43 protein-coding genes are annotated in these 57,671 nt (G+C 68.3%); 23 read left to right on the top strand and 20 right to left on the bottom strand.

Features of this window, described 5'->3' with window-relative positions; genetic code table 11:
- Positions 1–99: 99 nt before the first annotated feature.
- The 8 genes from ACVOK1_RS08125 to ACVOK1_RS08090 all read left to right on the top strand — a co-directional run bounded on the left by ACVOK1_RS08125 (position 100) and on the right by ACVOK1_RS08090 (position 8,713).
- Positions 100–1,191 carry a threonine dehydratase gene (locus ACVOK1_RS08125; protein WP_200751344.1) on the top strand — a complete coding sequence of 364 codons (1,092 nt, stop codon included), beginning with the start codon at positions 100–102 and terminating at the stop codon, positions 1,189–1,191.
- On the top strand, positions 1,188–2,771 hold the full coding sequence (locus ACVOK1_RS08120) for a 2-isopropylmalate synthase (RefSeq protein WP_481561710.1): 1,584 nt from the start codon (positions 1,188–1,190) through the stop codon (positions 2,769–2,771). Before ACVOK1_RS08125 ends, ACVOK1_RS08120 begins: the two co-directional genes overlap by 4 nt.
- Positions 2,772–2,781: 10 nt before the next feature.
- On the top strand, positions 2,782–3,558 hold the full coding sequence (locus ACVOK1_RS08115) for a methyltransferase domain-containing protein (protein WP_481561709.1): 777 nt from the start codon (positions 2,782–2,784) through the stop codon (positions 3,556–3,558).
- A gap of 60 nt (positions 3,559–3,618) precedes the next feature.
- Positions 3,619–5,037: a 3-isopropylmalate dehydratase large subunit gene (leuC, locus tag ACVOK1_RS08110; RefSeq protein ID WP_200751347.1), complete on the top strand. Its 1,419-nt coding sequence runs from the start codon at positions 3,619–3,621 to the stop codon at positions 5,035–5,037.
- Positions 5,037–5,615, top strand: a complete 579-nt coding sequence (leuD, locus tag ACVOK1_RS08105; RefSeq protein WP_006390726.1) for a 3-isopropylmalate dehydratase small subunit — start codon at positions 5,037–5,039, stop codon at positions 5,613–5,615. Before leuC ends, leuD begins: the two co-directional genes overlap by 1 nt.
- Positions 5,605–6,666, top strand: a complete 1,062-nt coding sequence (gene leuB, locus ACVOK1_RS08100; RefSeq protein ID WP_108769933.1) for a 3-isopropylmalate dehydrogenase — start codon at positions 5,605–5,607, stop codon at positions 6,664–6,666. The genes leuD and leuB overlap by 11 nt, the downstream gene beginning before the upstream one ends.
- 157 nt (positions 6,667–6,823) lie before the next feature.
- Positions 6,824–8,167 (top strand): NADP-specific glutamate dehydrogenase, encoded by a 1,344-nt coding sequence (gdhA, locus tag ACVOK1_RS08095; protein WP_481561708.1) that lies wholly within the window; start codon positions 6,824–6,826, stop codon positions 8,165–8,167.
- A gap of 213 nt (positions 8,168–8,380) precedes the next feature.
- Positions 8,381–8,713: a hypothetical protein gene (locus tag ACVOK1_RS08090; protein WP_164074674.1), complete on the top strand. Its 333-nt coding sequence runs from the start codon at positions 8,381–8,383 to the stop codon at positions 8,711–8,713.
- Positions 8,714–8,811: 98 nt separating this feature from the next.
- Here ACVOK1_RS08090 and ACVOK1_RS08085 read toward each other — a convergent pair whose 3' ends face one another.
- Together ACVOK1_RS08085 and ACVOK1_RS08080 are read right to left on the bottom strand one after the other, a co-directional pair.
- Positions 8,812–11,973 (bottom strand): efflux RND transporter permease subunit, encoded by a 3,162-nt coding sequence (locus ACVOK1_RS08085; protein WP_481561707.1) that lies wholly within the window; start codon positions 11,971–11,973, stop codon positions 8,812–8,814.
- Between the two features lie 4 nt (positions 11,974–11,977).
- The gene (locus tag ACVOK1_RS08080; protein ID WP_200751353.1) at positions 11,978–13,108 is read right to left on the bottom strand and encodes an efflux RND transporter periplasmic adaptor subunit; all 1,131 of its coding nucleotides are present in this window, start codon (positions 13,106–13,108) and stop codon (positions 11,978–11,980) included.
- A gap of 121 nt (positions 13,109–13,229) precedes the next feature.
- Here ACVOK1_RS08080 and ACVOK1_RS08075 point away from each other — a divergent pair, with 121 nt between their 5' ends.
- The 3 genes from ACVOK1_RS08075 to ACVOK1_RS08065 all read left to right on the top strand — a co-directional run bounded on the left by ACVOK1_RS08075 (position 13,230) and on the right by ACVOK1_RS08065 (position 16,069).
- On the top strand, positions 13,230–13,907 hold the full coding sequence (locus tag ACVOK1_RS08075) for a TetR/AcrR family transcriptional regulator (protein WP_108769938.1): 678 nt from the start codon (positions 13,230–13,232) through the stop codon (positions 13,905–13,907).
- 139 nt (positions 13,908–14,046) lie between these two features.
- Positions 14,047–14,694 (top strand): protein-L-isoaspartate O-methyltransferase family protein, encoded by a 648-nt coding sequence (locus ACVOK1_RS08070; RefSeq protein WP_108769939.1) that lies wholly within the window; start codon positions 14,047–14,049, stop codon positions 14,692–14,694.
- 16 nt (positions 14,695–14,710) lie between these two features.
- Entirely contained in the window at positions 14,711–16,069 is a 1,359-nt protein-coding gene (locus tag ACVOK1_RS08065) for a TolC family outer membrane protein (RefSeq protein ID WP_481561706.1), read from the top strand.
- Positions 16,070–16,491: 422 nt separating this feature from the next.
- Here ACVOK1_RS08065 and ACVOK1_RS08060 read toward each other — a convergent pair whose 3' ends face one another.
- Both ACVOK1_RS08060 and waaA read right to left on the bottom strand, forming a co-directional pair.
- Complete coding sequence (locus ACVOK1_RS08060) at positions 16,492–17,754, bottom strand: amino acid transporter (protein ID WP_481561705.1); 1,263 nt, start codon at positions 17,752–17,754, stop codon at positions 16,492–16,494.
- 212 nt (positions 17,755–17,966) lie between these two features.
- Entirely contained in the window at positions 17,967–19,265 is a 1,299-nt protein-coding gene (gene waaA / locus ACVOK1_RS08055) for a lipid IV(A) 3-deoxy-D-manno-octulosonic acid transferase (RefSeq protein WP_481561704.1), read from the bottom strand.
- A 60-nt stretch (positions 19,266–19,325) separates the two neighbouring features.
- Here waaA and ACVOK1_RS08050 point away from each other — a divergent pair, with 60 nt between their 5' ends.
- The gene (locus tag ACVOK1_RS08050; protein ID WP_200751357.1) at positions 19,326–20,243 is read left to right on the top strand and encodes an LpxL/LpxP family Kdo(2)-lipid IV(A) lauroyl/palmitoleoyl acyltransferase; all 918 of its coding nucleotides are present in this window, start codon (positions 19,326–19,328) and stop codon (positions 20,241–20,243) included.
- A gap of 66 nt (positions 20,244–20,309) precedes the next feature.
- On the opposite strand, the gene ACVOK1_RS08045 is transcribed toward ACVOK1_RS08050, so the two are convergent.
- From ACVOK1_RS08045 to ACVOK1_RS08025, 5 genes are all read right to left on the bottom strand, one after another.
- The gene (locus ACVOK1_RS08045; protein WP_406234753.1) at positions 20,310–20,759 is read right to left on the bottom strand and encodes an REP-associated tyrosine transposase; all 450 of its coding nucleotides are present in this window, start codon (positions 20,757–20,759) and stop codon (positions 20,310–20,312) included.
- Positions 20,760–20,925: 166 nt separating this feature from the next.
- Positions 20,926–22,257: an O-antigen ligase family protein gene (locus ACVOK1_RS08040; protein WP_481561703.1), complete on the bottom strand. Its 1,332-nt coding sequence runs from the start codon at positions 22,255–22,257 to the stop codon at positions 20,926–20,928.
- Positions 22,238–23,353, bottom strand: a complete 1,116-nt coding sequence (locus ACVOK1_RS08035) for a glycosyltransferase (RefSeq protein WP_481561702.1) — start codon at positions 23,351–23,353, stop codon at positions 22,238–22,240. The genes ACVOK1_RS08040 and ACVOK1_RS08035 overlap by 20 nt, the downstream gene beginning before the upstream one ends.
- Positions 23,354–23,365: 12 nt before the next feature.
- Positions 23,366–23,563 carry a zinc-finger domain-containing protein gene (locus ACVOK1_RS08030; protein WP_108769947.1) on the bottom strand — a complete coding sequence of 66 codons (198 nt, stop codon included), beginning with the start codon at positions 23,561–23,563 and terminating at the stop codon, positions 23,366–23,368.
- 109 nt (positions 23,564–23,672) lie between these two features.
- Positions 23,673–26,414 carry a TonB-dependent receptor plug domain-containing protein gene (locus ACVOK1_RS08025; protein WP_481561701.1) on the bottom strand — a complete coding sequence of 914 codons (2,742 nt, stop codon included), beginning with the start codon at positions 26,412–26,414 and terminating at the stop codon, positions 23,673–23,675.
- 414 nt (positions 26,415–26,828) lie between these two features.
- On the opposite strand from ACVOK1_RS08025, the gene ACVOK1_RS08020 reads away from it, so the two are divergent.
- On the top strand, positions 26,829–30,173 hold the full coding sequence (locus ACVOK1_RS08020) for a GH92 family glycosyl hydrolase (protein ID WP_481561700.1): 3,345 nt from the start codon (positions 26,829–26,831) through the stop codon (positions 30,171–30,173).
- Positions 30,174–30,177: 4 nt separating this feature from the next.
- Entirely contained in the window at positions 30,178–30,924 is a 747-nt protein-coding gene (locus ACVOK1_RS08015) for a basic secretory protein-like protein (protein ID WP_481561699.1), read from the top strand.
- Positions 30,925–31,079: 155 nt separating this feature from the next.
- On the opposite strand, the gene ACVOK1_RS08010 is transcribed toward ACVOK1_RS08015, so the two are convergent.
- Entirely contained in the window at positions 31,080–33,371 is a 2,292-nt protein-coding gene (locus tag ACVOK1_RS08010; RefSeq protein WP_108769951.1) for an NADP-dependent malic enzyme, read from the bottom strand.
- A gap of 228 nt (positions 33,372–33,599) precedes the next feature.
- Positions 33,600–34,943, bottom strand: coding sequence for a dicarboxylate/amino acid:cation symporter (locus ACVOK1_RS08005; RefSeq protein WP_200751363.1), 1,344 nt, complete (start codon positions 34,941–34,943; stop codon positions 33,600–33,602).
- Between the two features lie 331 nt (positions 34,944–35,274).
- Here ACVOK1_RS08005 and ACVOK1_RS08000 point away from each other — a divergent pair, with 331 nt between their 5' ends.
- The 3 genes from ACVOK1_RS08000 to ACVOK1_RS07990 all read left to right on the top strand — a co-directional run bounded on the left by ACVOK1_RS08000 (position 35,275) and on the right by ACVOK1_RS07990 (position 40,084).
- On the top strand, positions 35,275–36,441 hold the full coding sequence (locus ACVOK1_RS08000; protein WP_108769953.1) for an OprO/OprP family phosphate-selective porin: 1,167 nt from the start codon (positions 35,275–35,277) through the stop codon (positions 36,439–36,441).
- 68 nt (positions 36,442–36,509) lie between these two features.
- Positions 36,510–39,158 carry a hybrid sensor histidine kinase/response regulator gene (locus ACVOK1_RS07995; RefSeq protein WP_481561698.1) on the top strand — a complete coding sequence of 883 codons (2,649 nt, stop codon included), beginning with the start codon at positions 36,510–36,512 and terminating at the stop codon, positions 39,156–39,158.
- A 35-nt stretch (positions 39,159–39,193) separates the two neighbouring features.
- Positions 39,194–40,084 carry an ankyrin repeat domain-containing protein gene (locus tag ACVOK1_RS07990; protein ID WP_481561697.1) on the top strand — a complete coding sequence of 297 codons (891 nt, stop codon included), beginning with the start codon at positions 39,194–39,196 and terminating at the stop codon, positions 40,082–40,084.
- Positions 40,085–40,121: 37 nt separating this feature from the next.
- Here ACVOK1_RS07990 and ACVOK1_RS07985 read toward each other — a convergent pair whose 3' ends face one another.
- From ACVOK1_RS07985 to ACVOK1_RS07965, 5 genes are read right to left on the bottom strand one after another with little or no spacing between them, the layout of a single operon-like run.
- The gene (locus tag ACVOK1_RS07985) at positions 40,122–40,574 is read right to left on the bottom strand and encodes a DUF695 domain-containing protein (protein WP_481561696.1); all 453 of its coding nucleotides are present in this window, start codon (positions 40,572–40,574) and stop codon (positions 40,122–40,124) included.
- 3 nt (positions 40,575–40,577) lie between these two features.
- A complete protein-coding gene (locus ACVOK1_RS07980; RefSeq protein WP_481561695.1) occupies positions 40,578–41,225 on the bottom strand; it encodes a response regulator in 648 nt (215 codons plus the stop codon).
- A gap of 29 nt (positions 41,226–41,254) precedes the next feature.
- Complete coding sequence (locus ACVOK1_RS07975) at positions 41,255–42,310, bottom strand: ABC transporter substrate-binding protein (protein WP_116864600.1); 1,056 nt, start codon at positions 42,308–42,310, stop codon at positions 41,255–41,257.
- The gene (locus ACVOK1_RS07970; RefSeq protein WP_481561694.1) at positions 42,307–43,698 is read right to left on the bottom strand and encodes a sensor histidine kinase N-terminal domain-containing protein; all 1,392 of its coding nucleotides are present in this window, start codon (positions 43,696–43,698) and stop codon (positions 42,307–42,309) included. The genes ACVOK1_RS07975 and ACVOK1_RS07970 overlap by 4 nt, the downstream gene beginning before the upstream one ends.
- Positions 43,691–44,383, bottom strand: a complete 693-nt coding sequence (locus ACVOK1_RS07965) for a response regulator (RefSeq protein ID WP_481561693.1) — start codon at positions 44,381–44,383, stop codon at positions 43,691–43,693. The genes ACVOK1_RS07970 and ACVOK1_RS07965 overlap by 8 nt, the downstream gene beginning before the upstream one ends.
- Positions 44,384–44,763: 380 nt before the next feature.
- On the opposite strand from ACVOK1_RS07965, the gene ACVOK1_RS07960 reads away from it, so the two are divergent.
- Genes ACVOK1_RS07960 through phbB form a run of 3 tightly spaced genes read left to right on the top strand, consistent with a single transcriptional unit; the run spans position 44,764 to position 48,053 of the window.
- Positions 44,764–45,900 (top strand): OprO/OprP family phosphate-selective porin, encoded by a 1,137-nt coding sequence (locus ACVOK1_RS07960; RefSeq protein ID WP_481561714.1) that lies wholly within the window; start codon positions 44,764–44,766, stop codon positions 45,898–45,900.
- A 58-nt stretch (positions 45,901–45,958) separates the two neighbouring features.
- The gene (locus ACVOK1_RS07955) at positions 45,959–47,287 is read left to right on the top strand and encodes a CitMHS family transporter (protein ID WP_481561713.1); all 1,329 of its coding nucleotides are present in this window, start codon (positions 45,959–45,961) and stop codon (positions 47,285–47,287) included.
- A 25-nt stretch (positions 47,288–47,312) separates the two neighbouring features.
- Positions 47,313–48,053, top strand: a complete 741-nt coding sequence (gene phbB / locus ACVOK1_RS07950) for an acetoacetyl-CoA reductase (RefSeq protein ID WP_108769957.1) — start codon at positions 47,313–47,315, stop codon at positions 48,051–48,053.
- Between the two features lie 165 nt (positions 48,054–48,218).
- Here the strand turns inward: phbB and ACVOK1_RS07945 are convergent, their stop codons facing one another.
- The 4 genes from ACVOK1_RS07945 to rsgA all read right to left on the bottom strand — a co-directional run bounded on the left by ACVOK1_RS07945 (position 48,219) and on the right by rsgA (position 54,879).
- Positions 48,219–49,337 (bottom strand): DUF4274 domain-containing protein, encoded by a 1,119-nt coding sequence (locus tag ACVOK1_RS07945; protein ID WP_481561692.1) that lies wholly within the window; start codon positions 49,335–49,337, stop codon positions 48,219–48,221.
- Positions 49,338–49,451: 114 nt separating this feature from the next.
- Entirely contained in the window at positions 49,452–51,740 is a 2,289-nt protein-coding gene (locus tag ACVOK1_RS07940) for a TonB-dependent receptor (protein ID WP_481561691.1), read from the bottom strand.
- Positions 51,741–52,309: 569 nt separating this feature from the next.
- A complete protein-coding gene (locus ACVOK1_RS07935) occupies positions 52,310–53,563 on the bottom strand; it encodes a flavohemoglobin expression-modulating QEGLA motif protein (protein WP_108769959.1) in 1,254 nt (417 codons plus the stop codon).
- Positions 53,564–53,769: 206 nt separating this feature from the next.
- Positions 53,770–54,879 carry a ribosome small subunit-dependent GTPase A gene (rsgA, locus tag ACVOK1_RS07930; RefSeq protein ID WP_108769960.1) on the bottom strand — a complete coding sequence of 370 codons (1,110 nt, stop codon included), beginning with the start codon at positions 54,877–54,879 and terminating at the stop codon, positions 53,770–53,772.
- A gap of 113 nt (positions 54,880–54,992) precedes the next feature.
- On the opposite strand from rsgA, the gene ACVOK1_RS07925 reads away from it, so the two are divergent.
- Genes ACVOK1_RS07925 through ACVOK1_RS07915 form a run of 3 tightly spaced genes read left to right on the top strand, consistent with a single transcriptional unit; the run spans position 54,993 to position 57,607 of the window.
- Positions 54,993–56,267 carry a pyridoxal phosphate-dependent aminotransferase gene (locus ACVOK1_RS07925; RefSeq protein WP_108769961.1) on the top strand — a complete coding sequence of 425 codons (1,275 nt, stop codon included), beginning with the start codon at positions 54,993–54,995 and terminating at the stop codon, positions 56,265–56,267.
- A gap of 2 nt (positions 56,268–56,269) precedes the next feature.
- A complete protein-coding gene (locus ACVOK1_RS07920; protein WP_481561690.1) occupies positions 56,270–56,887 on the top strand; it encodes an SGNH/GDSL hydrolase family protein in 618 nt (205 codons plus the stop codon).
- A 3-nt stretch (positions 56,888–56,890) separates the two neighbouring features.
- Complete coding sequence (locus ACVOK1_RS07915) at positions 56,891–57,607, top strand: methyltransferase domain-containing protein (protein WP_164074386.1); 717 nt, start codon at positions 56,891–56,893, stop codon at positions 57,605–57,607.
- Positions 57,608–57,671 lie beyond the last annotated feature (64 nt).

Raw genomic sequence — 57,671 nt, 5'->3', positions numbered from 1 at the left:
TGAACACCCGTACCGTAGCGACCACGGTGCCGGCACGGAGGCGTCTTCTTCGTCGCCCGTGCCCGCACCCGGCGCAGTCCGGCAACCCGCTGGTGGCCCATGCCGGCCGCTGATGCCAGCAAGGAAAGCGATGTCGGTGACGTAAGCGTCGCCGACGTACTGGCTGCGCAGGCCCGCCTGCGCCGCTTCCTGCCGCCTACCCCGCTGCACCATGCCGAGCGCTTCGGCACCTGGCTGAAGCTGGAAAACCTGCAGCGCACCGGTTCCTACAAGGTGCGCGGCGCATTGAACGCGCTGCTGGCCGGCCGCGAACGCGGTGACACCCGGCCGGTGATCTGCGCCTCGGCCGGCAACCACGCCCAGGGCGTGGCCTGGGCCGCCTACCGCCTGGACGTACCGGCCATCACCGTGATGCCGCATGGCGCGCCGGCCACCAAGATCGCCGGTGTCGCCCACTGGGGCGCCACGGTGCGCCAGCACGGCAACAGCTACGACGAGGCCTTCGCCTTTGCCGTCGAACTGGCGCAGCGCCATGGCTACCGCTTCCTGTCCGCCTTCGACGATGCCGACGTGATCGCCGGCCAGGGCACGGTCGGCATCGAACTGGCACCGCATGCACCGGACGTGGTGATCGTGCCGATCGGTGGCGGCGGCCTGGCCTCCGGCGTGGCGCTGGCACTGAAATCGCAGGGCGTGCGCATCATCGGTGCGCAGGTCGAGGGCGTCGATTCGATGGCCCGCGCGATCCACGGTGATGTCAACGAGATCGCACCGGTGCCGTCGCTGGCCGACGGCGTGCGGGTGAAGGTGCCCGGCTACCTGACCCGCCGCCTGTGCGCCTCGCTGCTGGACGACGTGGTGATCGTGCGCGAAGCCGAGCTGCGCGAGACCCTGGTCCGCCTGGCGCTGGAAGAACACATCATCGCCGAAGGCGCCGGTGCGCTGGCCCTGGCCGCCGGCCGCCGCGTGGCTGGCCGCCGCAAGTGTGCGGTGGTCTCCGGCGGCAACATCGATGCCGGCGTGCTGGCCGGCCTGCTGACCGACATCCGCCCCCGGCCGCCGCGCAAACCGCGCCGACGCCGCAGTGAAACCCCACGCTCGCCCAGCAAGGCCAGCGCCCCCGCCTCCCCCACTTCTTCCCCTTCCAACCTGCAAGCCGTCGCGCCCGCTGTCGAGGAGATTTCCCTGTGACCACCATCGAACGAATTACCACCCCGCGCATCCGCATCTTCGACACCACCCTGCGTGACGGCGAGCAGTCCCCCGGCTGCAGCATGAGCCCGCCGCAGAAGCTGGTGATGGCGCGTGCGCTGGACGAACTGGGCGTGGACATCATCGAGACCGGCTTCCCGGCCAGCTCGCAGTCCGACCGCGAAGCGATGGCCCTGATCGGTCGTGAGCTGCGCCGCCCGAGCCTGACCCTGGCGGTGCTGTCGCGCTGCCTGCAGGCCGACATCGAAACCTCGGCACGCGCCCTGGAAGCAGCGGCCAACCCGCGCCTGCACCTGTTCCTGTCGACCAGCCCGCTGCACCGCGAGCACAAGCTGCGCATGACCCGCGAGCAGGTACTGGAATCGGTACGCAAGCACGTCACCCTGGCCCGCACCTACGTCGACGACGTGGAGTTCTCGGCCGAGGATGCCACCCGCACCGAGCTGGACTACCTGATCGAAGTGGCCCGCGTGGCGATCGCCGCCGGCGCGACCACCGTCAACCTGCCCGACACCGTCGGCTTCACCACCCCGGAAGAGATCCGCGCGATGTTCCAGCAGGTGATCGCCGGCGTGGCCGATGTACCGAACGCGGCCAACGTGATCTTCAGCGCGCACTGCCACAACGATCTGGGCCTGGCCGTGGCCAACTCGCTGGCCGCCGTCGAAGGCGGCGCACGCCAGGTCGAGTGCACGATCAATGGCATCGGCGAACGCGCCGGCAACTGCTCGCTGGAAGAGATCACCATGGCGCTGAAGGTGCGCCAGGCGTTCTACGAGCAGGACACCGCCATCAACACCCCGCGCATCGTCGGCACTTCGCAGCTGCTGCAGCGCCTGGTCGGCATGCCGGTACAGCGCAACAAGGCCATCGTCGGCGCCAATGCGTTCGCCCATGAATCGGGCATCCACCAGCACGGCATGCTGCGCCACCGCGGCACCTACGAAATCATGCGTCCGGAAGACGTGGGCTGGGAGGATTCGCAGATGGTGCTGGGCCGCCACAGCGGCCGCGCCGCCGTCGAGTCGCGCCTGCGTGCGCTGGGCTTCTGGCTGGAAGAAGACGAGCTGAAGCTGGTGTTCGAGCAGTTCAAGGGCCTGTGCGAGCAGCAGCGCGTGGTGACCGATGCCGATCTGCAGACCCTGATGCAGGGCGGTTCCAACGCGCAGGGCTATCGCCTGGCCTCGATGACCATCAGCGATGTCGGCAGCCGTGCCAATGCCCTGGTGGAACTGTCCGACCCGGAAGGCAACCGCGTGGCCGAGACCGCGCAGGGCGATGGCCCGGTCGACGCGCTGTTTGGCGCGCTGTCGGCGGCCACCGGCGTGCAGCTGATGCTGGACAGCTACCAGGTACACAGCGTGGGCATCGGCGCCGATGCGCGCGGCGAGGCCAACCTGAGCGTGCGCCACGAAGGCGTCGAGTACGACGGCACCGGCACCAGCAAGGACATCATCGAAGCCTCGGCACTGGCTTGGCTGGATGTAGCCAACCGCCTGCTGCGCCAGCGCCAGGCCGCCGCCAGCACCGCCGAAACCGCAACCCCCGCCACCGCCTGAGGACTGTGAGATGAGCGCCTTCGCCCCCCCCACCACGGCCCCGGCCGGCCAGCAGTGGAATGCCCAGGACTATGCGATCGACGCCGGTTTCGTGCCGCTGCTCGGCGGTGCGGTTGCGCGCCTGCTCGACCCGCGCGCCGGCGAGCGCATCCTGGACCTGGGCTGTGGCGATGGCGTGCTCACCACCGAACTGGCACTGAGCGGTGCACGCCTGCACGGCGTGGATGCCTCCCCCGAACTGGTGATTGCCGCCCGCGCGCGCGGCGTCGATGCGCAGGTGATGGACGGCCATGCGTTGGCCTTCGACAGTGAATTCGATGCGGTGTTCAGCAACGCCGCGCTGCATTGGATGAGCAACCCCGACCGCGTGCTGGAAGGCGTGCGCCGGGCGTTGCGTCCTGGCGGGCGCTTCGTTGCCGAGTTCGGCGGCCATGGCAACGTGGCCAGGATCATCGCCGCGGTGCAGGCCGCACGCGTGGCCCATGGCCACGGTGCCAGCGCGTTCCAGTGGTACTTCCCGACCGCCGACAGCTACGCCGATCGCCTGCGCCAGCACGGCTTCCAGGTGCAGCTGATCGAAACCACGCCACGCCCCACTGCACTGCCGACCGGCGTGGCCGGCTGGCTGCGGGTGTTCGCCGCACCGCTGCTGGACGATCTGCCGGCAGCCGCCCGCGCCACCGTGCGCGAGGCCGCGGTGGTCCTGCTGGAGGACCTGCCGCGTGACGCAGCCGGCCAGCCGCTGGCCGACTACGTGCGCCTGCGCGTGCTCGCCCGCCGCCGCTGACTTGACCGTCCCGCTTTCTTTATTGATGTTCGCTCTCTCGTACTTCTGCCAGGCATACGCATGACTTCCGCACCCCGCACCCTGTACGACAAACTGTGGGACGCCCACGTGGTGGTTCCCGAATCCGACAGCGCCCCCGCCGTGCTGTACATCGACCTGCACCTGATCCACGAGGTCACCTCGCCGCAGGCGTTCACCGAGCTGCGTTCGCGCGGCCTGGCGCCGCGCCGCCCGGATCGCACCAAGGCGACGATGGACCACTCCACCCCGACCCTGCCGGCCGGTGCCGACGGCAAGCTGCCCTACGCCAGCGCCGCCTCCGAAGCGCAGGTCGCCACCCTGGCGCGCAACTGCGCCGAGTACGGCATCGAGCTGTTCGACATGGCCTCGGACAACCGCGGCATCGTCCATGTCATCGCCCCGGAGCAGGGTTTCACCCAGCCCGGCATGACCATCGTCTGCGGCGACAGCCACACCTCCACCCACGGCGCGTTCGGTTCGCTGGCCTTCGGCATCGGCACCAGCGAAGTCGGCCACGTGCTGGCCACCCAGTGCCTGCTGCAGCGCAAGGCGAAGACTTTCGCGATCACCGTTGATGGCCCGCTGGCGCCGGGCGTCGGCGCCAAGGACGTGGTCCTGCACATCATCGGCGTGATCGGCGTCAACGGTGGCACCGGCCACGTCATCGAGTTCCGTGGCAGCACCATCGAAGCGATGGACATGGAACAGCGCATGACCCTGTGCAACATGTCGATCGAAGCAGGTGCGCGTGCCGGCATGGTCGCCCCCGACCAGGTCACCTTCGACTTCGTGGCCAACACTCCGCGCGGCCCCAAGGGCGCCGACTTCGACGCCGCCGTGGCCCGCTGGCAGCAGCTGCGCAGCGATGAAGGCGCACGCTTCGACAGCGAAGTGCGCATCGACGCCGCCGACATCCGCCCGACCCTGACCTGGGGCACGCACCCGGGCACCGCCATCGCCGTGGACGCGCCGATTCCGGCCGCCAACGATGCCGCCGCGCAGAAGGGCCTGGATTACATGCACTTCCAGGCCGGCAAGGCGCTGGCCGGCACCCCGGTCGACGTGGTGTTCGTCGGCTCGTGCACCAATGGCCGCCTGAGCGACATGCGCGAAGTGGCGCAGGTGCTGCGTGGCCGCCACGTCGCCGACGGCGTGCGCATGCTGGTGGTGCCGGGCTCGGAGATCGTCAAGCGCCAGGCCGAGGCCGAAGGCATCCACGAGATCGTGCGCGCGGCCGGTGCCGAATGGCGCGAGCCGGGCTGCTCGATGTGCATCGCCATGAACGGTGACCTGGTCGCCCCCGGCCAGCTGGCGGTGAGCACCAGCAACCGCAACTTCGAGGGCCGCCAGGGCCCCGGTTCGCGCACGCTGCTGGCCTCGCCGATGAGCGCGGCCTGGGCCGCGGTGAAGGGCCAGGTGGCCGACACCCGCGAGCTGTTCGCACAGGAGGTGGCGTGATGGCCGGTTTCCGTACCCTGACCTCGTCCAGCGTCGTACTGGCGCAGACCAACATCGACACCGACCAGATCATTCCGGCGCGGTTCCTGTCCACCACCGAACGCGCCGGCCTGGGCCGCAACGCGTTCAATGACTGGCGCTGGCAGGCCGACGGTTCGCCGGTGGCCGACTTCGCCTTCAACCAGCCGCACAACGCCGGCCGCAGCATCCTGCTGGCCGGCCGCAACTTCGGCTGCGGTTCCTCGCGCGAACATGCGCCGTGGGCGCTGACCGACCTGGGCCTGCGCGCCATCGTCAGCAGCGAGATCGCCGACATCTTCCGCGGCAACTCGCTGAAGAACGGCCTGCTGCCGATCGTGCTGGACGAAGCCGACGTGCAGGCGCTGATGCAGCGCCCCGACGACGAGTTGACCATCGACGTGGCCGCGCGCGAGCTGCGCACCCCCGACGGCCGCGTCTATTCCTTCCCGCTGGATGGCTTCTCGCAGACCTGCCTGCTGGAAGGTGTCGACCAGTTGGGGTATCTGTTGGGCCGTGTCCCTGAAATCGAACGTTACGAGAGTGAGCATGCACGCTGAAATTGTTGTCCTGCCCGGTGATGGCATCGGCCCGGAAGTTGCCGCTGCTGCAGTGGCCGTCCTGAAGGCTGTCGCCGAACGCTTCAACCACAGCTTCACCTTCAGCGAGCACGACATCGGTGGCATCGCCATCGACCGCCATGGCGAGCCGCTGCCGGCCGCCACCCTCACCGCCTGCCAGGCCGCCAACGCGGTGCTGCTGGGCGCCGTGGGTGGCCCGAAGTGGTCCGACCCGAACGCCAAAGTGCGTCCGGAACAGGGCCTGCTGGCGATCCGCAAGGCGCTGGGCCTGTACGCCAACCTGCGCCCGGTGCGCACCCATGAAGCCGCGCTGCACGCCTCGCCGATCAAGGCCGAGCTGCTGCAGGGCGTGGACTTCGTGGTGGTGCGCGAACTGACCGGCGGCATCTACTTCGGCGACAAGACCCGCGACGCCGACAGCGCCAGCGACCTGTGCCGCTACACCGTGGCCGAGATCGAACGCGTGCTGCGCAGCGCGTTCCGCCTGGCCCAGCAGCGCCGTGGCAAGGTCACCTCGGTGGACAAGGCCAACGTGCTGGAAACCTCGCGCCTGTGGCGCGACGTGGCCGCGCGCATCGGCCGCGAGGAATTCCCGGACGTGGCGCTGGAACACCAGCTGGTCGATTCGATGGCCATGCACCTGCTGGCCAAGCCGCGCGAGTACGACGTGATCGTCACCGAGAACATGTTCGGCGACATCCTCACCGATGAAGCCTCGATGCTGGCCGGTTCGCTGGGCCTGCTGCCTTCGGCTTCGCTGGGCGAACCGGGCGCGGTGGGCATCTACGAGCCGATCCATGGTTCGGCGCCGGACATCGCCGGCAAGGGCATCGCCAATCCCTACGCGACGATCTTCAGCGCCGCCATGCTGCTGCGCCATTCGCTGGGCCTGGACGCCGAAGCCGCCGCGGTGGAAGCCGCCGTGCATGCGGTACTGGATGACGGCGTGTTCACCGCCGATCTCGCGGCCAAGGGGCAGGCGGTCAGCACCGCCGCCGCCACCGACGCGGTGCTCGCCAAGCTGAAGTGATGTCAGGAGAAGCCACCCATGGGGTGGCTCTACTGTAGAGCCGAGCCATGCTCGGCTGATGCAACCGTCGTCGAGCATGGCTCGACGCTACAGGACCCCACCTTCATGCCGACCGCGCAGCCGCCGCCCCGCACAGGCCTCAATCCAAGGAATGCCTTTGAAGCATCGTTCCCCCGACGAGTTCCTCGCCGACGTCGCCCGCCGTGACCCGCACCAGCCCGAGTTCCTGCAGGCGGTAAAGGAAGTGGTCCACAGCCTGTGGCCGTTCCTGCAGGACAACCCGCGCTACCTGCAGCAGGGCCTGCTGGAGCGCCTGGTCGAGCCGGAGCGGCTGATCCAGTTCCGCGTGGCCTGGAGCGATGACGCCGGCCAGGCCCGGGTGAACCGCGCCTGGCGCGTACAGCACAGCTCGGCCATCGGCCCGTTCAAGGGCGGCATGCGTTTCCACCCGTCGGTGAACCTGTCGATCCTGAAATTCCTCGCCTTCGAGCAGACCTTCAAGAACGCACTGACCACGCTGCCGATGGGCGGCGGCAAGGGCGGTTCGGACTTCGACCCCAAGGGCCGCAGCGATGCCGAAGTCATGCGCTTCTGCCAGGCGCTGATGCTGGAACTGCACCGCCACCTGGGTCCGGACACCGACGTGCCCGCCGGTGACATCGGCGTCGGTGCGCGTGAGGTCGGCTACATGGCCGGCATGATGAAGAAGCTCAGCAACGATGCTGCCTGCGTGTTTACCGGCAAGGGCCTGTCCTATGGCGGCAGCCTGATGCGCCCGGAGGCGACCGGCTACGGCACGGTCTATTTCGTCGAGCAGATGCTGCACCACGCGCGCCGCGAAACCCACGGGGCACGCGTGCTGGTGTCGGGCTCCGGCAACGTCGCCCAGTACGCCGCGCAGAAGGCCATCGAGCTGGGCGCGAAGGTGCTGACCTTCTCCGATTCGGGCGGCACGCTGTACGCGCGCGATGGCTTCGACGAGCAGGCCCTGCAGGAACTGATGGCACTGAAGAACGAGCGCCGTGGCCGCCTGCAGGAACTGGCAACCGATACCCGCTTCGAGTTCCTCGCCGGCAAGCGTCCCTGGCATGTGCCGGCGGACATCGCCCTGCCCTGCGCCACCCAGAACGAGCTGGATGAAGATGACGCCCGCACGCTGGTGCACAACGGCGTGCAGTGCGTGGCCGAGGGCGCCAACATGCCCTCCACGCTGGAAGCGGTGGATGTGTTCCTGCAGGCCGGCACGCTGTACGCACCGGGCAAGGCCAGCAATGCCGGTGGTGTGGCGACGTCCGGGCTGGAGATGAGCCAGAACGCACAGCGCCTGTCCTGGCACCACGCTGACGTGGACGAACGCCTGCACGCGATCATGAAGGACATCCACGCCAGCTGCGTCCGCCACGGCAAGCGCGCCGACGGCAGCGTCAATTACGTGGATGGTGCCAACATCGCCGGCTTCGTGAAGGTGGCCGACGCGATGCTGGCGCAGGGGTTGTACTAGTAGATCCACGCCGTGCGTGGGTGGGGTCGGATCCTTTCCGCAGGAAAGGCTCTGACCCCGGTGAGTGCAGACGGGACAGATGGGGTCAGAGCCCTTTCCCTGCGGAAAAGGGATTTGACCCCGCCATCGCCGTGCCCCAGTAGATCCACGCCACGCGTGGATGGTGCATGATGCCGGAACTGGATCCACCCTCTGCTGCCAAGGAACCCGGCCGTGCTCACTCCCGATCTGTTGACCGGCATTGCAGGAAGCGTCGGCCTGCTGCTCTGCGCCATTGCCGCCTGGATGCTGCACCGCCGGGTGCGTACGCGCAGCAGCGCAGCATTCGCCTGGCTGAGCACGGCAATGTGTGTGTGGCCGTTCATTGCCTCACCGGCCTTTGCGGTGGTTGTCTATTACGCCGGCAACCCACTGCCCCAGGCGTGGGCAAATGCGCTGGGGCTGGCCATCGACCAGATCATTCCCGTGCTGCTGACCCTGGCTGCCGCCGTGTTCTTCCTGCTGGCGGTGCGGGGTATCGCGTACCGGAACTCACCCGCGCCTTGAATCATCCACCCATGGGGTGGCTCTACTGATGAACCACGCCATGCGTGGATGGGGTCAGAGCCCTTTCCCTGCGGGAAAGGGATCCGACCCCACCATCCTTACTCGCCGGCTTCGCCCGGCTTGACCCGGAACCATGCCGCGTACAGCGCCGGCAGGAACACCAGGGTCAGCACGGTGCCGACGATCAGGCCACCCATGATCGAGATCGCCATCGAGCCGTAGAACGCACTGCGCGACAGCGGGATCATCGCCAGCACGGCGGCGAGCGCGGTCAGCACGATCGGGCGGAAACGGCGCACCGTGGCGTCGATGATCGAATGCCAGCGATCATGCCCGGCGTCGATGTCCTGCTGGATCTGGTCGATCAGGATCACCGAATTGCGCATGATCATGCCAGCCAGCGCGATGGTGCCCAGCAATGCCACGAAGCCGAACGGCGCGCGGAACAGCAGCAGGAACAGGGTGGCACCGATGATGCCCAGCGGTGCGGTCACCAGCACCATCGCCGCCCGCGAGAAGCTGCGCAGCTGCAGCATCAGCAGGGTCGCCACCACGATCAGGAACAGCGGCATGCCGGCCTTGATCGAATCCTGGCCACGCGCCGAATCCTCCACCGTGCCGCCGGTTTCCAGCAGGTAGCCGCTGGGCAGCTGCGCACGGATGCCGTCCAGCGTCGGCAGGATCTGCTGCACCACGTCCAGCGGCTGCATGCCATCGCCGATATCGGCCCGCACGGTCACCGTCGGCAGGCGGTTGCGGTGCCAGATGATGCCGTCCTCGAAGCCATATTCCATCGTCGCCACCTGCGACAGCGTGATGCTGCCACCGTTGGCGGTGGGCATGGCCAGGCTGGACAGCAGCTCCAGCTGGTCACGCTCGTCGGCCGGGCCGCGCAGCAGCATCTCGATCTGGCGGTTGCCTTCGCGGTACACGCTCACCGACTGCCCGGCCAGCGAACTGGCGAGGAACTGGCTGACCTGCGCACTGCTGACGCCCAGCGCGCGCGCACGTTCCTGGTCGATCACCAGGCGCACCACCTTGCTCGGCTCGCTCCAGTCCAGGTTGACGTTGATGACGTGCGGGTTCTCGCGCACCTTGGCCTCGACCTGGCGCGCGATGGCCTGCACCTGCTCGATGTGCTCGCCCGACACGCGCATCTGCACCGGGTAGCCCACCGGCGGGCCGTTTTCAAGGCGGGTCACGCGCATCTGCACGTCCGGGAACTGCGGGATCACGTCCTTCATCAGCCAGTTGCGCACGGTTTCGCGGGCGTGGGTGTCCTTGGCCAGCACCACGAACTGGGCGAAGTTGGTCGCCGGCAGCTGCTGGTCCAGCGGCAGGTAGAAGCGCGGCGAACCGGTGCCCACGTAGGACACGTAGTTGGCGATGCCCTCGCGGCCGTGCAGCAGCTTTTCCAGCTTCTCGGCCTGGGCCTGGGTCGAGCGCAGCGATGCACCTTCGGCCAGTTCGATGTCGACCATCAGTTCCGGCCGGGTCGAATCGGGGAAGAACTGCTGCGGCACGAAGCGGAACATCATCAGCGAGAACACGAACAGACCGATGGTCGCGGCGATCACCCACCAGCGGCGGCGCAGGCAGGCGTCGAGGAAACCACGGAAGCGGCGGTAGAACGGCCGCTGATACGGATCGTGGTCATGGCCGTGCTGTGCCGGCGCGATCAGGTTGGCCAGCGCCGGGAAACGGTCGGCCCACTGCCGGCGACGGGCCAGCCAGCGCGCGGACAGGCTGCCCGGCTTCGGCGGCTGCGGATTGAACAGGTCCGGCAGCATCTTGTCGCCCAGGTACGGAATGAACAGCACCGCTGCGATCCACGACACCACCAGCGCGATGGTCACCACCTGGAACAGCGAACGGGTGTATTCGCCCGTGCTCGACGCCGCGGTGGCGATCGGCAGGAAGCCGGCCGCGGTGATCAGGGTACCGGTCAGCATCGGGAACGCGGTCGATTCCCAGGCGAAGCTGGCCGCACGCAGGCGGTCGAAGCCCTGCTCCATCTTGGTGGCCATCATCTCCACCGCGATGATCGCGTCGTCCACCAGCAGTCCCAGCGCCAGCACCAGCGCGCCCAGCGAAATCTTGTGCAGGCCGATGCCGAAGTAGTGCATGACGAAGAAGGTCATCGCCAGCACCAGCGGAATGGTCACGCCCACCACCAGGCCGGTACGCAGGCCCAGCGAGAAGAAGCTGACCAGCAGCACGATCACCACGGCCTCGGTCAGCACCTGCACGAATTCGCCGACGGATTCTTCCACCGCCTGCGGCTGGTCGGAGACCTTGCGCAGCTGCATGCCGGTCGGCAGGGTCTTCTGCAGGCGCTCGAACTCCGCATCCAGGTTCGCACCCAGCTTGAGGATGTCACCGCCGTCCTTCATCGCCACGGCCAGGCCGATGGCCTCTTCGCCCATGAAGCGCATCTTCGGCGAGGCCGGATCGGCGAAGCCGCGCTTGACCTCGGCGATGTCGCCCAGGTGCACGGTGCGTTCGCCGGCCCGCACCGGGAACTGGCGGATCGCCTCGATGCTGTCGAACTGGCCGGTCACGCGCAGCTGCACGCGGTCGGTTGGCGTTTCAAAGAAGCTGGTGCCGGCAATCGCGTTCTGATCAGCCAGCGCCTGCTGTACCTGCTGCATCGACAGGCCCAGCGTGGCCAGGCGGGTGTTGGACAGCTCGATCCACACCTTCTCGTCCTGCAGGCCGACCAGGTCGATCTTGCCGACGTCGGGCACGCGCTGCAGTTCCAGCTGGATGCGGTCGGCGTAGTCACGCATCACCGCATAGTCGAAGCCCTTGCCGGTGAGCGCATAGATGTTGCCGTAGGTATCGCCGAATTCATCGTTGTAGAACGGGCCGACGATCTCGCGCGGCAACGTCGCGCGGATGTCGCCCACGCGCTTGCGCACCTGGTACCACAGGTCCGGAATCTGCTTGGAACGCAGGCTGTCGCGGGCCATGAAGATCACCTGCGATTCGCCCGGACGCGAATACGAGCGGATGAACTCGTACTCGCCGGTGTTCATCAGCGCCTTCTCGATCGGCTCGGTCACCTGCCGCGAGACCTGCTCGGCGGTGGCACCGGGCCACTGCGTGCGCACCACCATCGCCTTGAAGGTAAACGGCGGATCCTCGGACTGGCCCAGGTGCTTGTACGACCATGCGCCGATGATGGCGAAGGCGAGCATGGCAAACAGCACCAGCGGACGATTGGCCAGCGCCCACTCGGAAAGATTGAAGCGGCGCACCGGCTTACTCCTTGGCCTTCGGCGCGGCGGCCGGCGTGGCCGGCTTCAGCACCGGGCGGTTCTGCCGGTCCACGGCGGTCACCGGCTGGCCGGCGCGCAGCAGGTGGCCACCCGCGGCCACCACCCAATCACCGGCAGCGACGCCGGACAACACCGGCACGCTGTCGCTGCCATAGGCACCGGTGGTGACGGCCACGTCCTTCAGCGTGCTGTTGGCCGGATCCACCACCCAGACACTGGATGCCCCGTTGGCACCGCGCTGCAGCGCAGCCAGCGGCAGCTGCAGGGTGCCGGTGCGACCGGCGCTGCTGAACACCCGCGCGCTCTGGCCCAGCTCGACATCGGCCAGCGCTTCGGCAGCCAGGCTGACGCGGGTGGCATAGGTGCGCGCCTGCGGATCGGCCGCAGCCGCGATCTCGCGGATCGTGCCCGGCAGGCGCTGACCCGGTCGGTTCCACAGTTCCACCTGCACCGGCTGGCCCACCGCGTAGTCGCGGAAGGTCGCTTCGGGCAGGTCGATCAGCACTTCGCGGGCGCCATCGGCGGCCAGGTTGAAGATGGTCTGGCCGGCCGACACCACCTGCCCGGCCTCGGCCTCGCGGCTGGCGATCACGCCATCGGCCGGCGCGCGCAGCTGGGCATAGCCCGCCTGGTTGCGCAGCACGTCGAGGTTGGCGCGGGCCGCGTTGGCCTGGCCCTGTGCGGCCTTGAAGGCGGCACTCTGCTGGTCCAGCTGCGAACGGCTGACCAGCTGCTGGTCGGCCAGCACCTGGTAGCGCTTGAGATCATCGCGGGTACGCGCCAGGTCGGCTTCGGCCGCCGCCAGCTGTGCCTGCGAAGCGCGCGCCTGCAGGGCGAAGTCGGCCACGTCCAGCTCGGCCAGCACGTCGCCCTTCTTCACCCGCTGGCCGGCATCGACGTGGCGCTTGACCAGGTTGCCGCCCACGCGGAACGACAGCGGACTTTCCTGGCGGGCCCGGATGGTGCCCGGGAACGACGCCGCACCCTGCCCGGCCTGCTCGCCCGGATGCACCACCAGCACCGGCACCGCGGCCTGCGGCGCCTGCTCCGGCCCCGAACAGGCGGCCAGCGCCACCACCCACACCCAACTGCCCAGCCAGCGCACGCTCTTCATCGGTCAACGTCCTGAAAACACAGGGTTCAAACGCGGGGGAGCCGGCACGAGGGCCAACCCCAATTTAGTAAACTGGCCGGTATAGTATAAATATCGAACCGGTTGGTCTAGTATTACGGGAATGAGTTCTCCCACTTCCCGCAAAGCATCGGCCAAGCCTGCTGCCAAGGCCGCCGGTCCCGGGCGTCCGAAGGACCTCGGCAAGCGCGCGGCGATCCTCGAAGCGGCCAAGACCCTGTTCGTCGAACAGGGCTATACCGGCGTGAGCATGGACAGCATCGCCGCCCAGGCGGGCGTATCGAAGCTGACCGTTTACAGCCATTTCGGCGATAAAGAAACGCTTTTCACCGAAGCTGTGCAGTCCAAGTGCATGGAGATGCTGCCGGACGCGCTGTTCGTGGCCGATGCCGAAGGCCCGCTGCGCGACCAGCTGCTGGGCATCGGCCAGGCCTTCTTCGAGATGATCACCTCCGATGCGGCGATCTCGGTGCAGCGGGTGATGATGGCCCCGGAGACCGATGAACGCCTGCGCGAACTGTTCTGGCAGGCCGGCCCGGAGCGCACCTGCGAGGCGCTGGCCGATTTCCTGCGCTCGCGCACCGCGCGCGGCGAGCTGGAGATCAGCGATTTCCGCCTGGCCGGCCAGCAGTTCCTGACCCTCATCAAGGGCGAGGTGCATATGAACCGGATGTGCGGCATGCCGCTGTCACCGGGACAGTGCGATGCTTCCAGCCACGTGCCCGACAGCGTCGATTTCTTCCTGCGCGCCTATGCGCCGCGAGGGTCTGGAACCGCCTGAAGCACCAAACTGAACGAACCGGAGGTCGCGATGACTTCCGGCACTGCGACCCCGGCCGCCCGAAAGCTGATGCTCTGGGCGCGCCGCCGGCCTCCGGCACCGGTAAAATGGCCGGCCCACTGCGCTGGATTTGAACCTCATGACGATTGATTACGCCCACGCCCGCGAACTGATGGTGGAACAGCAGATCCGTCCCTGGGACGTGCTGGACATCAAGGTGCTCGACGTGCTCGCCCGCCTGCCGCGCGAGGCCTTTGTCGCTGACGCGCACCGGGCGCTGGCCTATGCCGATGTCGAACTGCCGATCGGCAACGGCCAGAAGATGATGAAGCCGGTCATCGAGGGCCGTACCCTGCAGGCGCTGGATCTGCAGCCGGGTGACGAAGTGCTGGAAATCGGCACCGGCAGCGGCTTCCTGGCAGCCTGCATCGGCGCGCTGGCGCGCGACGTGCTGAGCCTGGAAATCGACCCGGAGCTGGCCGCTGCTGCACGCGCCCGCCTGGATGCTTCGGGCCTGGGCACCAACGTCCGCGTCGAAGTGGCCGATGCCCTGACCTGGCAGACCGAGCGCCGTTTTGACGTGATCTGTGTCACTGGCGCGGTCGACGTGGTGCCGTCACAGTTCGCCTCGTGGCTGCGTCCGGGTGGTCGCCTGTTCGTGATCCACGGCCGCTCGCCGGCGATGGAAGCCCTGCTGGTCAAGGCCGACGGCAGCACCGAATCGCTGTTCGAAACCGATATCGATTACCTGCGCGGTGCCGCCCCGGCACCCCAGTTCCACCTCTGAGTCCAAGGAAGCCGCAATGATCCGCCGATCCCTCGCTGTTGCGCTGGCCACTGCCCTGCTGCCGTTGTCCGCCCATGCCGCCGACCTGCTGCAGGTCTACGAAATGGCACGCAATGGCGATCCGCAACTGTCGGCCGCCGAATCGACCCGGCTGTACGACAAGGAAGGCGCCGTGCAGGCGCGTGCCGCGCTGCTGCCGCAGATCAACGGCACCGCCACGTTGAACCGCACGCGCACCGAAGCCGATGCCGATGCCAACTCCGGCACCGTCACCAGCAAGCGCCGCAACTACACGATCGACGGCAGCCAGACGCTGTTCAACTGGACGCAGATCAACAACCTGCGCTCGCAGCGTGAGCTGAGCAAGGCGGCGGATTTCACCCTCGATTCGGCCAACGACAGCCTGATCGTGCGCAGCTCGGCGGCCTACTTCAACGTGCTGGTGGCGATCGAATCGCTGAACGCCGCACAGACCAATGAAGCGGCCGCGAAGAAGCAGTTCGACTTCGCCGACAAGCGCCTGGAAGTGGGCCTGGCGCCGATCACCGACGTGCACGAAGCACGTGCCCAGTACGACCAGGCGCGCGCCAACACCATCGTTGCGCAGAACACCCTGGCCGATAACTACCAGGCCCTGACCGAACTGACCGGCCAGCCGGTGATGAACCTGAAGGGCCTGCCGGCCGACTTCCGTCCGGAAGTGCCGGCCAACCGCGGCAACATCAGCGAACTGGTGCAGCAGGCGACCAGCCAGAACCCGGCGCTGAAGGCGCAGGAACTGAAGGTCAGCGCGGCGGAAGCCGGTGTGCAGGCTGCACGTGGCGGCCACTACCCGACCCTGTCGCTGGGCGGCAGCTGGGGCAAGAGCGCGACCTGGGGCGACAGCGTCGGTTCCGGTTCGCTGTCCCCCGATGCGCGCACCAACAGCATCGGCCTGACCCTGAGCGTGCCGATCTTCTCCGGCGGTGCCACCCAGTCCGGCGTGCGCCAGGCGCTGGCCCAGCGTGACATCGCCCAGGACGGCTACGAGCAGCAGAAGCGTGCCCTGGACCGCAACACCCGCAATGCCTACCAGACCCTGGTGCAGGGCATCAGCGAAGTGGAAGCCCGCCGCCTGGCGGTGGTCTCGGCGCAGAGCGCGTATGACGCGTCGCAGGTCGGCCTGGAAGTGGGTACCCGCACGGTGCTGGACGTGATCCAGAACCAGCGCATCCTGTTCTCGGCGCAACTGGACTACGCCAACGCCCGCTACACCTTCCTGCAGAACCGCCTGCTGCTGAGCCAGTCGCTGGGTGCGCTGGACGTGGCCGAACTGCAGGACATCAACCGCCTGCTGACCCAGGATGCCGGCAACCCGGCCACGACCACGAACTGAGTCGTCGCCCTTCCGGTAGAACGAAGAAGCCACCCGCGAGGGTGGCTTTTTTGTGGGTGCGGGGTGCGAGGTGTGCATCCACGCATGGCGTGGATCTACTGCGACGTGGCGCGGATGTACGGGGCGCGCGTTCATCCACGCGTGGCGTGGATCTACCGGGTGCGTGTGCATCCACGCGTGGCGTGGATCTACCGGATGCGTGTGCATCCACGCGTGGCGTGGATCTACCGGATGCGTGTGCATCCACGCGTGGCATGGATCTACCGGGTGCGTGTGCATCCACGCGTGGCGTGGATCTACCGGATGCGGGTGCATCCACGCGTGGCGTGGATCTACGGGGTGCGTGTTTTTCGCGCATGGCATGGATCCAGAGGCAGTAGAGCCACGCCATGCGTGGCTGCCGTGCGCGGTCACGGGCCACGTCACCCCTGCCAGAGCTGGATCTGCCGGGCCAGCGGCACCAGGCACAACACGGCCGCCAACGGCGCCAACAGGTAGATCAACGCCGTGCGCTGGCGCGGCAGCGGGCCCTGTGGACGCAGCAGGCCCAGACACAGCACCGCCAGCAACGGCAGCACGGCCAGGCCTGGTGGCAGCACCGCGCGCTCAGGCAGCCAAGGCACCAGCAGCATCGCCAGCGCAGCCGCACCCAGAGCCAGCATCGCCCGCCCCGGGTCGCGATCGTCGTGATCAGCGGCATCGGCACCCGGCCGCCGCCACAACGCCGGCAGCAGTTCCACCGCCAGCAGCAGCACCACCACCTGCAGCGCCAGCAACCCGGCCCAGCCCGCCACCGGAACCAGCGGCAGCACCCACTGCAGCTGCGGCACCGCCTGCACCGCCACTGACAGCGGCCGCGTGCTGTCCAGCGCCGCGAACTGCACCAGGCCCGACTGCAGCGCCGCCAGCCCCATCAGCAGCAGCATGGCCGCCAGGACCGCTCCACCGGCCACCTGGGTCAGCTGCCGGTGCGGCCGCTGCACCCGCGGTGCCACGCCCAGCAGCAGGCCCGCGCTGGCAAACACCCCCAGCAGGGGCACGGCCGCGGCCACCACGCCGCCCAGGCCGAAACGATGCGGCCCGGTGGAGGACGGCATCCACGGCACCCAGTTGCCGTAATGCACGTAGCGCGCGGCCAGCAGCACCAGCAGCAGGCCCAGGCCCACTTTCACGGTCAGCAGCCCGCAGGCGACCAGCAGCGCACGACGTGGCCGCAGCATCGCCGCCAGGCCAACCGGCAGCAGGCCCAGCGCCGCCGCCATGGACATCGGCAGCCAGCTCTGCGGTGCTGCGCCGAGCGCGCCGGCGGCCGCGTACAGGTGGCGGGCGCCCGACTGCGCGGCACCGGCCAGGGTGGCCAGCAGATCGAGCAGCAGCAGGCCCAGCAGGATGGCCGCCAGCCGCCGCCCGCACACACCCTGCAACAACACAGGCAATCCTGCCGCATCCGGCGTGCGGCGCATCACCTCGCGCAGGCAGAACAGCAGCGGCGCCGTGCCCACGGCCGCCAGCAACAGGCTCAATACGATGGCCGGCCCCGCGCGCGCCGCGGTGTTCTGCCCCACCAGCGCGATCACGCTGCCCCCGATCAGCAGGGTCAGCGCGAGCACCAGCAGGTGGTCCCTGCCCAAGCGGTCGAACGCCGCCCGCCCGCCGCGCAGACCGGCATCGCTGTCGTCCTTCATCGCAAGCTCCCTTGATGCTGTCCAAGCATGGTGGACATCAGGCTGGCAGCCTGGATCGAGGGACGGAATCAGAATCGGCCGAATGTGTGTCGCGCTGTGATTGCAGACACAGCAGGCAACGGCCAACGGTCCGACTACGACAGCGCGGAGGGCGTCAAGCGGGCTTGAATCTGTCGAACGCGACAGTGCCGGGACGGCAGCGTGCGCTGGCCTCAGTCGCGCGGCGGCGGCAGGTGCGGCGCGACCAGCGCCAGCGTGCGCTGCAGGGCCCCGCGGCCGTTGCTCACCAGCGTACAACCGGCTCGCGCCATGTCTTCGCGGGCCTGCGCGTCGTCCAGCAGGTGCTGCAGCAGATCGCCTACCGCCTGCACGTCCTCGCCGATCAGCAGCGCCCCGGCCTCGCGCATGCGCCGCGAGATCTCGGAGAAATTATGCAGGTGCGGACCGGTCACCGCAGCCGTGCCCATCGCTGCCGGTTCCAGCAGGTTGTGCCCGCCGATGGCCTGCAGGCTGCCGCCGACGAAGGCGACCTGCGCACAGCCGTAGAACGGCATCAGTTCACCCAGCGTATCGATGACGAACACCTCGGTGCCCGCACCCGGCCACTGTTGCGCACGGCGCGTGGCCACGCTCCAGCCCTGCTCGCGGGCCAGCGCTTCGACCTTCGGGAAGCGTTCGGGATGGCGTGGTGCCCACAGCAGCAGCAGGTCCGGATGGCGCTCGCGCAGGCGCCGGTGCAGGTCGATCACCGCCTGCTCTTCGCCATCGTGGGTGCTGGCAGCGATCCACACCGGACGCGAAGCCGGCACCTGCGCATGGAACTGGGCCACGAACGGCTGCACGTCCGGCGTGGTGATGTCGAACTTCAGGTTGCCCAGCGCCTGTACCTGCTCCGGCGCCGCGCCGAGCTGCACGAAGCGCGCCGCATCGTCTTCCGACTGTGCGGCCACGCAGGTGACGGTGCGCAGCGCGCGGCGGATGAGCGCGGCCAGCACCCGGTAGCCGCGCAGCGAGCGGGCCGACAGGCGGGCGTTGAGGATGTAGACCGGGATGCGGCGGTCGCGGCAGCCGAACAGCATGTTCGGCCACAGCTCGGTTTCCAGGATCAGCGCCAGGCTGGGCTGGAAATGGCCGAGGAAACGGTTGACGCTGCCCGGCACGTCATACGGCAGGTAGACGTGGTCCAGCGCATCGCCCCACAGCGCGCGCACCCGCTCCGACCCGGTCGGGGTGATGGTGGTGATGACCCAGCGGATGTCCGGGCGCTGCTCGCGCAGGGCATTGACCAATGGCGCGGCGGCGTTGACCTCGCCCACCGAGACGGCGTGCAGCCAGACCCGCGGCTGGCCGGTCGGCTGCGGATAGGACGCATAGCGTTCATCCCAGCGCCGGAAGTATTCACGGACCCGGAAGCCGCGCCACACCAGGTGGTACACGGTGATCGGCAGCAGGATGTAGAGCACGACCGAATACAGGCCGCGCAGGATCCATTCGACAGGGTCTTTACGCATGCGGCAAGGATACGGGAGCCCCCCGGGAAAGACACGCGGCGGGGTTGGTAGAATGGCGGCATGTCCGATGCCTCTACCGCCGTCCGCCCGTCCCTGGCCGATCCCCGCAACTGGCCGATGTTCGCGGCCATGTTCGCCGCCTTCGGCATCGCCCGGCTGCCCTGGATGCTGCAGCGCGCGCTCGGCCGCGGCGTCGGCTGGATCACCTGGCGCCTGCTCGGCAGTCGCCGCCGTGCCGCCGAGGTGAACCTGAAGCTGTGCTTCCCCGAGAAGGACGAGGCCTGGCGCAACCGCCTGGTGCGCGACAGCTTCGACGCCCTCGGCGTAGGCATCTTTGAATGCGCGCGTTCGTGGTGGGGCAGCATCGACAGCATCCGCCCGCAGGTACAGATCGAGGGCCTGGAGCATCTCAAGCAGATGCAGGCCGAAGGCCGCGGCGTGCTGCTGGTGTCGGGGCACTTCATGACCCTGGAGATGTGCGGCCGCCTGCTGTGCGACCACGTCGACCTGTCGGGCATGTACCGCAGGCACAAGAACCCGGTGTACGAGTGGGCGGTGAAGTTCGGCCGGCTGCGCTACGCCAAGGCGATGTACGCCAACGAGGACATCCGTGCCACCGTGCGCCACCTGAAGAAGGGCGGCTTCCTGTGGTACGCGCCGGACCAGGACATGCGCGGCAAGGACACCGTGTTCGTGCCGTTCTTCGGCCACACCGCCGCCACCATCACCGCCACCCACCAGCTGGCGCGGATGACCGGCTGCGCGGTGATCCCCTATTTCCACCGCCGCGAAGGCGGGAAGTACTTCCTGAAGATCGGCGCGCCGCTGGAGAACTTCCCCAGCGAAGACGTGGAAGCCGATACCGCGCGGGTCAACCAGGCCATCGAACAGATGGTGCGCGAGGCCCCGGACCAGTACCTGTGGATCCATCGGCGGTTCAAGCGCCAGCCCGGTGGCCGCAGCGATTTCTACAAATAGATCCACGCCTTGCGTGGATGATTGCCGGCCGCGCTCGTCACCGCGCCATCCACGCATGGCGTGGATCTACAACGGCCATCGGCACCACGCGTAGGGATACTCCCCCACTTCGCACGCCAACCCCGCACGCACCGGGTTGGCCATGATGTACATCGCCTTCTCGTGCAATGACTCGTCGGTGCGCACCGCATGGTCGTGGTACCCGTGCTGCCAGAGTGCTCCGGATCGCCCCAGCTGCCGGTTCAGCAGGCGGCTGCTGCGGGATTTGAGCAGGGACATGCATTCGGCGAGTGTTCCCTTCCGCAGTTCCATCAGCCAATGCAGGTGATCGGGCATCACCACCCAGGCAAGGCTGTGGCTGATGCCGGCACGCTCGACGAAGCGCAGGGCGTCGACCAGCACCGCGACGTTGGCGGCATCGGAGAAGAAGGGCTCACGGCCAATGGTGGTCGTGGTCAATGAGTACACGATGCCGGTGCTGGAGTGGCGACCGTAGCGGAGTCTTGGGCTGGCCATGGCGCCAGCGTGCGATAGGTACGCGAGTGCCGGTATTGGGAGGTTGCCCGTATTGGTGTCGGAAAAGCTCCATCCACGCATGGCGTGGATCTACTGCAACGCCCGCGGCAGATCAACGCCACGCGTGGATGATTCCCGTAGATCCACGCCACGCGTGGATGCGCGATCACACCGTTTTCAGTGCGTCGTCCGGTTCGCGGGCCAGCAACGTGCCGACGAACAACGCCGCCAACAACACCGTCACCCCGCCCCAGAACGCGGAATAGAACGCCAGGTGGGTGTTGAGCGGGAACACGGTGGCGGCCAGCGCCAGCATCGCCGGGCGCGCGCGGTCACGGGCCGCAGCCGGTGCGAAACGCCAGGCGCGCCACGCCTGGGCGACGGCGGCCAGCCACAGCAGCAGCCCCAGCACGCCAGTTTCGGCGAGGATTTCCAGCACGATCTGGTGGGCGTGCAGCGCCGGTTCGGCGCCCCACACCGCGGGCCCATCGTCACCGACGCACTGCGGGTACGCATCGCGGAAGCCGCGTGCGCCCACGCCGTTGATCGGGTGTTCGGCAATCATGCAACCGGCCGCACTCCAGATGCGCCCGCGTCCGGACAGCGCCTGGTCGACGCCCTCGGTGCCGCCGTCCCAGGCCATCGCGGTGCGCGCCACGCGCTCGCGCAGCTGCGGCACGCTGGCGGTCAGTGCCGCCGCGGCCAGCAGGCCGACCACCGCCAGCAGGCCCAGCCGTTTCCAACCAAGCTGGCGCACGCCGCTGTAGGCCACGATCACCGCGAAGGTGATCCACGACGCGCGCGAACCGGCCAGCAGCAGCACGATGGCCAGCGCCGCACCGGCGAGCAGCCAGCCCGGCGTACCGAAGCGGCGTGCGGCAGGAAGCAGCAGGAACGGCGAGAGGCTGGCCAGGACCTGGCCGAACTTGAGGTTGCACGGCCCCAGCGGACCGCTGAGGCGGTCGGCCAGGGCCATTTCCTCGGCCGGGCACAGCGCATGGCCGCTGACGGCGAGTTTCAATTGCTGCAGCGACCAGAACCATGGGCTGGTGCCCGCCAGCGCCTGCACCAGAGCATCCAGCGTCCACAGGGCGGTGATCAGCGCCAGGCCACCGAAGATCAGGCGGCGCCGCTGCGGGGTGGCCACGGCAATCGCCACCAGCCACATGAAGGGCAGGTAGCGCAGGCCGGCGGCCGCCTTGGTCCACGACGCCGCCGGGTCGATCGCATCGAAGGCAGAGAACGCCTGCGGCAACCAGTAACCGAGGAACAGGATCGAGGTCAGCGCCCACGCGGCGGGCGTGAGCAGATGCGGGCGGCGCTGCAGGCGGCGCATGATCATGCGCACCGCGGCATACACCGCGCCGAGGCCGAGCACGGTTTCGGCGATACCCGGCAACGGCCACAGGGCCACGTAGGCCAGCACCCACCATGGCGCCCAGCGCCCGGCGCGCTCGTCACCCGCGATGGGTGCGGCGTCAGCCTGCAAGGTCGGCATAGAGGCGGAGGGTGTCGCGCTGCATGGTCTGCAGGGTAAACGGGATACGGCTCGGCAAGGACGGCGGCTGCGCCAGCAGGGCCAGCGCACGTTCACCCAGCGCCCGTGCATCGCCCAGCGGCACGGCGCCGGCCGGCTGCAGCTGCTGCAGCAGTTCGCCCACGCCACCATGGTCCCAGCCCAGCACCGGGCGGCCGACCGACAGCGCCTCGACCACGGTACGGCCGAACGCCTCGGGCTTGTCCGACAGCTGCAGGACCAGGTCGCTGGCCGCATAGGCCTGGGCGATACGCGCGGTCGGGGTGCTGATCTGCACCGCCTCGGCCACGCCCAGCGCGGCCGCCTGGCGGCGCAGCTCGGCCACGTAGCTTTCGCGGCCGGGCTCGTCGGTGCCCAGCATCCAGAGCTGTGCCGGCACGCCGGCAGCGCGCACGTCGGTCAGCAGCTGCAGTGCGTGCGCATGACCCTTCAGGCGGGTGCCACGGCCCGGCAGCAGCAGCAGCGGGCCGTCGACCTGGGCCAGCCAGGGGTAATCGGCGGCCAGCGCCAGCCGCGGCCGGCGGTCGGCACGGGCCACGCGGGGGAACTGGCTGACATCGACGCCACGCGGAATGACCTGCAGGGTCTGTTCCGGCACCGTCGGGTAATGCTGGCGCACGTAGTCGCGCACCGTGTTGGATACGCAGATGACGCGCTCACCGCTGGTCATCACCGCGCTGTAGCGGCTGGGCGAATTCAGGCCGTGCACGGTGGTCACCCAGTGCGGACGCTGCGCGGCCGGCATCGCGCGGATCGCGTACAGGCCCAGCCACGCCGGCAGGCGCGAGCGCGCATGCACGATGTCCGCTCCAACCTCGGCGAACAACCGCCGCAGGGTGGGCAGGTGGCGCAGGGTCAGCAGCGATTTGCGGCCGATATCAAGGGTGAGGTGCTCGGCACCGCTGTCCAGCAGCGGCTTCACCAAGCGGCCACCGGCGGACACCACCAGCGCGCGATGGCCGGCGGCGACCAGGGCCGCAGCGATTTCCAGGGTCGAGCGCTCGACGCCACCGGAGTGCAGCGCCGGCAGCAACTGCACCACGGTCAGTCGGCGCATCGAGATGCCTGCTTAGTCGGCCAGCACGAAGGTGGAACCGCAGTACGGGCACTTCGCCTCGCCGTTGGGCTCGTCTTCGATCGGCAGGTACACGCGCGGATGCGAGTTCCACAGCGCCATTTCCGGGGTCGGGCAGCTCAGCGGCAGGTCGCTGCGGTGCACGGTGTAGCGCTTTTCGGCATTGGCGGGCGCGGTGGCGGTATGGCTCATGGCGGGTGTCGATGAACGGATTGCGAGGCCTGCGATTCTAGCACCTTGGGGCGGTCCGGCCGCCCCCTGCCCGTTCAAGGCCCCCGGGCGTGCCCGGGGGCCAGCGGCCCTACTGGAAGTCCAGCGACAGTTCCAGGAAGGCCGAACGGCCGAAGGCGTTGTAGACGCCCTGGTCGTAGTACGGCCAGTTGCCGTTGCTGCGGTCGATCGGCGGCATCTCGTCGGTCAGGTTGTTGACCGTCAGCAGCAGGCTGGCCAGGTCGTTGATGCGGTAGCCGACCGTGGCGTTCCAGGTGGTCCAGGGGCCGATGTTGCGCTGCTCGCCGCGGCTGTCCCAGGTGGGGGCGTTGCGTATGCCGAACGCGCTGGCGGTGAACGGCCCGCGCTTCCAGTTCACGCCCAGGGTGGCGCGGTACTGCAGTTCGTTGGAGTTGGCGCAGCACAGCTGGTCGTAGACCGGGTCGCCTTCCTTGTCCTGGGTGGTGTGCTTGAGCGGCCGGTAGTAGCCGGCATTGACCGCGAAATCACCCACCGACTGCGTGGCCCAGCGGTAGTCCAGCGCCGCCTGCACGCCGTTCTGGCGCTGGCTGGCGATGTTGATCGGGTACGAGAACACCTTGTCCACGCCGTTCGGGTTGAGCGGATCGGTGGCCGGCTTGCGCTGCACCTGGCCCAGCACCTGCTGGCAGGTGGGCGAGTTGATGTCGAACTGGGTCTGCCCGTTCTCCGAGATCCCCAGGCGGCAGTTGGCCTCGGTATCGAGGATGCTGTCGGTGCCGAGGATGCGCACTTCGTTCTCGATGACCACCGAGTTGTAGTCCACCGACAGGGTCAAGGCGTTGTCCAGCGTCGACCACACCACGCCATAGGTGAAGGTGCGCGCGGTGATGTCCTTCAGGTCGCGGTTGCCGGTGCTGGAGGACAGCACCGAGAGGCCGGACTGGGCGCACTCGTCGAAGTTGTCGGAGGTGTACCCGGCCTGCCGGCATTGGTAGAGATCGGTGTTGGTGGTGTAGCCACTGCTTTCGCGCGAGAACAGGTAGAACATGTCCGGCGAACGGAAGGCGGTGGCGTAGCTGCCACGCAGCAGCAGCGATTCGATCGGCCGGTATTCCAGGCCCAGCTTCCAGGTGGCCTTGCCGTTGCCACCGCCGCCCTGCAGCGCGTACTTGTCGTAGCGACCGGACAGGTTGGCGCTGAACGTATCGATGATCGGCACCTGCAGTTCGGCGCCCAGCGCGTACAGGTCACGCTGGCCCTGCGCCGAGGTGCCGGCGGTCTGCCCACGGAACAGCACGCCCGCGTTGGGATCGGCCGACTGGTTGAAGAACTTCTCGCGCTGGCCCTGCGCGATCAGCGCGAAGCCGACGTCGCCGGCCGGCAGGGTGAACAGCGAGCGATCAGTGAGCAGCGCCGTCACGGCGGTGCGCGACGCACTGGATGCGGCGCGGTTGAGGCCGCTGAAGCTGTCGTACTGCTCACGGTTGATCGGCTGGTACAGCCGCGACAGATCCGGCGCGTAGACCTCGTAGCCATCCTGCATGCCGAGCATCGGCCCCAGGTAGTAGTCGTCAACGCCATTCTTAGCGAGGAAATCGGTGGATTTGCGGGTGACGTCGGTGCTGGAGCGGTTGACGTAGACGTCGTAGTCGAAGCCTCCAAGCACGCCGCGCACGCCCGCGGTGATGTTCAGCGAGCGGGTGTAGACGCGCTGGTCCTTGGCATCCAGGCCGACTTCCTCCGGCGCGTAGATGCGCTGCCACTGTTCGTACTGGCCGCTGGTCTGGTTGTAGAAGGTCTTGTTCCAGAACGGGCTGCCACCGCTGTAGGTCGGCCGGCCGAAGCCGAACAGGATGTCCGAGTACAGCTCGGTGTCCGGGCTGAGGTGGTAACGCAGGAAGGTGGTGGCGTTGACGTCCTGGCTGGAGTTGTACAGCGACGCGGTGCCGACGTTGTCAGGCGTGCCGCAGTAGTAGCCGCCGCCGGAAATGTCGCGGTGCGCGTACACGGTGCTGCCGCCGAACAGGTCCGACAGCGGCGCGCAGGTGGCCGCGCCCGGGTCGATGTAGGCGTTGGGGCCCATGCGCATGCGCAGGAAGCTGCGCGAAGGATCCTGCGGGCCGGTCGGGTTGTCGTTGACGCTGTCGATGCGGCTGCGGTCGAAGGCGTAGATCGCCTTCTGGTTGGTGTATTCCAGCCCGTAGCTGATATCGAGGTTGCCGAAGGTCTGGCCGCTGCTGGCGCTGAAGCGCTGGCTGGAGCCGCCGCCCTGGCTGTAGCCGCCGACGCGGTAGCGCAGGTGGGTGCCTTCGACGCGGTCCTTCAGCACGATGTTGACCACGCCGGCAATGGCCGAGGAGCCATACACCGAGGACTGGCCACCGGTGAGCACGTCGATGCGCTCGACCATGCCCAGCGGGATGTTGGCGATGTCGGCGATGCTGGTGTTGCCGTTGTAGGCCAGCGGGTAGCTGTTGATCGGCCGCCCGTTGATGAGGGTGAGGGTGTAGCTGGGGTCCAGGCCGAACAGGCTGATGGTCTTGGCGCCCGGGGTGTAGAAGCCGGTGCCCTGCGAATCCTGCACCGAGCCGTTCGACACCGGCAGCGAGCGCAGCGCGTCGAACACGGTGGTGAAGCCCTGTGCCTGGATCTGCTCGGCGGTGATGGTGGTGACCGGCGAGGGACCCTCCACCTGTGCGCGCGGGATGAGCGAGCCGGTGACCTTGACCGCATCCAGGTCGCGGGTGCGCGGCGGATCGGTGCCCTCCCCCTGCGGGGTGGACTGGGCCTGTACGGCAAGCGGCGACAACAGCAACGACGACATCAACAACGACAACAACCGGGGTTTCATCAAGCTCTCTCCAGAGGCGGATGACGGTCCAGCCGGTGGGGGGCGGACGGGAAGGTCGTGGATGGACGGCAGTGGCGGGTTACAGCGGGCGGCGGGGGCCGGCCCGGATCAGGACATGCGGGGCATTCCGGTACAGGGGGTGAGCTGGCCACTTTTAAATCGATCCAAGGCAACCTGTCAATAATTTGAAATGAAACGGTTTTGCCGGATTTGGATCGAACTAATTGCACTTGTCAGGCGGCAATGGGCTGAGGCAGGATCGGGACGATTCCGACCCCGACCCGATCGCACGGCCCGACCCCCACCGGACCGGCATCGCCCCCTCCACTGCCCCCTGGGCGGCGGGCGCGATGCTGTCCGTGGTGCGTGCCGATGCGGGTTCTGCCTGCCGCCTGCCCTACCGGGAGACCCTGCATGACCCTGTCCGATCCGCGCCGCGCCCTGCTTCCGCTTGCCCTCGCTCTGGCCTGCGCCACCCCCGCCCTGCCCGCACTGGCACAGGGCCTGCAGACCTCGTTCGAAGCGGGCGAACCGGCACCGGCCAAGGCCGGCGGCGCCCTGCAGGTGCAGATCGGCAACGGTCCGGCCGAGCCCTATGCGGCCAAGCGCAACGTCGGCTACAGCGGTTTGCACGCCCTGCACTACCAGGCCGGCGGTGGCAGCGCGCGGCGCGAACTGTTCGCTACCGATCTGGCCATCGACGCCGATACCACGCTGTCCTGGCTGGTGCTGCCGGAGATCGTCGGCAAGGACACGGTGGCCTCCACCTACGTATCGCTGGACCTGCGCCTGGACGACGGCAGTCGCGTGTCGGCCAGCAGCGTGCGCGACCAGCACGGCATCGCCCTCGGCGCACAGGCACAGGGCGATTCGAAGACGCTCTACCCGCAGCAGTGGGCACGCAAGGCCGTGCGTCTGGGCGATGTGCCGGCGCTGCGTGGCCGCCGCGTGGTCGCCATCGAGCTGGAGGTGGCCAGCGCCGAGGGCGCGCCGGTCTCCGGCTGGATCGACGACGTGCGCCTGGATGCGCAGCCGCGCAACGTGCCGCAGCGGGTTTCGGACTGGGTGCTGACCACCCGCGGCACCCAGGCCAACGGCACCTTCTCGCGCGGCAACAACTTCCCGGCCACCGCGGTGCCGCACGGCTTCAACTTCTGGACCCCGGTGACCGATGCCGGCGCGCTGAACTGGCTGTACCGCTGGAACGAGCAGAACGATGCGAAGAACCGTCCGCAGCTGCAGGCGCTGGCATTGAGCCACCAGCCCAGCCCGTGGATGGGCGACCGCCAGACCTTCCAGGTGATGCCGTCGGCCAGCCGTGGCGTGCCCGAAGCCGACCGTGGCAAGCGTGCGCTGTCCTTCGACCGCAGCCATGAAAGCGCACGCCCGTACCGCTACGACGTGCGCTTCGACAACGGCATCGCTGCCTCCATCGCGCCGACCGACCACGCCGCACTGTTCCACTTCGCCTTCCCCGAGGGCGGTGATGCCAACCTGCTGTTCGACAACGTCGATGCGCGTGGCGGCCTGAGCCTGGATGCGGCCACGCAGACCCTGAGCGGCTATACGGATACCCGCAGCGGCCTGTCCAACGGCGCCACACGCATGTTCGTGGTCGCCCGCTTCGACAAGCCGTGGCGCAGCAGCGGCCGCATCGACACCGGCCGCCCCACCGGCTACATCAAGTTCGACGCGGGCAGCGATCGCCAGGTGACCATGCGCATCGCCACCTCGCTGATCTCGGTCGAGCAGGCGCGGCACAACCTGGACCTGGAAATCGCCGCGGCCGATACGCTGGACAGCGTGGCCGGCCGCGCACAGGACGCCTGGGATGCACGCCTGGCCCGCTTCGACATCGGCAATGCCAGCGACGATGCGAAGACCACGCTGTATTCCAGCCTGTACCGCCTGTACCTGTACCCCAACTCCGGCCATGAAAACGCCGGCACCGCGGCCGCGCCTGACTGGCGCTACGCCAGCCAGGCCAGCGCCGAGGACAACAACACCGACGGCAGCGCCAGCCGCAGCTTCGCGCCAGTGCGCGATGGCCAGGTGTACGTCAACAACGGCTTCTGGGACACCTTCCGCACCACGTGGCCGGCCTATGCGCTGTTCACCCCGGACGATGCCGGCAAGCTGGTGCAGGGCTTCATCGAGCAGTACCGCGCGGGCGGCTGGATCGCACGCTGGTCCTCGCCGGGCTATGCGGACCTGATGGTCGGCACCAGCTCGGACGTGGCCTTCGCCGATGCGTGGCTGAAGGGCATCGGTGGCTTCGACCCGGCCGAGGCCTATGCCGCCGCGCTGAAGAACGCCACCGTGGTGCCGCCGGACCGCCATGTCGGCCGCAAGGGCATGGACCGTTCGACCTTCCGCGGCTACGCCAGCGCCGACGTGCATGAAGGCATGTCGTGGACGATGGAAGGCGCGTTGAACGACTTCGGTATCGCCAACATGGCCGAGGCCCTGGCCAAGCGCGCGACCAATGCCGCCGAACGCGAGCGCTACAGCACCGAGGCCGATTACTTCCGCTACCGCGCGGCCGGCTACTCGACCCTGTTCGACCCGGCCGCCGGCTTCTTCCAGGGCCGCAAGGAAGACGGCAGCTGGCGCCTGGATTCGAAGGACTACGACCCGCGCGTGTGGGGCTACGACTACACCGAATCCAACGGCTGGACGTTCGCCTTCACCGCCGCGCACGACGGCGAAGGCCTGGCGGCGCTGTACGGTGGCCGCGACAAGCTGGCCGCCAAGCTCGATACGTTCTTCTCGACCCCGGAAACCGCCGATCCGGCGCTGGCCGGTTCCTACGGCGGCACCATCCATGAAATGACCGAGGCGCGCGATGTGCGCATGGGCATGTACGCGCACAGCAACCAGCCGGCGCACCACATCCCGTGGATGTACCTGTACGCCGGGCAGCCGTGGAAGACCCAGCAGCACGTCCGCGAGATCCTGTCGCGGCTGTATGTCGGCAGCGAGATCGGCCAGGGCTACCCGGGCGATGAGGACAACGGCGAGACTTCGGCGTGGTATGTGCTCGCCTCGCTGGGCCTGTACCCGCTGCGCATGGGCGCGCCGGAGTACGTGATCGGCTCGCCGGCCTTCGAGCATGCACGGGTGGAACTGCAGGGCGGTGCGGTGCTGACCGTCAACGCGGCCAACAACTCGGCGCAGAACGTCTACGTACAGTCGCTGAAGATCAACGGCAAGCCGTGGACCAAGACCTGGGTGCCGCACGAGGTGATCGCCAAGGGCGCGACGCTGGACTTCGTGATGGGCCCGCAGCCGTCGCGCTGGGGCACCGGCGCGGACGATGTGCCGCGTTCGCTGACCGCGCCGGGCAAGCGCCCGCAGATGCTGCATGACCTGCTCGGCAACGGTGCCCGTGCGGCGCTGGCCGATGGCCGTGCCCTGCCCGCACTGCTGGACGACGATGCAACCACGGCCGTGCCGCTGGGCGCGGGCGCCACCATCGCGCTGACCGCGGTGGGCGATGGCGCACCGACGATGTACACGCTGACCAGCGGTGAAGGCGCGATCCGCGGGGCCGGATGGACACTGGAAGCACGCACGGCCGGCGGCCGCTGGACGACACTGGATGAGCGCCGTAGCGAAGATTTCACCTCGCCGCGGCAGACTCGTCCGTTCCGCATCGCCTCGCCCTCACGCTTTGCAGAGTACCGTCTGCGCGTGGCTGCGCCGGGGCGCCTGCAGCTGGCCGAGATCGAACTGTTGTCGCCCTCCACCGTAAACTGATCCCATGCGCCTTCGCCTGCTGACTATTGCCCTCGCTGCATTCACCCTGCCCGGCATCGCGCAGGGCCAGCCATCGCAGACCGATGCCTTCGATGGCCAGGTCACGCGCGAAGGCGTGACCCTCTCCTACCAGGACCCCACCGGCGCGCTGTCCGCGCCGGTGCGGAAGCGGATCATCGACACGTTCTACTTCGCCTACCTGCGCGAACGGGCGGATTTCCACCCGAAGGCGCCGGCCGAGGTGCGCATCGTGATCGACCCGGCCTACAACGGCGTCGCCTACGTGGGCGACAAGGACAAGGCGACCACGATCACCATCAACCCGGGCTGGCTGCTGCAGCACCCCGATGACATCGACCTGGTGACCCACGAGGCGATGCACATCGTGCAGGGCTACCCGAGCTACGGCGACAAGCGCGTGCCGGGCTGGCTGGTGGAAGGCATCGCCGATTACGCACGCGACCGCTATGGCATGGGCAATGCCGCGGCGGGCTGGGCGCTGCCGCAGAAGGTGGGCAAGGGCCAGACCGTGGAAAGCGGCTACCGGGTGACCGGTGCGTTCCTGAAGTGGGCCGAGGGCGAACACCCCGGCCTGGTACTGGCGCTGGACAAGGCCCTGCGCGCAGGCCAGTACACCCCGGCGCTGTGGCAGAAGCACGCCGGCAAGGCACTGCCGGCGCTGTGGGCCGAGTACGCCAAGCCGCGTTCGGATGCCCCGCCGCCGGCACCGGCACGACGCGGCAAGCGCTGAGTGGTAGCGCCGGGCCATGCCCGGCGGAATGCCTGATTCGCCGCGCTGCGCGCTCGCCGGGCATGGCCCGGCGCTACCCGATCCGGTTTCCGCTGTGCGGAAACAGAAACGCGCCCCGTGGGGCGCGTTTCTGCAGCTGTCGCGGGAACGAAGGCTTACGCCTTCTTTTCCGCTTCCAGCTGCTTGCGGATCTGCGCATCCACCGCGGCGATCGCGGTCATGTTCAGCACGCGGCGCGAGGTCGCGCTGGTGGTGAGGATGTGCACCGGCTTGTTCACGCCCATCAGGATCGGACCAATCGCCACGCCGTCGGTGAACACGCGCACCAAGTTGTAGGCGATGTTGGCCGCTTCCAGGTTCGGCAGCACGAACAGGTTGGCACGGCCCTGCAGGGTCGAGCCCGGCAGCAGCTTCTGGCGCAGAGCTTCGTCCCACGCGGTGTCGCCCTGCATTTCGCCGTCCACGTTCAGACGCGGGTTGCGCTTGAGCAGCATCTCGCGCACCTGGCGCATCTTCAGCGCATCCTTCGAATCGTGGCTGCCGAAGTTGGAGTGCGACAGCAGCGCCACCTTCGGCTCGATGCCGAACAGCTTCATGCGGTACGCAGCCTGCAGGGTCGCTTCGCACAGCTGCTCGGCGGTCGGGTCTTCCTGCACGTGGGTGTCCACGAAGAAGAACACGCCCTGCTGGTTGATCACGCCGGTCATGGCCGAGGTCGAGGTGACCTTCGATTCCAGCGGCAGCACGCTGCGCACGTAGCCCAGCTTCTTGTGGAAGCGGCCGACGATGCCGGTCAGCATCGCATCGGCTTCGCCACGGGCAACCATCACGGCGGCGATCAGGGTCGGGCGCGAACGCATCAGGTTCTTCGCCGCGGCCACGGTCACGCCGCGGCGGCCGGTCAGGCCGTGGTAGTACTGCCAGTATTCGTTGAAGCGCGGGTCGTCATTGATGTTGGTGACTTCAATGTTCTCGCCGACCTTCAGGCGCAGGCCGAGACGCTCGATGCGCGATTCGATGACGTCCGGGCGGCCGATCAGGATCGGGTGCGCCAGGCCTTCGTCGACCACGTTCTGCACCGCCTGCAGCACCACTTCTTCTTCGCCCTCGGCGTAGACCACGCGCTGCTTGTCGTTGCGCGCGCGGTCGTAGACCGGCTTCATCATCAGGCTGGTGCGGTAGACGAACTGGGCCAGCTTGTCGCGGTAGGCGCCCATGTCGGCGATCGGACGGGCGGCCACGCCCGAATCCATCGCGGCCTGGGCCACGGCGGCCGACAGCTCCACCAGCAGGCGGCGGTCGAACGGACGCGGGATCAGGTATTCACGGCCGAAGCTCGGGGTGTCACCGCCATAGGCCGAGCCCATGTCGGTGGCCGCACGGCGGGCCAGCGCGGCGATGGCGCGCACGCAGGCGATCTTCATTTCCTCGTTGATCGCGGTGGCGCCGACATCCAGCGCGCCGCGGAACAGGTACGGGAAGCACAGCACGTTGTTGACCTGGTTCGGGTAGTCCGAACGGCCGGTGCCGATGATCGCATCCGGACGGGCGGCGCGCGCCAGTTCCGGCATGATTTCCGGGGTCGGGTTGGCCAGGGCGAAGATCACCGGATCCGGCGCCATGGTCTTGACCATCTCGGCGGTCAGGATGCCCGGGGCCGACAGGCCCAGGAAGATGTCCGCGCCGTCGACGATCTCGGCCAGGGTGCGCTTGTCGGTGTCGCGCGCATAGCGCTGCTTTTCCGGGTCCAGGTCGGTACGACCGGTGTGGATGACACCCTCGCGGTCGAAGGCCAGGATGTTCTCCGGCTTCAGGCCCAGCTGCACCAGCATGTTCACGCAGGAAATGCCGGCCGCGCCCATGCCCGTGGTCGCCAGCTTCACTTCTTCGATCTTCTTGCCGGTGATGGCCATGGCGTTGATCACCGCGGCACCGACGATGATCGCCGTGCCGTGCTGGTCGTCATGGAACACCGGGATCTTCATGCGCTCGCGCAGCTTGCGCTCGACGATGAAGCATTCCGGAGCCTTGATGTCTTCCAGGTTGATGCCGCCGAAGGTCGGCTCCAGCGAGGCGATGATGTCGACCAGCTTGTCCGGGTCGGTCTCGTCCACTTCGATGTCGAACACATCGATGCCGGCGAACTTCTGGAACAGCACGCCCTTGCCTTCCATCACCGGCTTGCCGGCCAGTGCGCCGATGTTGCCCAGGCCCAGCACCGCGGTGCCGTTGGAGATGACCGCCACCAAGTTGCCGCGCGCGGTCAGCTCGCTGGCCTGCTGCGGGTCGGCCTTGATCGCTTCACAGGCGTACGCAACGCCCGGCGAATACGCCAGCGACAGGTCGCGCTGGGTCAGCATGGGCTTGGTTGCAGAGACCTTGATCTTGCCCGGCGGGGACATCCGGTGGTAATCGAGGGCGGCCTGTTTGAAATCTTCGTTGGACATCGACGTGGATTAATGAATGGGCAAGGGGGACAGGGGATGATACCCCCGTTGGAGGGCCTGGACCTGTCGCTATCCTGTCGCAATCATGCTGCGACCGCACAATTCCGTGCCGTATGCGACCAGTCCAGGGACCAGCTTCGGCGTTGCCCATGACAGCCATGGGTCGCCTTGAAACGTTGCGGGGCCGCGTCACTCACGTGACCGGCCCCGCGGTACCACACACCTGTGTCAGCCCTTGGCGGGCAGTGCCTCCGGCACGGCATCGACCGGCGGCGGCAGCTCGCTCTCGCGGCCGTCCAGTGCCAGCTTCAGGCGGTCACGGTCCAGCGCGCCTTCCCAGCGCGACACCACCACCGTGGCCACCGCATTGCCGATGAAGTTGGTCAGCGAGCGGCATTCGCTCATGAAGCGGTCCACGCCCAGGATCAGCGCCATGCCGGCCACCGGCACTTCCGGCACCACGGCCAGGGTGGCGGCCAGGGTGATGAAGCCGGCACCGGTGACGCCGGCCGCGCCCTTGGAGCTGAGCATGGCGACCAGCAGCAGGGCGATCTGGTGGCCCAGGGTCAGTTCGGTGTTGGTGGCCTGGGCGATGAACAGCGCGGCCAGGGTCATGTAGATGTTGGTGCCGTCCAGATTGAACGAGTAGCCGGTGGGGACCACCAGGCCGACCACCGACTTGCTGCAGCCGGCGCGTTCCATCTTCTCCATCAGCGACGGCAGTGCCGATTCCGAGGACGAGGTGCCCAGCACCAGCAGCAGCTCGGCCTTCAGGTAGCGGGCCAGCTTGAACACCGAGAACCCGCACAGGCGGCAGACCACGCCGAGGATGACGGCCACGAACAGGAAGGCGGTCAGGTAGAACGAACCCACCAGCCAGGCCAGGTTGATCAGCGAACCGACGCCGTACTTGCCGATGGTGAAGGCGATGGCACCGAAGGCACCGATCGGGGCGGCCTTCATCAGGATGTGCACCAGCTTGAACACCGGGGCCACCAGCGCTTCCAGGAAGTTCACGATCGGCTTGCCCTTCTCACCCACCGAAGCCAGCGCGATGCCGAACAGCACGGCCACGAACAGCACCTGCAGGATGTTGCCATCGACGAAGGCGCTGATCAGCGTCTTCGGGATGACGTCCATCAGGAAGCCGACCAGGGTCAGGTCATGCGACTTCTCGACGTAGCTGTGGACCGCGGTCTGGTCCAGCTCGGCCGGGTTGATGTTCATGCCCGCGCCCGGCTGCACGACGTGCGCCACGATCATGCCGACGATCAGGGCCAGGGTGGAGAAGAACAGGAAGTACGCCATCGCCTTGGCGAAGACGCGGCCCACCGTGCGCAGGTGGGTCATGCCGGAGATGCCGGTGACGATGGTCAGGAAGATGACCGGCGCGATGATCATCTTCACCAGGTTGATGAAGGCATCGCCCAGCGGCTTCATCTTCTCGCCGATCATCGGCTCGTAGTGGCCGAGGATGGCGCCCAGGACGATCGCCACGATCACCTGGAAATACAGCTGGCGGTAAAGCGGCAACGGCTTGCTGGGCAGCGCCGGGGTGGTCGGGATGTGCATGGCGGACTCCGGAAGGGGAGAGTTCTGACGCGAACGGCCCCTGCCTGCGCAGGGATCGTCTCCGTGGATCTGGTCGCAGGCCAGACACGGCGTGCGTGGTGGTGCGACCAATGGACGCCTTTGTACGCGCAGGGCACGCTGCCGCAGATAACCTATTGGTACTAGCCCCCCGGTTCAGGTGGCTCGGGTGCCTACACTGGCGCCGCACCGCCTGTCCCGGGGACGGCCACCGGCCCGACCTGAACGATCGGGCGCCCCCCTGCGAAAGTTCCGGCCAGCGCGGCCGTTGTTGTCCTGTCCACACGCATCCGAGAGAGAGAGCCGCACCACCATGCGCCCCATTCCGACCCTGCTGGCCCTGTCGCTGGCCGCCCTGCCCGCCTTCGCCTCCGCCGCCGATTTCGACAACTGGCCGACCAAGTACGCCTTCAGCGATGGCACCGAACTGGCCGCCACCGCCAACATCGCCTACGACTACAACGACTTTTCCTCGGCCAGCGGCATCGAGGATGCTGACGCGGTGCGCCGCAAGGAATTCGGCGCGACCCTGAAGAAGAAGGGCGTGTACGACGCGATGGTGTACTACGACTTCCAGTCCGATACCTGGCTGGACGTGTTCGTGCGCTTCGAGAGCAAGGCCTTCTTCGGCCGTGATGTCGGCCGCTTCCGCTTCGGCTACATGAAGACCCCGGTCGGCCTGGACGGCAACACCTCCTCGCGCGCCGGCAGCTTCACCGAAGTCGCCCTGCCCGTGCAGGCCTTCTACGCCGCCCGCCGCACCGGTGCCGAGTGGGTGCTGGAACGCCCGCAGTACCTGCTGCAGGCTGGTGCCTACGGTGGCAAGGACCTGCAGGGTGACAACCCGGGCACCATGCAGGCCGTGCGCGCGGTCTGGACCCCGGTGAAGGCACCGGGCGACGTGGTCCACCTGGGCCTGGCCTATTCGCAGGAAAACCCGCGCGGCTACCGCGACGGCCGCGACGTGCACCACGAAGCCAGCGCCCGCCTGCGTGCGCGCCCGGAAGCCGGCCTGACCGACATCCGCCTGGTCGATTCGGGCGCGCTGGTCACCGCCGACCAGATCCGCCGCACCGGCCTGGAAGGCATCTGGATCCGCGGTCCGTTCTCGCTGCAGGGTGAAGCCCTGCAGGCCACGGTGACCCGCAAGGGCCTGCCCGACTACACCGGCAGCGGCCAGTACGCCATGGCCAGCTGGGTGCTGACCGGCGAATCGCGCCCGTACAGCGCTGGCGCGGTGGCCAACATCAAGCCGGCCCACAGCTACGGCGCGGTCGAGCTGCTGGCACGCTACAGCCGCCTGGACCTGGACGATGGCAGCATCCTCGGCGGCCGCCAGCACGACCTGACCGTGGGCGCCAACTGGTACCTGACCAGCCACTTCAAGTTCCAGGCGAACTACGTGAAGGTCGATGCCAGCCGCCGTGGCGTGCACAGCACCCCGGAAATCTTCGAACTGCGCGCGCAGATGCACTTCTGATCCCTTCCACGGACCAGAAACCGGCGGGCGTGCATGCCACGCCCGCCGGCCCTGCGTAGACTGCGCCCATGTACTGGCTCAGCCGTCACCGGATGCTGTTGCTGACCATCGCGGTGATGGTCGGTGGCACCGTGCTGTGCGCGATCGCCGCCGGCCACTTCGCCTGGCGCCGCGCGCTGGCCGCCGAAAGCAACCAGGTGCAGCGCCAGCTGCAGCTGTACGGCCAGGGCCTGCAGCAGCGCATTGACCGCTTCGGCACCCTGCCGCAGGTGATGGCGCTGGACCCGGACCTGCTGCAGGCGCTGCGCGCGCCGCTGACACCCGCCGCAACGCAGCGCCTGAACCTCAAGCTGCAGCGCGCCAACCAGGTCACCCGCACCTCGACCCTGACCTTGGTCGGCCGCAATGGCGTGGCCGTGGCGGCCAGCAACTTCGACCAGCCCTCGACCAATGTCGGCGAGGACTACGCCTACCGCCCCTACTACCAACAGGCGCTGGCGCACGGCCGTGGTCGTTTCTACGGCATCGGCATGACCACCGGCGTGCCGGGCTACTTCATGTCTGAGGCGATCGTCGATGGCGACGGCCAGCGCATCGGCGTGATCGTCATCAAGATCGAGCTGTCCGCACTGGAACAGGAATGGCTGGGCAGCCCCGACGTGGTGCTGGCCAGCGACAACCATGACGTGGTGTTCCTGGCCAACCGCGATGAGTGGCGTTACCGCCTGCTGCGCCCGCTGGGCGCCGACGAGCGCCGCGAGATGCTCGACGCCCGCCAGTACGCCGACCGGTCGCTGCAGCCGCTGCGCGTGCGCACCGAGGACGTACTGGCCGATGGCGGGCGCATGGTGCGCTTGCTCGACCCGGCGCTGCCGCAGGCGATGCTGTGGCAGACCCTGCCCCTGCCCGACGAGGACTGGAGCCTGCACCTGCTGCACGATGCCGGCGGTGCTTCAAGCGCGGGCCGCGCCGCGGCCATGGCCGGTGCCGCCGTGTGGCTGGCACTGGGCTTCCTGGTGCTGTTCGTGCAGCAGCGCCGACGCCTGTCGCGGCACCGCCAGCGCAGCCGCAGCGAGCTGGAAACCCTGCTCAAGCAGCACGCGCAGGAACTGCGCACCGCCCAGGACGGCCTGCTGCAGGCTGCCACCGATGCCGACAGCGGGCTCAGCCGCAGCCTCGAGCACCTGCCGCAGGGCGTGGTCATCATCGACCGCGAACTGCGCCTGGTGGCGTGGAACTCGCGCTACATCGAACTGTTCCGCTTCCCGCAGGGGCTGGTGCGGGTGGGCCGGCCGATCGAGGAGCTGTTCCGCTTCAACGCCCGTCGCGGCCTGCTCGGTCCCGGGCCGATCGACGATGCCATCGAGCGCCGCTTGAACCACCTGCGCAGCGGCCGCCCGCACATGCGCGAAAGCGAGAAGGACGACGGCACGGTGCTGGAGATCCGCGGCAATCCCCTGCCCGACGGCGGCTTCGTCACCAGCTATGCGGACATCACCAGCTACAAGAACGCCGCGCGCGAACTGCGCTCGCTGGCCGATGCGCTGGAACACCGCGTGGCCGAGCGCACCCATGACCTGGACGAAGCGCGCCGCGAGGCCGTGCAGGCCAACCGCTACAAGACCCGCTTCGTCGCCTCGGCGGTGCACGACCTGCTGCAGCCGCTGAATGCCGCGCGCATGTTCGTTTCGGTGCTGCGCGCGCGGCTGAGTGGTGAAGCGCGCGAACTGAGCGAGCACGTCGATGCCGCGCTGGCCGCACAGGACGCGATCCTCAACAGCCTGCTGGACATCTCGCGGCTCGAATCGGGCTCCCTGCAGACCCGCGTGCGCGCCTTCGCGCTGTCGCCGCTGCTGGAAACCCTGGCCCGCGAGTTCGGCATCGCCGCGCAGAGCCGTGGCCTGCAGCTGGACTGGGTCGACACCCGCGCGGTGGTGATCAGCGATGAAGCCCTGCTGCGCCGCATCCTGCAGAACTTCCTGTCCAATGCGCTGCGCTACACCCCGCGCGGACGCGTGCTGATCGGCTGCCGGCGCGTGGGCGACCAGCTGCGCATCGAAGTGCACGACCAGGGCCCGGGCATTCCGGAAAGCCTGCAGGGCGAGATCTTCGAGGAATTCCGCCGCTTGAACGATGGCGTCGAACAGGAACGCGGCGCCGGCCTGGGCCTGGCCATCGTCGAGCGCATCGGCCGCCTGCTCGGCCACCGCATCAGCCTGCGTTCCACCCTGGGCAAGGGCAGCGTGTTCGCGGTGAGCGTGGCGCTGGGGCATGCCGACGATGTGGCCGCGCCGGCACCGCCGCCCGTACTGGCCGCCGAACCGTCCGACGACAGCCCGCTGCGCCAGTGCCGGGTGTGGAGCATCGATGACGACCCGCGCGTGTGCGCGGCCACCCGTGCCTTGCTGGAGCGCTGGGGCTGCAACGTGGAACTGGCCGATGGCCCGCAAGGCGCGCTGGAGATCGCCAGCGCACTGAACGTGCCGCAGTTGCTGCTGCTGGACGTGCGCATGGGGCAATGGCACGGGCCGGATCTGTACGAGGCGCTGTGCACGCTGTGGCAGGCGCGGCCGCCGGTGATCCTGGTGACCGCCGAGCGCGATGACGCGCTGAAGGCGCATGCGGCCGAACAGGGCTGGGGCTTCCTGCCCAAGCCAGTGCGACCGCCGGCGCTGCGCGCGTTGATGACGCAGATGCTGTTACGGCATCGCGGGTAGAGGAAGCGCAGGTCGCTCGTTGTAGAGCCGAGCCCATGCTCGGCTGCATTGCCTACAATCGCCCCCTACCCGTGCAAGGATCGCTGAGCATGCAGAAGTCCCCGAAGGTGAAAATTTCCGCGGATATCTTTGAAGCAGCTTGGAACGCCAACGCAGCCGCCACCGCAGCCTTCCTCGCAGCCGGCGCGGACGTACACGCGGTGGATGCCTTCGGATTCACCGCGCTGGAAAGGGCCGCATCCAGCCAGGACTGTGCTCCGATGGAAGACACCCTGGCCACCCTGCGCCTGCTGATCGATGCCGGCAGCCCGCTGGAGCACATCGGCGCAGGTGGGCGCACCGCGCTGTATCTGGCGGCAGAGTTTTCGCCGGACGGGCCCGAGGCGGTGCAGCTGCTGATCGATGCCGGTGCACAGCCCGATGTGTGCGACGCGCATGGCAACCACATCGTGGAAAACGCCTGGTCACCGCAGGTGAAGGCCTTGCTTTCCGCACTGACCGGCCACGCCGTCCCCGCGGTCGTGGTGCGCAAGCCGGACCGGAAGATGTCCGCTTCTGCGTGGAAACTGGCGCGGGCCAGGATCGATGCTGCATTTGCAGCCCTGGAAGCCGCAGACATCGTCGCCACTGCTGGGTGCGGCGATACACCGGGCGACGCTGCCGATGACACCAATGAACTTTTCTGGCAGCGCGGCGGCACGGATGCCGGCCTCAAAGGATTCTGCTTCTATTCCGGCGATGACATGAAGCGCGCCAAGCGCACCAGCGATCTATACATTGGCTTCTGGGGCCCACCCGACAGCGCTGCCATGGAGCGGATCGGCCAGGCCATCGTCGACGCCTTCGCCAGCGTGGGCCTGCCCACCGAATGGGATGGCACCGAGCGCATGCGGCCCTGCATCGATCTGCGTTCCGTCAGCGCCTGACAGGAATCAGCCGAGCATGGGCTCGGCTCTACACGGATCAGTTGACCCGCGGATCCTGCAGCGGCAGGTCGAGTTCGGGCTGGGCCAGAGCCCAGTCGCGGTCGTATTCCATCTGGAACTCCCATTCCCGCAGCTGTGCGGGTGCAGCGAGCAGCTGCTGCAGGCGATCATTCGCCTGTTCGGGATCGTGTACCCGATACAGCAGAACGCGCTCGCCACGGGCGGTGATGCGGGCAAGGAAAACGGCATTGCCGGCCGCTCCAATGCTTGATTCGAGCTGCCCTTCCAGACGCGTGACCACCTCCAGCTCTTCCGGGGCGGGCATGCCGTTGTCACCCAACCCTCTGCAGGCGATGCCGATCCGCAGGTGCCAGGGGAATGCATCCCGGCCTGCAAAGCTCCCCAGCACCGTATTGACCACCACCACAGCCGGATCCTCGCCGAGGGTCGTGTCGACAAGTGCGTAGAACGGTGCCGGAATCGCCCGCATCGGTCAGATCCCGCCGGCGTCGCCTTCCGGCTCCAGCGCCTTCACCAGCACCGCCGCCTGGGTGCGGCTGTGGCACTCCAGCTTCTTCAGGATGGCGGTCACGTGCACCTTCACCGTGTTCTCGGCCAGGCCCAGTTCGTAGGCGATCTGCTTGTTGAGCAGGCCATCGGCCAGGCACAGCAGCACGCGGAACTGCTGCGGGGTGAGCTGGGCCAGGCGTGTGGCCAGCAGCGCATCGGACTCACTGCGCTCCGGTGCCATCGCCGGGAACCACAGGCTGCCGTCGAGCACGGCCTGCACCGCTTGGCCGATGGTCTCGGCCGGGGCGGACTTGGGGATGAAACCGGCGGCGCCGAACTGCTGGGCGCGGCGGATCACCCGCGGGTGGTCGTTGGAGGAAAGGATCACCACCGGGATATCCGGATGCGAGCCGCGCACGTGCAGCAGCGCGGAAAAACCGTGCGCACCGGGCATGGTCAGGTCCAGCAGCACCAGGTCCACCTCGGGCTGGGCATCGAGGGCTTCGGCCAGGGCATCGGCGCTGGCCACCTCGCGCACCTGTGCCAGCGGCAGGCTCTGCCGCAGCGACTGCACCACCGCCGAACGCAGCAGCGGGTGGTCATCGGCGATCAGGATGGTGTATTCGCTCATGGGGCCATTGTACGTGCAGGCCGGCGCGGTCAGCGCCCCGCCGGCTCCACGCTGCTGCGCCAGGCATCGAGGAACTGGCGGCGCTTCAGAGCATCCAGGTACACCAGCAGGCCCGGGCCGAGCTGGATCGGGCGGCGGCTGCGTCCCGGCGCATCGTCGCTGCGCGCGTTGCCGGTGACGATCGGCATCAGCCGTGCCTCGCGCGAGAGCACCTGCTGGCCACGCGGCGACAGCAGGTAATCGAGGAAGCGGCGCGCCTCTTCCGGGTGCGGCCCGGTACGCGGGATCACTGCCGTGCGCAGCACCACCAGGGTGTAGTCCTCCGGCTCGATGATGGCCAGCGGCGCGCCGCCATCGATGCGTGCCTGTGCATACGAACCCAGCACGTTGTAGACCAGCGACAGTTCACCGCTGGCGACCTTGTCCAGCAGTACGCCGGTGCGCTCCTCGCGCAGCACCGCGTTGTCGCCCAGCGCGCCCAGCAGCGCACCGGCGATGCTGCCGCGCTGCGCGTCCTGGGTGGCCAGCAGGTAGCCCACGCTGCTGCGCTCGATATCGTAGGTGCCGACCCTGCCGCGCAGCGGCGTACCCTCGGCGCGCAGCAGATCCAGCAGCTGGCGACGCGTATGCGGTGCCTTGGCGGCCGGCAGGCGGCGGGTGTTGTAGACCATCACCACCGGCTCGTAGCTGATGCCGAACGCCTCGCTGCGCCACTGCGCCCAGGCCGGCAGCGCGGCGGTCTGCGCCGAGCGGTGCGGCAGCGCGTGGCCGTCGTTCACCAGCTTGGTCTGCAGGTCCATGCCGCTGGAAATCAGCAGGTCCGGCGAATCCGGCCCGGCCCGATCGTGCAGGTACCGCGCGTACAGGTCCTGGGTGATGATGTCCTCGTACACCACTTCGGTGCCGGGGTGCAGGCGCTGGTAATCGGCGATGACCACCGCGAACACCTCGATGTCGGTGCTGCCGTGGATGCGCAGCTGCGCGGTGGCCGGGCCCTGCGCGGCAAAGCGGCGCACGTCGCCGGGCGCGGCCAGCACCGGCAGCGCCAGCAGCAGGGCGAAGGCGGTGGCGAACAGGCGGATCATGAACTGCTCCGGGACAGGCGGATGGTGGCGACCAGACCGCCCTGCGGGCGGTTGCTCAGGTCGATGTGGCCGCCGTGGCTGTCGACCACGCGCTTGACGATGGCCAGGCCCAGACCGGCGCCACCGGCGGGTGCGCCCTCGCCACGGGCGAAGCGCTCGAACACGCGCCCGGCATCGGCCGCGGCAATGCCGGCGCCGTGGTCGGCAATGGTCAGCACCGCCTGCCCGCCTTCCACGGTCAGCGCGATCTGCAGCGGGCCGTCACCGCCGTACTTCAGCGCGTTGTCGACCAGGTTCTTGATCGCTTCGCGCAGCAGCAGCGCATCGCCATGCACCTGCACCGGCTCGGCGGTCATCGCCAGCTGCACGCGCGGTGCAGGACCGGCCTGCGGCAGTGCTTCGTGCAGGGCCTGGTGCACGGTCTCGGCCAGGTCCACGGCCGCAAACCGCTGCAGGTTCGAGCGGTGGATCACGCTGGCATCGCTGAGCAGCTGGTTGAGCAGGCGGCTCATGTGGGTGGCATTGCGCTCGATGGCCTGCAGGCTGCGCCGCATGTCGTCCGGGTCGTCGTCGTCCAGTGCCAGCTGCGCCTGTGCGCGTAGTGCGGCCAGCGGCGTGCGCATCTGGTGCGCGGCCTCGGCCATGAACGCACGCAGCGTCTCGTTGCTGCTGGACAGGCGTTCCATGAAGCGGTTCAGCGCCGCGACCATCTGGTCCATCTCGCGCGGCACGCGCGCATCCAGCGGTTTCAGGTCGGACGGCTCGCGCCGCGACAGCTCGCGCTCCACCCGCACCAGCGGCCGGAAGGCACGGTGCACGCCGAAGGCCACCAGCGCGAGCAGCAGCAGCGACAGCACGCCGATGGCCAGCAGCGCGCGATTGACCATGTCCTGCGCCAGCGCTTCGCGTGCGCGGCGGGTCTGCCCCACCTGCACCTGCACTTCGCCCTGCGCGGACGCGGCGGCGAAGCTGCGGCTGACCACCACGAAGCGCACGGTCTCGCCACTGTAGGACGCATCGAACAGCTGCGGCTGCGTGCCCGGCCGACGCGGTGGCGCGGGCAGGTCGCCATAACCGGTGATGAGGTTGCCGCGGCTGTCGGCCACCCGATAGAACACGCGGTCCTCCGCCGCCATCGCCAGCAGATCCAGCGCGGCGTACGGCAGGTCCACCTGCCACTGGCCATCGACCAGCGCCACCGAATCGGCGATGGACAAGGCCGAGGACACCAGCAGGTGGTCGTAGGAACGGTTGGCGGCGCGCTGGCCGTAGTCGCGCGCGGCAAACAGCAGGGCCACTGCGAACACCGCCAGCAGCGTGCCCAGGTACAGCAGCAGGGTGCGCCGCAGCGAGCCCGGCGCGGCGACCGCAGTACGCACCTCAGCCATCGCCATCGCTGCTGGCGTCGCCGGCTTCTTCCAGCAGGTAGCCGACACCCCGCACGGTGGTGATGCGCAGCGGCGCACCGGCCAGCTTCTTTCTCAGGCGACCGATGTACAGCTCGATGGCGTTCGGCCCGGCTTCGTCGTCGAAGCCGAACAGGCCGTTGCCGATCTCGTCCTTGCCAACCACCTGGCCGAGGCGGCCGACCAGGATTTCCAGCAGCCGGTATTCGCGGTTGGGCAGTTCGATCGGCTCACCGTCCACGCTGACGCGGTGCGCGGCGTTGTCGAACTGGAAGCCACCGACCTGCACCACTTCGCTGGCCTGGCCACGTGCACGCCGCAGCAGCACGCGGCAACGCGCCTCGAATTCGCGGAAGTCGAAGGGCTTGCCGAGGTAATCGTCGGCGCCGACGTCCAGTGCCTGCACGCGGTCTTCGATGCCATCGCGCGCGGTCAGCATCAGCACCGGCGTGCTGTCGCCGCGCTCGCGCATGCCGGCCAGCACGCGCAGGCCATCCAGCTTGGGCAGGCCGATATCCAGCACCACCAGGTCGAAGCTCTGGTACCGCAGCACGCTGGCGGCGGCCAGGCCGTCGGCCTGCCAGTCCACCGCGTGGCCGCTGCGGCGCATGCGGCGGATGATGGCATCGGCCAGATCCGGATTGTCTTCGACCAGCAGCAGGCGCATCGGCGGGCAACGGAGGGACGCAGGGGGAAGCGAATGCTACCGCGTGCGGCGCGGCGGCGTGTGGCGGGCCTTCCGCCGGGCATGGCCCGGCGCTCCCGGGGATCACGGTGCCGATGCCTTCCGCCGGGCACGGCCCGGCGCTACCGGGATCGCGGTGCGGACGCATCCCGGGGCACCGTAGCGGTGGTAGCGCCGGGCCATGCCCCGCGAGCGCAGCGGCCCGTTTTACGCTGCACCGCACAAACCGCTGACAGGACGATGACAGCTACCGCAACCCAGACTGCGGCCGCGCACCATCCGGTGCCCACGATTGCCGCGCGCCCGGCGCGCACCTGGGAGGGTTTGTGGAACTGAAGTTTGCCTGGCAGCGCCCCGCCGCCATGATGGCCCTGGCTGCGCTGGCCGCGCCGGCCTTTGCTGAAGACGACCGGCCGGTCACCGCCACCGTCGGCGGCCGCCTGCACCTGGATTTCGCCACGTTCGACAACGACGACCGCGGCACCCCGAACAAGGACGACACCGAGATCCGCCGCGCCTGGCTGGACGTGTCGGGCAAGTTCTTCGTGGTCGACTACAAGGCCGAAGCGGACTTTTCCGGTGACCGCGTCGAGGCCAAGGACGTCTACCTCAGCCGCAGCTTCGGCAAGGCCGGCAAGCTGACGGTCGGCCAGTTCAAGCAGTATTTCTCGCTGGATGACCGCACCAGCTCCAACTACGGCAGCTTCCTGGAGCGCGGCAACGCCGGCACCACGCTGGCGCCGCTGTACCGCCTGGGCGCGTCCTGGCAGGCCAATCCGGGTGATTTCACCTGGGCGGCCAGCCTCTACAGCCTGGAAAGCATCGATGCCTGGCAGGTGAAGGGCCGCGCCGCCGGTGGCCGCGTCACCTGGGCACCCTCGCCCAACGACGGCGACGTGCTGCACCTGGGCCTGTCGCTGGCCCATGAGGCCTACGACAACCCCGGCAGCAACGGCACCCCGGGCCTGAAGATCCGCCCGCGCCCGGCCGGCCATCTGTCCGACGAGAGCCGCCTGACCCTGGTCGACTTCTCCGCCGGCCGCGATACCGACGTGAACAAATGGTCGTTGGAGTACGCGCAGGTGCGCGGCCCACTGTCCTGGCAGGGCGAGTTCAGCGGCGCCACCTTCGATGACGGCGCCCAGCGCGGCGACGTGATGGCTGCCTACGGCATGCTCAGCTGGTTCGTCACCGGTGAAAGCAAGGCCTACGACCGCAAGACCGGCCGCTTCGCACGGGTCAAGGACATCCGCCACAAGGCCGGTGCCTTCGAAGTGGCGCTGCGCTACGACCAGATGTGGGGCGCGCAGCACCTCGATGGTGCGCCGGACCTGCGCCGCGGCAGCACCGCTGCGTGGACGCTGGGCGGCAACTGGTACCTGCGCGACAACCTGCGCTTCATGCTCGACGTGATCGAAAGCCGCAACCGCGACCGTCTGGCCGGGGTGACGCTGGACCGCACGCGCGCGGTCACCGGCCGCCTGCAGTTCGACTTCTGAGCCACGCACTCCCTCCCCCTCCCCTCTTCAACCGCAGTACGCAAGGAGTCCGCAGATGATGCTGAGCATCCTCGGCTTTGGCATGGTCATTACGTTCATGTACTTGATCATGAGCAAACGACTGTCGCCGCTGGTCGCCCTGATCACCATCCCGATCATCTTCGCCCTGCTCGGCGGATTTGGCGCCAACATCGATGAAATGATGCTGGAAGGCATCAAGAAGATCGCGCCGACCGGCGTGATGCTGATGTTCGCCATCCTCTACTTCGGCGTGATGATCGATGCCGGCCTGTTCGACCCGCTGGTGCGCATCATCCTGCGCTTTGTCAAGGGCGATCCGATGAAGATCGTGCTCGGCACCGCCGTGCTGGCGATGCTGATCTCGCTCGACGGCGATGGCTCGACCACCTACATGATCACCGTCTCGGCGATGCTGCCGCTGTACCAGCGCCTGGGCATGAACGCGCTGAACATGACCTGCGTGACCATCCTCGCCGGCGGCGTGATGAACCTGACCCCGTGGGGCGGCCCGACTGCACGCGCAGCCACCGCGCTGCACGTGGACCCGGCCGATGTGTTCGTGCCGCTGATCCCGTCGATGGTGATCGCCTGTGCCGGCGTGCTGCTGCTGGCCTGGTACCTGGGCATGAAGGAACGCCGCCGCCTGGGCGTGGTCACCCTGCCGCAGGGTGGCAGCTGGATGGACAACAGCGTGTCCGATGACAACAACGCGCTGCCGTCGGTGGAAGACGCCGAGGACATCAAGCGGCCGAAGCTGCTGTGGGTGAACCTGGTGCTGACCCTGGCCCTGATGGGCGCGCTGATCGCCGGCGTGCTGCCGATGCCGGTGCTGTTCATGGTCGGCTTCGCCATCGCCCTGGTCATCAACTACCCGAACCTGGCCGAACAGCGCCGCCGCGTGGTCAATCACGCCGGCAACGTGCTGTCGGTGGTCGCGCTGATCTTCGCCGCGGGCATCTTCACCGGCATCCTCAACAACACCGGCATGGTCGAGGCGATGTCGCACAGCTTCCTGGCGATCATCCCGGATTCGTGGGGCCCGTACCTGGCCGTCATCACCGCCATCGCGTCGATGCCGTTCACCTTCTTCATGTCCAACGACGCCTTCTACTTCGGCGTGCTGCCGATCCTGTCCGAGGCGGCCGGCAACTACGGCATCACCCCGGTGGAAATGGCCCGCGCCTCGCTGGCCGGGCAGCCGGTGCATCTGCTCAGTCCGCTGGTGCCGTCCACCTACCTGCTGGTGGGCCTGGCCAAGGTCGAATTCGCCGACCACCAGAAGTTCACCCTGAAGTGGGCGATCGCCATCTCGCTGCTGTTGATGGTCGGCGGCCTGCTGTTCGGCCTGTATCCCTTCGCATCCTGATCCGGACACCAAGGAGCCTTCTGCAATGACGCTTCGAATCGCTTACGTCACCAGCGGCATGGGCAGTGTCGGCACTGCCATCTGCCAGAGCCTGGCCCGTTCCGGCCACACCGTGGTCGCCGGCTGCGCACCGAACTCGCCGCGCAAGGCCAACTGGCTGCGCGAACAGCGCGAACAGGGCTTCGACTTCATCGCCTCCGAAGGCAACGCCACCGACTGGGCCTCGACCACGGCGGCCTTCGCCAAGGTGCGTGCCGAGGTGGGCGAGGTGGACGTGCTGGTCAACAACTCCGGCGGCAGCCGTGACCTGCTGTTCCGGCAGATGACGGTGGAAGATTGGAATGCAGTGATCGCCTCCAACCTCAACGCGCTGTTCAACCTGACCAAGCAGGTGGTCGACGGCATGGCCACGCGTGGCTGGGGCCGCATCGTCAACATCGGCTCGGTCAGCGCGCACAAGGGCCAGATCGGCCAGGTGAACTACGCGACGGCGAAGGCGGCGATGCACGGTTTCAGCCGTGCGCTGGCTGCTGAAGTCGCTTCGCGCGGGGTCACCGTGAACACCTTGTCGCCGGGCTACATCGCCAGCCAGGCGATCAGCAGCTTCCCGCCGGACGTGCTGGACCGGTTGGCCGCCTCGGTGCCGGTGCGTCGCCTGGGCCGCCCGGAAGAAGTGGCCGGCCTGGTGGCCTGGTTGGCTTCGGATGAAGCCTCGTATGTGACCGGTGCGGATTACCCGGTGAATGGTGGGCTGTATATGGGGTGAGGCCCGTGGGGTCAGAGCCCTTTCGCGATGCGAAAGGGATCCGCACCATTCAAGCCTCCGCTCGGGGTCAGAGCCCTTTCGCCGGCGAAAGGGCTCCGACCCCTGCCTGATGGTGGGTTGTATATGGGGTGAGGCCCATCCACGCACGGCGTGGATCTACTGCTTCTACCCTCGGGCGTTCGCGAGCGCTTCGGCAATGTCTTCCGGCAGGCCGGTGATGAAATCCACCTCGTCCGATTCCTCCACGATCTGCCCCGGGCGCGGCTGCCACATCGGGTCAGGAATCGCACGCCGCACCTCCCGACCTGGCCAACACGCAGGGAAACGCGGCCGGCTCCGTGCCAGGTCGAAACCCAGCCCGTGATCCGCGTAACCGCCATCAGCCAGGCGCTGCTCGATGCGTCTCAGCACGGCTGCCGTGTAGCGGTGCGACTCCGGAACATCCTCGATCGTCGCGAAGGGGACGTACCACGACGCGCCCAGGTTCCAGTAGAGCGCCAGTGCGCTGGATGCCGACAACGTCGGCTGGTCCAGCAACCACTGCAGCGCATCTGACAGCGCACTGGTGTCAGCGAACAGCATCAGTTGATGGCATTCCTCCGGTGAGGCTTGGCGCAGGAAGGTCTCAAGCACCGGCCAGCCCGGATCCGCGACCGTCGCCAGCGGCGACAGCGTCGGCGGCACCGCCTCGGCCCAGATGTCGACGTTGCCGGCGACGGCATCGCCGAGGGCCGGCCCACGATCAGCCTGCACCGCCGCGGCCATGTCGTGCAGCTGTGCTGCGAGCGCCAGCGGCAGGCCATCATCGAAGGCGGCGTCGACGGCCTCTGCAAAGGGATCGCAGGCCCGCTCGCCTGCCACCGCAGCCAGCATGGCGTCCGGGACGGCGCGACGCACGACCAGGCCGGGATGATCACCCATCGAAGGGCCCGGCCAGTTGCCCGGGTCGAAGGCGAGTGCACGACCGGCATAGAAGCCCTCGGTGTAGCGTTGCTCGATGCGGCGGACGATCGCATGGGCGTCGCGCTCATGCCCGGGCACGTCGTCATCAGCGGCGTACTGGCTGAACCAGGCCGCGCCCAGCGACCAGTACATCATCAGCGCCGTCGCGCGATCCAGCTCGCTGCGCTCGGCCAGCCAGGCCAGCAGCTCGGGGCTGTCATCGTAGTTGCGGCGCGCGACGTAGATATGGCGCTGCTCGGGAGATGCCTGCAGCAGGTAGTCCTGCAGCAGCGCGCGGGAGGCGCGGTCGTACTCGTCGGGGGTCAAAGGGGGGACTTCCATCGCGGGGGAACCACTGCAGTTTAGTGGTCCCTTGCTGATGGGGTCAGAGCCCTTTCGCACGCGAAAGGGATCCGACCCCTGGCATTCCCCCGCTCGGGCTCTGACCCCTGCCGGTCAGAAGTCCGCAGCCACCGTCATGAACACCTGGCGCGGTGCGCTGGCATGGATGGCGTAACGCGTACCATTCGGGTCGGTCGGTGCGAACGAACTCAGCTGGCCGGCATACCGCTTGTTGGTCAGGTTGGTCGCGTTCAACGACACGCGGATGTTGCGCGGGCCCATGCCCGGCCCGAAGTCATAACCGGCGCCCGCATCAAAGGTGGTCACGCCCGGCACCGACTGGTCGTTGGTGTAGGTGTAGTAGCGCTTGCCGGTGTACTTGGCGCGCAGGCTGGCGAAGAAGCCATCGCGGTTCCAGCTGATTTCGCTGGACGCCATGCGCTGCGGCGTGTCCACGGTGATCTTGCCGGCCACCGGCACGATCTCGCCACCCGAGGTGTAGTTGTCCTCGTAGGTGGTCTTGTTCCAGGACAGCGCGTTGTACCACTGCAGGCCGTCGATCGGCTTGAGGATGAAGGTCAGCTCGGCGCCATGGCTCTTCACCGAACCCACGTTGATGAAGCGGGTGACGCACTCCGGGCGCGTGCCGACTTCGATGCTCGAGCACGGGTTGAGCGACAGCAGGCGGTTGTCGAACGTCACGTTGTAGGCGGCGATCGATGCCTGGTACTTCTCGCCGAAGGTGCGGAACCCGGCTTCCAGGCTCTTGGACTTCTCCGGTTCCAGCCCGGCGCTGGCCGCGAACGATTCCGGCGAGACCTGCAGCGGGCCACCGCTGCCACCGCCAACGAAGGCCGCGATGTTCTCGGCATACGAAGCGAACAGCTCGTTGTTGGCATTGAGCTTGAAGCCCACGCCGACCTGCGGCAGCACCGATTCCTTGGCGGTCAGCGTGCCCGAAGCGATGCTGGTTTCCACACCGCCCTTGGCGGTCGCGCGCATGCGCGTGTTCGGGCTCTTCAGGCCCACGTCCACGGTAAGGCGCTGGTCGAGGAGGCGCATGCGGTCCTGCACGTAGAACTGCTGCGTGCGGATGTCGAAGTCCTGGTTGAACAGCAGGCGGTCCGGGTTCATCAGGTACAGATCATCCAGGAACGGGCCGCTGATGTAATAGAAATTGCGCGACACGTTGTGGTCGTTCTGCTCGTACCACAGGCCGGCTTCCAGCTCGTGGATGCCCACCTGCCACGACAGCGCGGCGGTCAGGCCGTCGCGGTTGATGGTGTAGTTGGTGCTGCGGATCGAGATCGGCAGCATCTGGTCGGTGCCCGGGTAGGACGGCTGGCCCGGCGCCCACCAGTGGCCCTGGCCACGGTTGTCGTGGTGGTAGGCCACCAGCTTCAGGCGACCCTGCTCGCCCAGGCGCAGGTCGGCGTCGACCGAGTACAGGTTGTCATCACGCAGCGCGCGGCTCTGGTAGTACGCATCGTCGATGCTGTTGACGCCGCCACTGAACTGGCACTTGGCCGGATCACGCGTACCCGGCGCGCAGTAGGCAGCGGCGACGGCGCGGTCCCAGTCCGGTGCGTAGATGTTCCAGTCCCAGCCCAGGCCGCGGTCCAGCATGTCCTTGGACAGGTAGGCGTAGTTGGCCTGGCTGGCGCGCGAGGTGGCGACGAACGCACCGAAGCGATGGTCGCCGACATTCCACACGGCCTTGGCGTTGAACTGGCGCGTGGTCTGGTTCTGGTACGGCGCGGCCCACATGTCCTGGTCCTGGTGCACGCCGGAGACGTAGGCCGAGAAGCCATTGATGTCGCCGGTATCTACGCGCAGGTAACCGCGGCGCTGGTTGTTGTCACCGACGGTGACGCTGGCACGGCCGCCGAATTCGGTGGACGGGTCCATCGAGAAATACTGGATGGTGCCGCCGAGGTTGCTGGTGGAGGCCACGCCCAGCGAACCGATGCCCTGCGACAATTCGGCGCCGGCGAGGTTCTCGGCGATCAGCGCGCGGGCGATGCTCAGGCCGTTGTAATTGCCGTAGCTGTTGTCGCCCAGCGGAATGCCATCGAGCGTGTAGCCGAGACGGCTCTTGTCGAAGCCGCGCAGGCTGATGGTCTGCGATTCTTCGTTGGCGCCGAAGGCGTCGTTGGACTGCACCGACACGCCGGGCAGGCGGTCGAGGATCTTCTGGCCACTGGTGCCCGGCGGCAGCACCTGCTTGTCGACGGCGGTGATGCGCTGCACCTGGCGGGTTTCGCCTTGGCCGATGACGGACACGGTGTCGAGCGTCTGTGCGCTCAGCGCGGCGTCGGCGGTGGCATCGGTGGCTTCGGCGGCATGGGCGCTGGCGGCGGAAAGCGCGATCGCGACGGCGATCGTGAGGTGTCGGGTCTGCATGTGGATCCATTGCATGGGGGGAGTCCGCCGCGACTCGGCACGGCGCGAGGCCACTATGCGAATGGAAGATGAAATGTTTTTTACGAAGTGGCGTGGGTGTTGCGGGCAGTGACGCGCGTCTCGTTCGTGGGGTTATTTCGGCAGGGCTGCGCCCTGCACCCGCTCGATGCAACGTCAACGTCAACGTCAACGGCAAGAGCGGCTATCCGTGGGATGGCGGGGTGGGTCCGGTTGCGGGGGACGCTGCAAGTACGTCCATGTAAGCTCGGTCGCCGCTTGCTCATGTGCGCTGTCCTGCGCACACGGCAAGACCGGGGTTGGGCGTCCTGCCCAACCCGCCCGAGGCATGCCTCGGGCCCATGCGGCTCACGCCCCCGCAACCGGACCCACCCCGCCTTCGACAGTTTCCTGCGAGCTGTTGGAACCTGCCGCTGATGGAACCTGCTGCTGTTTGTGGGTGCCGACCGTTGGTCGGCACAGGGTCGGATCCCGTTGCTTGGCAACGGGCTGACCCCGGTTCTGTTTTTGATTTTTGCGACCGTTTTCGGTGGGGCTTCCACCAACGCCTTTCACTCCGGCGCCAGCTGGTCCATCCGTATGCGATTGGCGAACAGCGAGAACGCCAGCATTCCCGCCAGGCCATTGGCCCGGCTCACCCAATGCGGCAGCCAGCGCGGTGGCTTCAGTACGCCGCTCTCGAACAACGGTGCGAACGCGATCGCGTCGGTCAGGCTCATCTTGCCGGCAAACAACCAGCGGCAGACCTGCAGGCGGTCCTCGGCCAGCATGTGGCGGAAGAACGTGTGCACCGACACCAGTCCGCGCAGGTACACCGTGTCCTTGGTGAAGGCCAGGCCGCCGCTCGGTGGTACGCCGCGGAACACGCGCTGCGCCGAGGCGAAGCTTTCCTCCGGGTTCTGCCCGGCATCGCAGAAGTAGCGGTACACCTCGATGAAATCCGCACCTTCGCGTGCCATCGCGATGGCTTCGGTTCGCAGGCTGATGCGCTTCAGACGCTCGATGTCGATGCTGCCGGTGATCTGCTCGGCGAACGTGGCCAGGCCTTCCTGGGTGGCGGTCACCCGTGGTGAGGACAGCGCCAGGCTGGGCAGCACCGGTTGTTCGCGGCCGTTCAAGGCGGTCAGCGAATGCACCAGCGCTTCGTGGTGGAACAACTGCGCGCGGTCGTAGGCGCTGAAGCGTGCACTGGTGCGCAGACGGATGCGGGTCGGGCCGGCAGCAGCCTTGGACACCAGCTCCGGGTCCAGCTGCACCTGGATGATCCGCGATTCGAAGAAGCCATCGAGGTCGTTCTGCAGCTGCAACTGCAGGGCGATGGCGGAGACGGGCACCTGTTCTTCCGGGGCCAGCAGTTCGCTGTCGAGCTCGCTGGCGATCTGGATGAAGTGGCGGGCCGCTTCGCGCGTGCTCGGGCCATTGCCGGGCAATGGCTGCTCCGGCGCACCGAACAGCTGCACGGAACAGCGATCGACAGCGGCGGTGCCCAGGCCTTCCAGCAGCTGCGCAGCCAGGTCCCAGCTCTGCGCGGACTGCTGCACGTAGTGGCCCAGCGGATGGCTGGGATCACATTCGGCGGCGATGGCGGCCAGTGCGCGGCGTTCCTCGCTGAAGTCCAGTTTCGGATAGTCCACCTTCGGCAGCACCGGCTGGCCGCGCGCCACGCTGTCCAGGAACGGTGCCTGCACCGTTGCCGGCCAACTGGTGAGCCCCAGCAGGCGGATGCCGCCCACGGCCTCGACCAGTCGCGCGTCGAGCGCCGCATGGTGGGCCACGTCATGGTCCAGCGTCGCGGTCGTTTCCATGGGCGGACTATAGCGCCCTGCCCTGGGTTTGGTCGTTTCAAGCAGAACCCGGTAGTTGCCAACCTTGGTTGGCATCCGCCGCAGGCGGGGCTTCGGACACGCCCGTGCCAACCAGGGTTGGCACCTGCCAGGGGCAGGCAGAGGCGGGTCCGTTGCAGGGTTCAGAGCCCATTGCGATGCAATGGGATCCGACCCCGCGATACCCATCAGCGCCGGCGGTTCTTGCTCGCCGGGCGGAACTGCTGGCCCTTGCCCTTCTTGCCGCCACGCTCCTGCGCGGTCTCGGCCTGGCGCACGGCCAGCTTGGCGGCGGCAGCCGCCACTTCTTCCTTCAGCTTGAAGTAGTTCTGCAGCCGGCTCTCTTCGATCTCACCGGCATCGATGGCCGCGCGCACCGCGCAGCCCGGTTCCTGCTGGTGCATGCAGTCGTTGAAGCGGCACTGCGCCGCCAACGCTTCGATATCGGCGAAGCCACCTTCGGCCAGCGTCTCTTCGCCGGTCGGCTTGAGCTCGCGCATGCCCGGCGTATCGATCAGGCACGCGCCCATCGGCAGCGGCATCAGCGCGCGGTGGGTGGTGGTGTGGCGGCCGCGCGAATCATTGGCGCGCACCGCATTGGTCTTCATCCGCTGCTCGCCCAGCAGGGTATTGGTGAGCGTGGATTTGCCGGCACCGGACGAGCCGACCAGCACCACCGTGCGGCCCGGGCCCAGCCACGGTTCCAGCACGGACACGCTGTCGGCATCCAGGCCATTGATCGCGTGCAGCGCGATGCCCTGCATCTCCAGCTCCTCCAGCACCGCCAGCGCGTCTTCGCTGTACTCGGTCTGGTCGGCCTTGGTCAGCACCACCACCGGCTCGGCACCACCACCGCCGACCAGCAGCAGGTAGCGCTCGATGCGGCGCGGGTTGAAGTCGGCATCCAGGCCACAGACGATGAACACCGTATCGATGTTGGCCGCGATCACCTGCTGGTGGTAATGCTCGCCGGCCGCGCCACGCTTGATGGCGGTACGCCGCGGCAGCAGGGCGACGATGCGGATGCCGTCCAGCAGCACCCAGTCGCCCACCGCGGGCCGTTCATGGCTGGGGAAGCGCGGGCGCTGCCATTCCGGCAGCGACTCGGCCTTGATCGAGGCCTCCGGGCCATCGGCCACCACGTAGTGGGTGCGGTGCTGTTCGATCACCCGCGCCGGACGGGCCTGCGGGTGCTCGGCCATCGCGGCCTGCCAGTCGGCCTGCTGCGGCGGGCCCGGCCAGGGCCAGCCGATGGTCTGCAGGGCGTTGAAATCGGGGGTCTGGGTCATCGCCGCCATTCTAACCGGCCCGATGCCCTGCCAGCCCAACAACGGCAGGCCCTGGGGCCCTGCCATGCACTGCAGCAATTCCGGTAGGATGGAAACCCCACGCCTTTTGACGGCCCAGCCCCATGTCCACCCCCTCGCACAAGCCCCTGGCCACCCGCGAGCGCCTTTCCGAAGTGCGCTACGAGATCCGCGGAGAGCTGGCCCGGCGAGCGCGGGAGCTGGAGGCGCAGGGCCGCAAGCTGATCAAGCTGAACATCGGCAACCCGGGCAACTTCGGCTTCCGTGCGCCGGAACACCTGCAGCACGCCATCGCCGATGACATGGGCCGCACCGATCCCTATACCCACCAGCAGGGCCTGCCGGTGGCCCGCGAAGCCATCGCCGCCGCCTATGCGCGCCGCGGTGCGCCCGATGCCCACCCGGACCGCGTGTTCGTCGGCAACGGCGTCAGCGAGCTGATCGACCTGTCGCTGCGCGCCCTGCTGAACCCGGGCGACGAAGTGCTGGTGCCCTCGCCGGACTACCCGCTGTGGTCGGCGGCGGCCATCCTCAACGACGGCCGCCCGGTGTACTACCGCTGCGCGCCGGAGAACGGCTTCCAGCCCGACCCGACCGAGATCGAGACGCTGGTGTCCTCGCGCACCCGCGCCATCGTGCTGATCAACCCGAACAACCCCAGCGGCGCCAGCTACCCGCGCGAGCTGCTGGAGCGCGTGGTCGAGATCGCCCGCCGCCACAACCTGCTGCTGCTGGTCGACGAGATCTACGACCAGATCCTGTACGACGACGCGGTGTTCCAGCCGGTCGCGCCGCTGGCCGGCGACCACCCGTGCCTGACCTTCAGCGGCCTGAGCAAGGTGCACCGTGCGTGCGGCTGGCGCGTGGGCTGGGCCCACCTCACTGGCGACGATGCGCGCCTGGGTGAATTCCGCGCAGCGCTCGACCTGCTAAGCGCGCTGCGCCTGTGCGCCAACGTGCCGGGCCAGTACGCCATCGACGCCGCGGTGAACGGTCCGGACACCATTTCCGAACTGTGCGCCCCCGGCGGCCGCCTGTATGAAACCCGCCGCGCGGTGATCGAGGCCTGCAACGCCAGCGAGCACCTGTCGCTGGTCGCCCCGGCCGGCGCGCTGTACGCGTTCCCGGCCGTGGTCGGTGCCGCCGCCAAGGGCTTCGACGACCATAACTTCGCGCTGGACCTGATGAACGACGAGGGCGTGCTGGTCGTGCCGGGCTCGAGCTTCAACGTGCCCTACCGCCACCACTTCCGCGTGACCCTGCTGCCGGAAGCCTCGGTGATGCGCGATGTGTTCGCGCGCATCGACCGCGTGCTGGCCCGCCGCGCCGAAGACGCCACCAAGGTCGTGCCGCTGAAGCCGCGCCGTTCGGTGGCCTGAGCGTGGCGCTGTCCTACCTGGCGCTGGGCGACTCGTACACCATCGGCGAAGCGGTCGCGGTTGAAGGCCGCTGGCCGCACCAGCTGGCCGCCGCGCTGCGTGCCCAGGGCGTGGACCTGGCCGACCCGCAGACCATCGCCACCACCGGCTGGACCACCGATGAGCTCGATGCCGGCATCGATGCCGCCGCACCGCAGGGCCCGTTCGACTTCGTCAGCCTGCTGATCGGGGTCAACAACCAGTACCGCGGGCGCCCGCTGGACGAGTACCGCCAGCAGTTCGAGGCCCTGCTGCAGCGTGCGATCGGCTATGCCGGTGGCGATGCCGGCCGCGTGCTGGTGCTGTCCTTCCCCGACTGGGGCACGACCCCGTTCGGTGCCGGCAGCGGCCGTGACCTGACCCGCATCGAGATCGAGACCGACGAATTCAACGCCGCCGCCGAGGTCATCAGCACCCACCAGGGCGTGGCCTTCGTCGACATCGCCGACATCAGCCGCACGCACGGCGCCGACCCGGCGATGATCGCCGAGGACGGCCTGCATCCCTCCGCGCGGATGTATGCGTTGTGGGCCGAACGCGCCCTGCCCGTGGCCACGCGCCTGCTGCAGCGAACGGACTGAGCGATGGATGGCCTGCCAGGGAACGGCACACCACTGAACTGTTCGCCGCTGGAGCGCGGCCAGGCTCGGGCCATCGCCGAGGCGTTCCGGCCGGTGCAGGCCTGGGGCAACCGCCGCGACTACTACTACACGCGCGGCAAGCTGGGCAGCGATCCGCTGTATGACGGCGTGCTGCAGCACCTTCCTGACGATGGCCTGCCGCTGCTCGACCTGGGCTGCGGGCTGGGCCTGTTCGCCCACGTGCTGCGCCAGCGCGGTCGCGGCCAGCCCTATCTGGGCGTGGACGTGGATGCGGGCAAGATCGCCCGCGCGCAGCGGGCCGGTGGGGACCTGGAGGATGTGCGGTTCGACTGCCTGGACGTGCAGGCGCCCCTGCCTGCGCAGGCCGGGCACGTGCTGCTGCTGGACGTGCTGCAGTACCTGGATGCGCAGCCGCAGCTGGACCTGCTGAAAGCCGCCAGCGCCCGGGTGGCGCCCGGCGCCCGCCTGCTGCTGCGCACGCCGCTGGCCACCGGCGACCGCCGCGACCGCACCACGCGCGTGGCTGATCGACTGGCCTGGCTGGTGGGCTGGATGGGCACGCGGCCACGGCATTACCCCGACCCGGCACTGCTGCGGGCGACGCTGGCCGAAGCCGGATTGCAGGTGGGCGAGGTGCGGCCGCTGCATGGGCGCACACCGTTCAACAGCTGGCTGCTGGTAGCGCAGCGGGAGCGGTAGCGGGCCGGCCCAGCCCCCCCGCAACCCCCCCCCCGAACCCCGCCCGGCCCCCCCCCCCGCACCC

It is taken from the genome of Stenotrophomonas sp. STEN087 (assembly GCF_056759115.1).
The sequence above is the reverse complement of the archived record's forward strand: the minus strand, read 5'-3'. Positions and strand labels throughout refer to the sequence as shown.

Bases quoted from the DNA above. Each gene is read 5' to 3' on its own strand.
- ACVOK1_RS08125 (WP_200751344.1), top strand. From the start codon at position 100: ATGCCGGCCGCTGATGCCAGCAAGGAAAGCGATGTCGGTGACGTAAGC.
- ACVOK1_RS08115 (WP_481561709.1), top strand. From the start codon at position 2,782: ATGAGCGCCTTCGCCCCCCCCACCACGGCCCCGGCCGGCCAGCAGTGG.
- leuC (WP_200751347.1), top strand. From the start codon at position 3,619: ATGACTTCCGCACCCCGCACCCTGTACGACAAACTGTGGGACGCCCAC.
- leuD (WP_006390726.1), top strand. From the start codon at position 5,037: ATGGCCGGTTTCCGTACCCTGACCTCGTCCAGCGTCGTACTGGCGCAG.
- leuB (WP_108769933.1), top strand. From the start codon at position 5,605: ATGCACGCTGAAATTGTTGTCCTGCCCGGTGATGGCATCGGCCCGGAA.
- ACVOK1_RS08080 (WP_200751353.1), bottom strand. From the start codon at position 13,108: ATGAAGAGCGTGCGCTGGCTGGGCAGTTGGGTGTGGGTGGTGGCGCTG.
- ACVOK1_RS08075 (WP_108769938.1), top strand. From the start codon at position 13,230: ATGAGTTCTCCCACTTCCCGCAAAGCATCGGCCAAGCCTGCTGCCAAG.
- ACVOK1_RS08070 (WP_108769939.1), top strand. From the start codon at position 14,047: ATGACGATTGATTACGCCCACGCCCGCGAACTGATGGTGGAACAGCAG.
- ACVOK1_RS08065 (WP_481561706.1), top strand. From the start codon at position 14,711: ATGATCCGCCGATCCCTCGCTGTTGCGCTGGCCACTGCCCTGCTGCCG.
- ACVOK1_RS08060 (WP_481561705.1), bottom strand. From the start codon at position 17,754: ATGAAGGACGACAGCGATGCCGGTCTGCGCGGCGGGCGGGCGGCGTTC.
- waaA (WP_481561704.1), bottom strand. From the start codon at position 19,265: ATGCGTAAAGACCCTGTCGAATGGATCCTGCGCGGCCTGTATTCGGTC.
- ACVOK1_RS08050 (WP_200751357.1), top strand. From the start codon at position 19,326: ATGTCCGATGCCTCTACCGCCGTCCGCCCGTCCCTGGCCGATCCCCGC.
- ACVOK1_RS08045 (WP_406234753.1), bottom strand. From the start codon at position 20,759: ATGGCCAGCCCAAGACTCCGCTACGGTCGCCACTCCAGCACCGGCATC.
- ACVOK1_RS08040 (WP_481561703.1), bottom strand. From the start codon at position 22,257: ATGCCGACCTTGCAGGCTGACGCCGCACCCATCGCGGGTGACGAGCGC.
- ACVOK1_RS08035 (WP_481561702.1), bottom strand. From the start codon at position 23,353: ATGCGCCGACTGACCGTGGTGCAGTTGCTGCCGGCGCTGCACTCCGGT.
- ACVOK1_RS08030 (WP_108769947.1), bottom strand. From the start codon at position 23,563: ATGAGCCATACCGCCACCGCGCCCGCCAATGCCGAAAAGCGCTACACC.
- ACVOK1_RS08025 (WP_481561701.1), bottom strand. From the start codon at position 26,414: ATGAAACCCCGGTTGTTGTCGTTGTTGATGTCGTCGTTGCTGTTGTCG.
- ACVOK1_RS08020 (WP_481561700.1), top strand. From the start codon at position 26,829: ATGACCCTGTCCGATCCGCGCCGCGCCCTGCTTCCGCTTGCCCTCGCT.
- ACVOK1_RS08015 (WP_481561699.1), top strand. From the start codon at position 30,178: ATGCGCCTTCGCCTGCTGACTATTGCCCTCGCTGCATTCACCCTGCCC.
- ACVOK1_RS08010 (WP_108769951.1), bottom strand. From the start codon at position 33,371: ATGTCCAACGAAGATTTCAAACAGGCCGCCCTCGATTACCACCGGATG.
- ACVOK1_RS08005 (WP_200751363.1), bottom strand. From the start codon at position 34,943: ATGCACATCCCGACCACCCCGGCGCTGCCCAGCAAGCCGTTGCCGCTT.
- ACVOK1_RS08000 (WP_108769953.1), top strand. From the start codon at position 35,275: ATGCGCCCCATTCCGACCCTGCTGGCCCTGTCGCTGGCCGCCCTGCCC.
- ACVOK1_RS07995 (WP_481561698.1), top strand. From the start codon at position 36,510: ATGTACTGGCTCAGCCGTCACCGGATGCTGTTGCTGACCATCGCGGTG.
- ACVOK1_RS07990 (WP_481561697.1), top strand. From the start codon at position 39,194: ATGCTCGGCTGCATTGCCTACAATCGCCCCCTACCCGTGCAAGGATCG.
- ACVOK1_RS07985 (WP_481561696.1), bottom strand. From the start codon at position 40,574: ATGCGGGCGATTCCGGCACCGTTCTACGCACTTGTCGACACGACCCTC.
- ACVOK1_RS07980 (WP_481561695.1), bottom strand. From the start codon at position 41,225: ATGAGCGAATACACCATCCTGATCGCCGATGACCACCCGCTGCTGCGT.
- ACVOK1_RS07975 (WP_116864600.1), bottom strand. From the start codon at position 42,310: ATGATCCGCCTGTTCGCCACCGCCTTCGCCCTGCTGCTGGCGCTGCCG.
- ACVOK1_RS07970 (WP_481561694.1), bottom strand. From the start codon at position 43,698: ATGGCTGAGGTGCGTACTGCGGTCGCCGCGCCGGGCTCGCTGCGGCGC.
- ACVOK1_RS07965 (WP_481561693.1), bottom strand. From the start codon at position 44,383: ATGCGCCTGCTGCTGGTCGAAGACAATCCGGATCTGGCCGATGCCATC.
- ACVOK1_RS07960 (WP_481561714.1), top strand. From the start codon at position 44,764: ATGATGGCCCTGGCTGCGCTGGCCGCGCCGGCCTTTGCTGAAGACGAC.
- ACVOK1_RS07955 (WP_481561713.1), top strand. From the start codon at position 45,959: ATGCTGAGCATCCTCGGCTTTGGCATGGTCATTACGTTCATGTACTTG.
- phbB (WP_108769957.1), top strand. From the start codon at position 47,313: ATGACGCTTCGAATCGCTTACGTCACCAGCGGCATGGGCAGTGTCGGC.
- ACVOK1_RS07945 (WP_481561692.1), bottom strand. From the start codon at position 49,337: ATGGAAGTCCCCCCTTTGACCCCCGACGAGTACGACCGCGCCTCCCGC.
- ACVOK1_RS07940 (WP_481561691.1), bottom strand. From the start codon at position 51,740: ATGCAGACCCGACACCTCACGATCGCCGTCGCGATCGCGCTTTCCGCC.
- ACVOK1_RS07935 (WP_108769959.1), bottom strand. From the start codon at position 53,563: ATGGAAACGACCGCGACGCTGGACCATGACGTGGCCCACCATGCGGCG.
- rsgA (WP_108769960.1), bottom strand. From the start codon at position 54,879: ATGGCGGCGATGACCCAGACCCCCGATTTCAACGCCCTGCAGACCATC.
- ACVOK1_RS07925 (WP_108769961.1), top strand. From the start codon at position 54,993: ATGTCCACCCCCTCGCACAAGCCCCTGGCCACCCGCGAGCGCCTTTCC.
- ACVOK1_RS07915 (WP_164074386.1), top strand. From the start codon at position 56,891: ATGGATGGCCTGCCAGGGAACGGCACACCACTGAACTGTTCGCCGCTG.